The sequence below is a fragment of the Gottfriedia sp. NPDC058432 genome (assembly GCF_042721555.1).
GTDB lineage: Bacteria > Bacillota > Bacilli > Bacillales > Bacillaceae_G > Gottfriedia.
In genome coordinates this window covers 1-57671 of sequence record NZ_JBHXLC010000012.1, presented here as the reverse complement: position 1 = coordinate 57671, position 57671 = coordinate 1, and the positions used below count along the sequence as shown (strand labels likewise).

Genomic DNA, 57671 nt, shown 5'->3' with positions numbered 1-57671 from the left:
TATTATTCCAAGTGTTAAGTTTAATTTTGCTATTTTTGATGTGAATAAAGCTGAAGAAGTAATGCAAAGTTATCCTTCTATAAAGAAATGGTATATTGGTGGACATTCCCTTGGCGGAGCCGCGGCTGCTTCTTATGCCTATAAGAATATGAACAAGATAGGAGGTATAATCTTTCTAGGGTCGTATCCAAGTAATTCTAATGACTTTTCAAACTTTAATGTACCAATGTTATCGTTATACGCAGAACGTGATGGATTATCTACATTGTCAAAAATTAATGAAACGAAACATTTATTATCAAAAGACGCAACCATGTATGAGGTGCTAGGTGGCAACCATGCACAATTTGGGATGTATGGAAAGCAAAAAGGAGATAAAAACGCTACAATAACAGCGAAGCAACAACAAGATAAAATGATTGAAGTCACAACCATGTGGCTGGATGAGCAAGGAAAATAAAATGACTTTATCGTCATGATCATGCTAGAGAGTAAGTTAAAGAATCTTCAATATAAGAAGGTTCTTTTTTCTTTACTTGAAAAGTTAATACCTTTTTGGTGGTCGTTTCTAAAATCAATAGTTAAAATTGACAGGCCATTAATAAAAATAGGCCCAAGGATATTTTCCTCGGGCCGTGTTTTTTATCCTTTTACCTTCTCAAACTGATTCCAGTTAATCGATTTCTCTAATAAAATTGAAAGAATTACACCCATAATTAGTCCATTTGTTAAAAATGGTTGAACAATCGTTGGAAGATTTCCAAATGTTCCAGGGGCAATATTCATTAAGCTTACCCCTACTAAAACTGGGGCTGCCAGTCTAAAAATTGTATCTGATGTAAATACTTTTCCATTCGTACTACTAAATGCTGTTCCAAACAATTGAAGATATGCGACAAATAATACCGCATTTCCAACTGTGACAGGCATAGTTGCTAAAAATGAAATTAATGGTGGAAGTACGCCAATTATTGCTAGCAGTGCTCCCCCGTATATAAATGGCTTTCTTTCATATATTTGTGTACTTTGCAAAAATCCAAGTGATGATGTAAATGGAGTGTATGGAACAATTCCAAATAATGCAGCAATAATTGTAAAGCCGCCAGTGAATAATAGTGAGAAACGATATTGTTTTGTACTCGCTTCTTCTTTTAGCAAATCAGATGCAGCTTTAATTGATGCAAATGTATTACTTAAATTCATAATTCCTGCAAAAAATGAGATCGCAATAATGCCTATTTCTAAATTTGGTGCTCCTAATGGGAATAAAGAAAAGTGAGCACTTGCCGCCCCTACTTCTTTTGCATCTGATCCAAATAAAATCGAGTAGAATAACCACCCTACGATAATGCCAATTAATATTGAAAAATTGCTAATTATACGAGAACCTTTTAATTTTAAAATACTAACAAATAATACGATGCATAAAGAAAGTATACTGATTGATATACTGATTTGACCTTTACTCGTAATTCCAAGCATTCCTTTAAAGAATACAAATATAAGTTGAAATGAAAGTAAAAATAAATAAACTGTCATAACCATTGGAGTAAATATTTTTTGAAGAAATGAAATCAAATTAAATGCAGATAAAAGTAATGTAACAATACCTGCTGCAATAAATCCAGTTGCCATTCCCCCTCCAATTTCTGTATAACTTAACCCAAAAGAAGAGGCTGATAATCCTAGATTTAGCATAACTCCCCACAATAAACCAGAATGCCCCTCCATGACTGGATATTTATGGCCAATCCATCCTTGTAAAACGGATGCAATACCAGTGAAGATCAGTGAACTTCTGATCGTACTTTCAATAACATCTGAAGGCAAATGAAATGCAGCTCCTATTGATATAGGGACTACAATCGTATTCGCAAAAATAAAAAATAGCCATTGAACCGATGAAAAAAGAGTAGTAGAAACCCTCGCGTTTTTCATAGTTTCCTCCTCCTCTTGCTTAAAAATTCTTTGTGTCTTTTATATAGACTGTGTCTTTAATCACCTTTCTCCATTTTAATGAAGTTGAAAGAAAAACACCAATAATAATGAATGCTCCACCTAAAAGTTGTGATACAGTAATATGATTTTTTAAGACAATCAATCCAACTAGCATCGCCACAAAAGGTTCTAAGTTTAGAAACATAGCCGCTTTTGATGCTCCGACTATTTGAATTTGATGATTCCAAATTAAAGTACAAATTCCATGCATAACAATAGCTGTTACAATTAATAGGATCCAAGGCATCGCTTCCCTACTCAAAGCCCCTGAAGTATCTGATAAAAGTGCAATCGGTAGTAAACCTCCAAAACCAATAAAATTGGAGTAAAGTGTGATTGTGGCGGATTCATAGTTAGCTGTTAGCTTTTTTATCATAATAATTGAGATTGAAAAAGTGAGCATAGTTAGAAAAATCCAAATCAAGCCAATTGTAATTTGAAGCTTTTGTCCGTTTGTAATCACAAAAAAAACACCTATAAAAGCTATAATTGAACCTAATACAAAACCTTTTGTTAGTCTTTCCTTTAAAAATATTGAAGCTAAAAAAGATGTAGTAAGAGGAGCAAGCGCAAGTATTAATGCAGAAGTTGTAGGATGGGTTGTTTCTAAAGCGGAATAAAATGACCATTGATTAATACAAGTACCAATTAACCCTAGTAAAACAATCATAAACCAATCTTTTGTCTTAATCTTTTTCCACTTTTTCTTCATTAACGCATAGAAAGCCATAAATAGTAATATAAAGCACAATCTTAACGCTGACAATAATACTGGTGGAAATTCTTTTACTAATATTGAACCAAAAACAAAATTACTTCCCCAACAGATTACACAAAAAAGTAATAATAGGTAAGAACGAACCATTTTACAGCCTGCTTTCTCGAATTATTTTAAAGTAAACCCGTCGATTGACGAGCCTTCAGGAGAAGACAGAGGCGTAGTTGCACTTATACTTAATTCCTGACCTTAATTCCTGAAATTGACTACGACGTCGAATAATCTTCCTAGTTCCCGATTTATCATTTCTTAATGTGAAAAAATGAAAAAGGAAATCTAGAAAATTCTAGAGATCCTTTTTCTTCTAATATTTAGGCTTTTTTCTAAGCTTTGTTACTATTTTTTCGGACAGGTTAAGTAGTTTATAGTCTATTGTTTGGATGTTTATTTTCCTTGGGGAGGCTTTTTGGCATCCTTTTTTAACATAAGCTAAATGGGATTAGCAAAAAGCCCACTTAGCTTTTCCCTATCCTATACTTCTAATTGTTCTATTTATTTACGAATCAATCTTTCTTCACTTAATGAACCACTAACGATTTTCCCATTATATATAACTGCTTTACGATTTGCGCGTCTTGCAACAGCCTCTGCTGAACAGCTTGCATCAACTAATACTAGATTTGCTGAATCTCCTATTTTTGGCCACACTTGGTTTCCATCAATATCTAGTGGAGTTTTTCCACCTGTAATATATTTTAATGTTTGTGCTAAAGATACTTCATCAATCCATCTAAAGCGTTCAGCTAGTCTTCCCGCTCTTTCAAGAATATCGCCATTTCCTAGTGGAGACCAAACATCAAAAATATTGTCATTACCTACTGCTACTTCGACACCTCGCTCATTTAGTAAATCCACTGGAGGCATTTGTCTATTAATTGGAACACTTGTAACGATCGAAATTCCAGCGTCTCTAAAACTATTTGCCAGTTCGTACGCTTCTTCCCTTGGGATATCACCGATTCCAAATGCATGACTGATGGCTACTCTTCCTTCCCAGCCTGCTTGTTTAGTAAATTCTACTATACGCTTCATCGTAAATGAGCCTAGATGACCTGGATCGTGTAAATGTATATCAATATCTGCATCAGCTTCAACTGCTAAATTATAAAGTTGGTATAATGACTCCTCAATATTTTGGTCTACAATAGCAGGATCAACTGAGCCAACAATTCCTGCGCCATTTCTTAAGGCTTCTCTGACATAATTGAAAGCATTCGACCTTAATAATCCATGTTGAGCAAATGCTACAACTTCGGAGCTAAGTCGGTTCGAATAATTAGCTAATGCTTGTTCGACTTGCTCTAAATTTCTTATTCCAACCTCTGGGTAAATATCAACATGCGTTCTCACATGTGTAGAGCCTGAAGCTAAAAGGATTTCAAGTAAAGCTTCTGCACGCTCCTTCGTACTTGAAGCAATTGTTGGTAAAACCATTTTTTCATATTCAAAACGTTCTATAACACTTGAAGTTGGAGTGCAAGCTCTCCATACATCTCCCATTAACGTTTTATCTAGATGTACATGTTTTTCAATAAAAGAAGGTAAAACTAGTAATCCTTCTGCATCTTGAACTGTAAATTCACTTGTAATAGCCGTTTCGTCTTTTGTTATTCGCGTGATTTTTCCATTTTCTATAAATAGATGGAATAATTCAGTTGCAGTACCAATCACTTTTCCGTCTTCTTTTTCAAAACCAATTTCTAATCGAGCATTTTTTAACCAATAGCTAGATTTCATGAATTTCACCCCTTCTTGTAATTAATTGTTCCTTTACTTCAAAGCTGCTTCGTAATTCAGTCCACCATAAACAATATTTCCTTTAGCCATAACAGCAGCACGTTTTGCGCGTCTTGCAACGGCCTCTGCAGAACATGATGCATCTACTAAAACCATACTTGCTTCATCTCCAACCTTTGGCCATAACTGGGTACCCTTTTCATCAAGAGTCCTTATACCACCAGTAATAAATTGCAATGTTTGAGATAGCCCGTATTCATTATTCCAATTGTATCTCTCAGCTAATCTTCCAGCTTTTTCTAACATGTCTCCAGTTCCATGTGGAGACCAAGAATCATAGAAACCATCACAACCTAAAGCAACTTGTACACCTTTTGAATGTAATAAATCAACAGGAGGCATTATTCTGTTGATTGGAACAGTCGACATAATCGATACGCCTAAGTTTGCTAGTTTGCTAGCCATTTCAACGGATTCATTTTTCGGTACGTCACCTAACGCAAATGCATGACTTACTGCTACGCGATTATACCAACCAGCTTGTTCTATAAATGAAACTAGTTTTTGTATTGTATAAAAACCAAGATGGCCTGGGTCATGAATATGAATATCTATATCAGCATCAAACTGTACTGCTAGATCAACCATTTCAAATAATGAAAGTTCAATATTTTGATCAATACCACCAGGATCTAATCCTCCGACAATCGTTGCTCCCTCTCTCATCGCAGTTTTCATGAAAGATTTACTATTTGTACGAAGTAATCCGTGCTGAGGAAAGGCAACAATTTCGTGAGTCATCTTATCTTTATACGTATAAAGTGCTTTTTGAATTTCTTCTAAATTTTTCAAGCCAATAAACGGATCAATATTAACATGTGTTCGAACATGGGTCGCGCCACCTTTTAATAATAGATGAAGCATTTGTTCAGCACGATGTTGACCTGTTTCAGCTAGTTCAACAAGTTCGGCTGCTTCCAAATTTAATCTCTCTACTAAATTTGCTGCAGGAATACAAGCCTTCCATGGAAGTCCAAGATAAGTCTTATCTAAATGATTATGCATTTCTTTAAAAGCAGGTAAAGCTAGTAAATTTTTTGCGTCCTGGACTGGTAGATCTGTTTGTAATGGTAAATTAGCCAATTGTAATTGTTCAATTTTCCCATCATTAATTAGTAAATTGTATAGAGTAGTCTCAGTACGATCAATTTTTCCATTTTCAAATACAAATCCGCTATCAAGTTTTACATTCTTAAGCCAATATGATTGATTCATCTCATCACTCTCTTTAATAAAACTTAAACTGTTGTTGATTCAAGATTTGAAATTGAACCACTTACAACATTACCTTTAAAAATAACTGCAGCTCGTTTTGCTCGTCTCGCAACAGCTTCAGCTGAGCAAGTAGCTTCTACAAGTACGATGTTTGCTTCATCTCCTACATTTGGCCATGCTCTTTCACCTTCATTATTTAAAGGAGTTACTCCGCCTGTAATAAATCCAAGACTATTAGCAAGTGATTTTTCTTCAATATATCTAAATCTTTCAGCAAGTCTTCCAACTTTTTCAAGATTATCTCCAATTCCAAATGGAGTCCAATGATCTGTAATGCTGTCATTCCCTAATTCGACTTTTACGCCTTTTTCACTTAGTAAAGGAATTGGAATTGTTCTAAAAATTGGAACTGTAGAAGTAATCGAAATTCCTAAATCAGCAAATCTCTCAGCAATCGCAGTAGCATCTGGAACAGAAAGATCAGCTAAACCACTTGCATGACTTACTGTAACTCTTCCTTGCCATCCAGCTTTTTCAGTTAATGCTGCTAATCTTTGCATTGTAAATAAACCAAGATGATCTGGGTCATGTAAATGAACATCGATATCAGAATTTGATTCAACTGCTATCTCCATAATCGTCTCAAGAGAACGTTCGATGTTTTCATCGATTGAAGCTGGGTCAACTCCACCTACTAGATTTGCTCCATATTTCATCGCTTCTCTTACTAGTTCGACAGAGTGACTTCTTAAAAGTCCGTGTTGTGGAAATGCAACAATTTCATGTGTTAATTTATCTTTATATCCTTCTAAAGCTTGCAGTGTTGCTTCTAAGTTTTTTAATCCGATAACTGGATCAATATTACAGTGTGTACGAATGTGAGTCGTACCGTAACTTAATAATAGATCTAGCATTTTTTCTGCTCTTTCTTTAGCAGTTGGTAATAATTTTGGTAATAAAATTTGCTCTTCTTCAATACGTGTTTTCACACCATTTGTTGCTGGCATACACGCTTTCCATGGTCCACCATAATAAGTTTTATCAATATGAATATGCATTTCTTTAAATGAAGGAACCATTAGAAGGCCTTGCACATCATATTGTGGCAATTGATCAGCAATTAAATCACTAACTAATTGAATAGAAGCAATTTTTCCATTTTCAATTTTAACGTTGTACTTTCCAGTTGCAGTTCCGTTGATTACTTCATTGTCATTATAAGTAAAACCATTTTCCAGATTTACATTTGTTAACCAATACGATTTTGACAATATACTCACCCTTCCATCCCACATTAAATTTTGATTCTATTTTAATTATAAGTCTGTTTGAAATATTTTGATTTTAGTATATTTACATATTTTTAAGTTATTTTTACTAATTGCTATTTCATCATTAGTTTTGTTGTTAATTAATTGTTCGTTGGTTGATTTCCACTACAGGATGCTCGCTTTCCATGGGGTGAGACCTGACACTCCTCGGCGCACCTGTGGGGTCTTTGGCTTCCCGCATCTCCCATAAGAGTCGAGCAAGATTCGTTCCAATCAACTTATTCATCACGTAAAAGTTTATCTTTAAGGCTCTGTTTTTCTTCCCCATGAAACCTCTATGAGGAAGTTATTTTCTTTTTTTGCTGTTTTACTTACTCATGAACCCTCTATGAGGAAGTTATTTTCTTCCTTTTGCTGTTTTACTTACTCATGAACCCTCTATGAGTAAGCTATTTTCATTTTTTTGCAGTTTTACTTCCTCATGAACCCTCTATGAGGAAGTTATTTTCTTTTTTTTGCTGTTTTACTTACTCATGAACCCTCTATGAGTAAGCTATTCTCTTCCTTTTACTGTTTTACTTACTAATGAACCCGTTACTCAAATACCTGTCTGAGTAAGATATAGTTTTACTTCTACACGCAAGAAAGTTCACCCTAAATCAGGATGAACCTTCACTTGCAGAAAAATCAGATTATTTAATTGTTACGTCATTAATCTCTAAATAGCCTGAAGGGCTGATTGAGAAGCCTTTTACATTTTTCGAGATGGCTGCGACATTTTCAATTACTCTTACAGGAATATAAGGTGAATCTGCCATTTCAATTTCTTGTGCTTGAGCGTAAATTTCTTTACGTTTTGCTTCGTCTTTTTCTTTTCTTCCAGCATTTATTAAGTCATCTACTTTTGGATTGCTATAGAAGAATGTGTTTCCAGCAGCGCCACGTGAGTCTGAGTGGAATAGATTGTACTGGTTGTAATCAGCATCTCCTGTTGCGTTTCTCCAGCTAATAATAAACATTTCTGATTGACCTTTATTAACTTTCTCAACGAACGAGCCGTATTCCATCACTTGTACTTTTAAATTAATGCCAATTCCTTTTAATTGTGATTGAAGAACTTCTGCTAAATTTACTCTTTCTTTACTATCCATCGTTAGGATCGTTGCATCAAATCCATCAGGATAACCAGCTTCTGTTAATAGTTTCTTCGCTTCTTTTAAATTGTAATTGTATGCTTTTAATTGTTCATCGTATCCAAATACTTTTGAGCCCATTGCTGAATTTGCTTTTTTACCGACATTGTTAAATACACCTTTAATAATCGAATCCATTTCAACTGCATGAGCGATCGCTTTACGGACACGTACGTCATTAAACGGTTTTTTCGTTACATTGAATCCGATATACTCTGTTCCGTATCCTTCACTTCGGTACACTTCCATAGCCGAGGATGATTCAACTTGATTCATAACTGCTATTGGGAGTGGTTCTGCGATTTGAGCTTCTCCTGTTTCTATCATTGAAATTCTTGTTGAGTCTTCTGGAACAACCTTGAAGTCAACCTTGTCAATCTTTGGTTTTTTCCCCCAGTAATCTTCATTTTTAACTAGTATAATATCCTGACCTGGAGACCATGATTTAAATTTAAATGGACCTGTTCCGTTTGGTTCTTGAATAATGTTCTTACCATATTTATCAATTGTTTTAGGACTTATAATTCCACCTTCATGATTTGCTAAAATTGATAGAAGTGGTGAGAATGGCTCGCTTAAAATAAATTGAACAGTATATTCATCGACTACTTTAACTTCTTTTACCATTTTGAAGACTACAGCTCTTGGTGAAGCAACTTTAGGATCTAATAAACGATCAAATGTTTTCTTTACAGCCTCTGCATTAAATGGTGTACCATCGTGAAACTTCACATCATGTCGTAGTTTAAATTCCCAAGTTTTATCATTGATTTGATTCCATGACTCTGCTAGCATCGGTTGAATTTCATTATTTTCATCTCGTTGGACTAGACCTTCATAAATTTTATGATGGGTAACACTCGCAGCATTTATTGTAGACATAAATTGCTGATCTAAATTTTCGGCATCTGATAACCGAGCGATTACTAGCGTGCTTCCTCCTTTGGAATCATTTGCTTGTCCATTTGCTTTCGTACCTACGTCTTGATTAGATGAACATCCTGTAATTGTGATAGCAGAAAATAATACTAGAAAACATTTACCTATTCCTGATTTTAGTTTCAATGGCACTGCCTCCCTGTTTAAAGTTTGTCTTACAAATATTTATCTAATTATATAAAATATTCTGATAATTATTTTTGAATATCTTTACCTGTTTTTTCAGTTTCTTTACTTCTTTTTCAATCATTTTACTTTGTTTCTAGTTCTTTAATTGATTCAAGCCTTTTAAAAGATGTTGAGAATAGCTCATTTTCAGGAAGTTGTTCGTAATCTCTTTCCATATATCCTCTTCTCATCTTATTAAAATACACTTGACCTTTTTCTTTTAATACCTCCATATCAAGATTAGGAATTACTTGATCTTGCATCACAATTCTTCCATTTATAATTGATAGTTTTACATCTCTACCTGAACCACTTACAAACATAGTACGAATTGGATCATCAATAACTCCCATATGGAATCCATTTAAATCAATCGCAATGATATCCGCCTTTGCTCCGACGGCAATGCGACCTAAATCTTCACGATTTAGAAATGCCGCTGCACCTAGAGTGATAGAATTGAAGAAATCAGCGTATGTAGATCCTTCAACTTCTTTTTCTACAAGTCTTGAAAGCATACTACCAGTACGTACATTTTGAAAAATATCTGGAGGGAAAGTATCAGTACCTAATGCAATATTGATTCCTTCTTTTCTATATTTTGCATATGATTCAAGCCCTTCTCCATGTCTTCCTATAATAAGTGGACAATGGATAACAGTCGTATTTGTTTCTTTTAGAAGTGAAATGTCATTATCAATATTGTAATTCGCTCCACTATAGCCCGATACAAAATGAGCGTGTGGTATTCCTGTATTTGGACCTAAGAATCCAAGATTATATAAATATTTAATTGGTGTAACTCCGTGCTCTTTTAAAATTGTATTAAATTCAAAACTTCCTTGCGCTGCATGGAGCTTGATTGGAACGTTTAATTTTTCACTGTAATATTTTGTTTTTACTAAAATTTCTTCAGTCTGTGATTCTATTCTTTCTGGAGCTAACATCCCTCTGACCAATCCATCAAATGCACCATCGAAAGTTTCAACAAACTTTACTGCTCTTTCTAACCCATCCTCACCCGCTTTTTCATCCCAATGAATTTTAATATTCCCATCAGGTTCGACTACTCTAATTCCCGCTTGATAGCTTGGTCCAAGATAAATTCTCAATCCTAGTTTTCCCGCATGATTTGCTGCAGCTACTAACTCTTCAAATGTTTCAGCCCAATTTTTATAAAAAACGGATGTAATCGGCATAGCAGTAGTAATTCCATTTAAAATAAGCTGAGAATATGCATATAAAGATTTAAATGCTTCATCCTCCTCACTCATTAGCTCATGATGCCCATTCTTTACAAACTCCTCAGACCAAAGAAGATTTTTTTGTCTATTTGGTTTCGCTTCTAAATGCAAAATATCATGATCAATATCACCTAGAGCATTTAAATCAATAAAACCAGGACTAAGGATCGCGTTTCCAACGTCAATTACTTGATCTACTTCTTCTGTATAGTTTTTTCCAACAAACAAAATTGTATCTTTTTCATATACGATTTCTGCATTTTCCAATATGACATGTTCTCTTCCGTCAAATCCAATTACATATCTTCCCTTTAGCTTCGTTTTCATTTTTTCTCCCTTCGAATTTGAAAATTTTATTTTATTTTTCAACATACCTCATCTCGTCAACATAGGCACGGGCATGACCCCAGAAATACTTTGTAGGTTGCATATATTTTTCTAATCCAGCGCGTTTAATCGTTGCAAAAGCTTCTTCATTTGCTTCATTTAAAACAGTGCTTTCATGAACGGTATGTACATTTCTACCTTCCATAATAAGTTTTCCATCTACAATTACGTGGTGTACATCATTTGCTACTGCTTGAAATACTAAGCGATGAACATGCATATACTCTGGCGTCAAATGTGGTTGATGAAGATTAACTGTGATGACATCTGCTTTTTTCCCAATTTCAAGTGAACCAATTTCATCATCCCAGCCAATACATTTTGCTGCATCAATCGTGATCATTTCTAAAAGCTTGCCAGGTGGTAAATAATAATAGTCTCTAAGCGCTGCTTGATGTACAAACTGTGTTTTCCTCATTGCCTGGAATAAATCAAAGCTCGTAGATGGTGAGGTACCATCTGTAGAAATCGCAACAGTTGCTCCCATTTCAATTAATTCTGTAATTGGTGTACGTGCATTAATTTGTCCAAAGCCTGGAGAAGCACTAATATTTGTACCAGTTTCAGCTAATATTTTGGCTTCATCGAATGAAATTCCTCGACAATGCTGAAGATGAACATCAGGACCTAATAACGCATTTTCTTTATCTTGAATTGCTAAATGAATCATTCCACCAAATGCATCTGAGTGAATTCTTGTATTATATTTCCTAGCAATCTCTCTTATTTTTTTAGCTTGATAAAGATCATGTTTTGTTAACCCGTAAAGTCGATCTGGAGAAGTCGGGTATGAAGGATCAACAGACGTTACAATAACAAATGGTGTAATAAAAGCTCTTGTTCGATCATCATTTGCATGATTTAACGCTTCAATAACAGCTTCTGCTCCTTTTAGTACTTCTTCATAAGTAACTTCTTTCTCAATTCTTTTCCCATCAACCCATCTACTAAATGAATGTGGCCAAGGTGGGTTACACGGACCAGTACAAACTACTTCACGCACACCTACTTCGTTGTATGCTTTTGCATGGTTTATTGCAAAGATTGGATCATCCGATCTCGGTTCTGAGCCTAAAACGCTAACTCCCGTTGTTATGCCTGCTTTTAAACGTTCAAGTGCTGATAACTTTCCTTCGTAATACCAAAAATCATCAGTCACATAATGCTTGTATGTATTCGTCATAATCGGCATCCAAAAATCGATATTTTCCATCGCAATTGTTTTAAACATCGAATGACCACCATGGCCATGAACATCTATTAATCCTGGTAAAATACATTGATGACTACAATCAATTACTTTCTTAGCCTCATACTTAGTATTCAAGTTTTCAGTTAAATCAACGTCTACAATTCTCCCATTATGAATTGCAACTGCACCATTTTGGATAATTCTTCTTTGTGCATCCATTGTGATAACAGTTCCATTAACTAATAGCAAATCAATCATTTTTTCTCCTCCTATTCTTTAGGCTGATCTTCATGAATTTGTGATATTCTCAAAAAAACAGCATAATACGATTATGCTGTCAGTTTGTAAACAAAGTTCTAAATTTTGATACTCAGACTGATTGAAAACGCTTGTCTTTCGAGGCGCGAAGTCTGGTGAGGAGCGGAGTTACCTTAGACGGTAATGAGCACCGCAGACAGACGAAGCAACGAAGAAAGCGAGCGTTTGTCAACAGTCTGAATTACTTATTTCACTGTTACATCATCAAGCATTAAATAACTTGCTGGGTTTAACCAAAGTCCTTTAACTGATGAGGCAGTAACTGCTAAATGCTCATAGTTACGAATAGGTACATATGGTACATCTTTGTTTTCAATTTCCTGTGCTTGAGCATAAAGTTCTTTACGTTTTTCGCTATCCGATTCTTGACGAGCTGATTCAATTAATTTATCAACTTCTGGGTTACTATAGAATGAACTATTTCCTGCTGCACCTTGGGATTTACTATCAAATAAGTTAAATTGGTTATAGTCGCCATCACCAGTAGCATTTCCCCATCCACCAATTGAAACTTGATGTTGACCTTTTGCAATTGCATCAATATAAGCTCCGTATTCAAGTACTTGAATTTTCACATTAATACCAATCCCTTTTAATTGAGATTGAATAACTTCAGCCATATTTATTCTTTCTTTACGGTCACTAGTTGTAAGTGTAAATGATAGGCCGTCTTTAATTCCTGCTTCTTTTAATAGCTTTTTAGATTCATTAATATCGTAATTATAGCCTTTAATATTCGGATCATATCCAAATACTTTTGGACTCATTGTTGAATTTGCTTTTGTTCCAACATCGTTATATACACCTTTAATAATTGAATCTACTTCAATTGCATGTGCAATCGCTTGACGGACACGAACATCATTAAATGGTTTTTTCTTTGTATTGAAGCTTAAATATTCTACAGCTAGTCCATCTGTGCGGTATAAATCCATTGTGTCAGAAGCTTCAATTCGATCGATTTCTGTTACAGGCACTTGATCAGTTACATGTGCTTCACCAGTTTCGATCATCGCTAATCTTGTAGCATCTTCAGGAACTACTTTAAAGACTACACCATCAATTTTAGGCTTATTACCCCAGTAATCTTTATTTTTTTCAATTTTAATTTCTTCCCCTGATTTCCAAGATTTAAATACATAAGGACCAGTTCCAACTGGATTTCGTCCAATTTTATCACTGTTTTCTTTAATCGATTTTGGACTAATAATATCTCCTTCATTACTCATTAAAATTGATAAAAGTGGAGCATATGGGTATTTCAAAATAAATTGAACAGTTGAATCATCTACCACTTTAACTTCTTTTATCATTTCAAATTTACCAGCTTGTGGTGATGCAGTTTTTGGGTCAAGTACTCGATCAAAATTTGTTTTAACTGCATCTGCATTAAATGGTGATCCATCCTGGAACTTAACGCCTTTGCGTAATTTGAACTCCCAAGTCACGTTATCAATTTGCTTCCATTCTGTTGCTAAAAGAGGTTTTGGCTCCATATTTTTATCTGGTTCAACTAATGTTTCATATACCTTTTCATAAACAACGTTTGCTGATGGTATATCAGTAATAAAATGTGGATCTAATGTAGTCGCATCAGATAGTCTAGCTACAACCAATGTTCCCCCTGCTTTTGCCTTTGTTCCTGTTGCACTACTGCTTGTTTGGTCTGATGTACAACCTGCAAGCGCAGTAGAAACTGTTAATAATGATGCAAATAATACTCCAGCTGTCTTTTTCTTCATTTTTTTCTTCCTCCTCTTATACTTGCCCCCATGATTCTCTTGTTCACCATTTTTCCTGAGTACGTAGGCTTATTCAAATTATAAAAAAAAATAAAATTTTATATTTTCAGAATCTTTACTCGTTTTTTAATTATCTTTACTGCTTTTCCGCATTATATTTACTTCAATTCTAATTTTGAATAAATTTAAACAAAGAAAAGGGGGAAAAAGAATGAAAACAGAGATTGTATTGAATAACAATGAAATCAAATCAGAAAAAAAAGAATCTCAAAAACTAAAAAGATGGAAAGTATTTTATAAGAAGTTTAAAAAAAATAAATTGGCACTAGTTGGTGGATATATCGTACTTTTTTATATTTTAGTAGCTTTTTTGGCACCACTCATTTCACCGAAGGATCCTTTTGCGATTGATTTAATGCACAAACTGCAACCTCCATCGCTGGAACATTGGATGGGAACAGATGATAAAGGAAGAGATATTTTAAGTAGAATCATTTATGGAAGTCGTCTTTCAATTTCTGTTGGTTTCGTATCTGTCCTATTTGGAGCAATTTTCGGTATCACTCTTGGGTTGATTGCAGGTTATTACGGAAAATGGGTTGATACGATTATTATGAGGGTTGTTGATGTTTTACTAGCATTCCCAGGTATTCTACTAGCACTTGCGATCATTAGTGCACTAGGTCCTAGTCTAATTAATGTAATGGTTGCTGTCGGTATCTTTTCAATCCCAACGTTTGCACGAATCGTTAGAGGATCTACGTTATCCGTCAGAAAGCTTGAGTATATAGACGCAATTCGTGCATTAGGTGCAACTGATTCAACAATTATTTTCAAACATATTTTCCCGAATATTCTTTCACCAATAATTGTCCAAGCTACGTTAAAACTTGCTACAGCTATTCTTTCAGCAGCAGGCTTATCATATCTAGGATTAGGTGCTCAGCCTCCATCACCAGAATGGGGAGCGATGTTAAGTAGTGGACGTGATTACTTATTTACGGCACCCCACATTGCCTTATTTCCGGGTATTGCGATTTCAACACTTGTATTAGGATTTAATATTTTCGGAGATGGACTAAGAGATGCTCTTGATCCAAGAATGAAAAAATAAGGAGGAAAGTCAATGTTTCTATTTATTGTCAGAAGAATTATACAAACTATTCCGGTTTTACTTGGTGTAAGTTTAGTCGTTTTTTTAATCATGCAGATGGTTCCTGGTGATCCAGCAACACTACTTGCTGGTGAAGGTGCTACGAAACAAACAATCGAAATGGTTCGTCATTCACTTGGACTTGATCGTCCTGTCATTATTCAGTATTTCGACTATGTTGTTCATGTATTACAAGGAGATTTTGGTGAATCGCTTCGAAATAATCGTCCAGTATTAGATGAGATTATGATTCGTTTGCCTATTACAATTGAACTTGCACTGGCTAGTATTTTCATTACAGTTGTACTTGGTATGCTAGCAGGAATTATATCAGCGACTAAACAGTACTCTGCAGCTGATATTACAATTATGATTGTCGCTTTACTAGGAATCTCTTTACCAAGTTTCTGGTTTGGTTTGATGCTGATCTACTTCTTTTCAGTTAATCTTCATATATTCCCAGTTGCTGGCTGGGGAACGTTTAAACATATGGTCCTACCAGCATTAACATTAGGTGCAGGTGGTGCGGCAATTGTAGCTAGAATGACTAGGTCAAGTATGCTTGAGGTTGTTCGTCAAGACTATATGCGTACAGCAAGAGCAAAAGGATTAAAAGAGCATGTCATTATTTATAAACATGGTTTAAAGAATGCTCTTATTCCTGTTATTACTGTTGTTGGACTTCAGTTTGGTGCATTACTAGGTGGTACCGTTTTAACAGAGTCAGTTTTTGCAATTAATGGACTAGGTAGATTAATTGTTGATGCAATTAGAACGAGAGATTTACCGATGGTTCAAGGTGGAGTTTTAATCGCTTCAGTTATCTTTGTATTTATGAATCTAGCTGTTGATATTCTTTACCGTTACTTTAATAAACGAGTTGACTTGAATTAAGGAGGTCCTACTATGAAAAAACAATTTGATGAAACAATTCTTGAGGTTAAAAATTTGCAAACCTACTTTTATACAGATGAAGGAACAAGTAAAGCAGTTAATGGAATTAGCTTTTCACTAAAAAAAGGTGAAACACTTGGAATAGTAGGAGAATCTGGAAGTGGTAAAAGTATTACATCATTATCACTTTTAGGATTAATCCCCTCTCCTCCAGGAAAAATAGCTGGTGGCAGTATTCTTTTTAAAGGTGAAGACTTACTAGCAAAAACAGAAAAGCAAATGCGTTCCATTCGAGGAAATGAAATTTCAATGATTTTTCAAGAGCCGATGACATCTCTAAATCCTGTATATTCAGCTGGCGAACAAATTGCAGAGGCGATTCGTCTTCACCAAAAATTAGGCAAAAAGGAAGCTTGGGAGAAAGCAGTTGAAATGCTTCGACTTGTAGGGATCCCATCTCCTGAAAAACGTGCAAAGCAAGAGCCACATGAGCTTAGTGGTGGAATGAGACAAAGGGTTATGATTGCAATGGCACTTGCTTGTCACCCAGAAGTATTAATCGCAGATGAACCGACTACCGCTCTTGATGTGACAATTCAAGCTCAAATTCTGGAATTAATTAAATCACTTCAAAAAGATTTAGGTACAGCCGTAATATTAATCACGCATGATTTAGGCGTTGTTTATGAGACTTGTGATCGAGTGGCTGTTATGTACGCTGGAAGAATTGTTGAATATACTTCAGCAAAAGAACTTTTTAATAGCCCTAAACACCCATACACAATCGGGTTATTAAACTCTCTTCCACGTCTCGATATGGATCAAGATGAATTAACAACAATACCTGGTACTGTACCTAGTCCATATAATATGCCTAAAGGCTGTAGTTTTGCGCCACGCTGCGCACACGCAAGGGAAATGTGCCATCAGTCAGTGCCCGATTTACAAACAATCGACAAAAATACTGAAGTCAGCTGTTGGATGTACACATCGCAATGGGAAACAGACTATACCATCAAAGAGAAAGTTGGGATTGAATAATGTCATTACAACTAGTGGATAAAAAAATACTACTTAATGTAGATCATTTAAAACAATACTTTCCAATCAAAGGTGGCATTTTAGGAAGAACGGTCAATCACGTAAAAGCTGTAGACGATATTAGCTTCAACATTTATGAGGGAGAAACTTTAAGCATTGTTGGAGAATCCGGTTGTGGTAAGTCTACTACTGGTAGAGCCATTCTAAGATTGGACGAGCCTACAAGTGGAAGCATTCATTTTAAGGAAAAAGATTTATTAAGCTTAGGAAAAAAAGAAATGCGTAAAATAAGAAAGGATCTGCAAGTAATCTTCCAGGATCCGTTTGCATCACTTAACCCTAGACAAACAATTGGACAAATTTTAGCTGAAGCATTAGCAATTCAAGATGTCGTTCCAAAAGAAGAACGTAAAGCAAGAATTGAGGAATTATTAGGGCATGTTGGTTTAAGACCAGAAGCAATGGAGAGATATCCTCATGAATTTAGTGGTGGTCAACGTCAGCGTGTCGGAATTGCACGTGCACTTGCAGTTGATCCAAAACTAATCATTTGTGATGAAGCAGTATCTGCTCTAGATGTTTCAATCCAAGCTCAAGTATTAAACTTATTAAAATCGTTACAGAAAAAATTCTCACTTACCTTTCTTTTCATCTCACATGATTTAGGTGTAGTAAGACATATTTCTGACCGTGTAATGGTAATGTATTTAGGGAAGATTGTTGAGATTGCCGATAAAAAATCTATTTTCGAAAATCCGCAGCATCCTTATACACGTGCACTATTATCTGCTATTCCAGTACCAAACCCAGTACATCAAAGAGAACGAATCATCTTAACAGGAGATGTACCTTCTCCAATCGATCCTCCAAGCGGTTGTCGTTTTCACACAAGATGCCCTTTCGCGATCGATATTTGCAAAACAAAAGTACCTGAATTAAAAATATCTGAACAAAATCATCAAGTTGCTTGTCACATAATTAATTAAATAGTATTCTTATAGGCGTGAAGTAAAGGAAAAGAAGAGAATTGATCCTGCCATGTAGAAATTCTACTTCTATTAAAAATATTAAATGCTTATAAAATTGGATTATAAATCGAATTTTGATTTAATCAAGATGTTATAAGGCTCCTATGGAAAAAGGCGCGAAGGCTAGAGACTCCTCTAAGTATCTCCAGTGGGATGCTCAGCTTCGTTCCATTCCATTGGAGATACTTTAGTTGTAATCAACCATTTATAAACAAAGTTTTCGAAAAAATTAAAAATATTATTAAAAAAACTAATTGAGGTTCTTCATGCTTAGTTACGAGGGATTTACTTTACTAATTATGCTATTTATTTTAGCTCCTATTATGGGAGCTATTGCTTTATTATTTTTGTTTATCTTTGAAAAAAGAATTGATTTACTTGAAAATAAAAATAGAGAAATTCGGTTAGAGCATGCATTACAAGAAGCCCAGTACAATAAATTAAATCAGCAAATTCAACCGCACTTTTTATTTAATACACTCAATGTCATATTAAGCTTAGCTCGTTTAAACCGAACCTCGGAATTAATCCGAGCTCTAGAAACATTCTCTCAATTTTTAAAGTTTAAATATAAATCTTCAGAGCCATTAATCCCTTTAGATCAAGAAATACAATATACTCAATATTATTTAGATATTCAAACACTACGGTTTGGAGATCGTCTTAAAACTCAGTTAGATTGTCCAAAAGAATTATATAAAGCGCTAGTCCCCCCTTTTATTTTGCAAACATTAGTAGAAAATTCATTTAAACATGGTTTAGAAAAAAAGGTTGGAGAAGCTTTACTGGATATTCGATTTTATCAAGATTCCGAGCTAGTTTGTTTAGAAGTAATTGATAATGGTTTAATGGGAATGACTAATTCTTTTTCTAATCAAGAAGGCCATGGATTAGACAATATAAAAAAGAGATTACAACTATATTTTGGTAACAGTGGACATGTACTGATTACATCAAATGAATCAGGAACAAATGTTAAGGTCGTTTGGCCACTTATATATGACTCTATAGAGTAAAGGAGGGAAAATGAAGTGAATGTATTATTAGTAGATGATGAACCATTAGAGCTTGAACAGATGGAATATTTGATAAAAAATATGTTTCCATTATGGAAATTTTATAAAGCTGCTGATGCATGCCAAGCAATAACAATTAATCAAAATCATAAAATTAACATTGCGTTTCTAGATATCAATCTACCTGGGCGGTCTGGACTAGAGTTTGGCGAAGAGCTTAGAGCACAAAATAAAGACGTAGATATTATTATGGTTACAGCATATCAAAGTTTTGATTATGCTCAACAGTCAATCCGAATCGGCGTTCTAGATTATTTAACAAAGCCAATTATTGAAAGTGAATTATATAAAGTTTTATCTAAATATAGTGATACCGATACGTCAAACCAATATTCTAGTTTAATACATCAAACTCTTTTATATATTCATGAGCATTTCGCTGAAAAACTGTCTCTTTCTGACGTAGCTCGAGAAGTTCATACGAATCATACTTATTTAAGTAGAAAATTTCACGAAGAAGTCGGTGTATCGTTTTCAGAATATTTAATAGACTATAGAATACAAGCAGCTAAGCGATATTTAACAAATAATCCAAATTGGAACATATCCGATGTAGCAGAAAACTCAGGCTTCAATAGTCAGCATTACTTTAGTACTTTATTCCGCAAAATTGAGGGCATTACTCCAAAAGAGTATCGTGAGAAAGGAAAATAACAGTGAATTCACGTTCATTTAGAGAATACGTGCAAGGTCCTATTCAAATTGGAATGGGAATGGGAATTATTTCTCTCTTGGCACGTTGGGTAACAGGAACTACGATATTATCTTCGCCAGAATCAATGATTAAATATGGCGTATTTGGTGGAATCGGATATGCATTTTTAGGTGCTATTGCTTTATTTGTATTTAGTTTTATTGGGAAAAAGGTTCGACAGGAGTACCCTGATGGTCTAACAATTGGAGATTATTTGAAGAAAAAACTACATCCACTTGGTTATTGGATTATGATTTGTATTTTAATATTAACTAGTTTACACATATTATATATACAGTCGATCACTGCTTCTACTTTATTTCATTTTCTTTTTAATTTACCGTTGTACATAGAAATAATCATTTTTATAAGCTTTTGTGTACTTTTTGCAGGTTTTGGTGGATTAAAAATGATACATGGATTAGCAGGATTCCAAGTCATTACAATGTTTGCAGCGGCAATTTTAATTCCGTTGTATTTTTTCGTAAAAGAGGGTGTTCAACCCGTATATGATGGGATTAAATTATACCATCCATACATGCTCGTTATTGATCATTACGATTTATGGGGTTTTTTATTTTCTGGCTTATTAGTCGGATTTGGTCAGTTTTTCTTTGACATTACTTCATGGCACCGATTATTTATGATTGAACCGAAAAAACTCCGCTTAACATTCTCAATATCAGGCTTAATATGGTGTATTTTCCCACTTTCATTTTCATGCCTTTTTATTATTGTTATATTTACAGGTGGTTTTACAGATATTCAATCAATATTAGTCGGTTTAGCAAATAAAATAACAACACCATTTTTTTTCATACTTTTTGTTTTATGTGCATTTAATGCAATTACTTCTACATTTGGTGCGGTTCTACATTCGCTTGCTAGCTTAATCATTATCAATATAATAGAGCCATTTCATACGATAAAAAATGATCAAAAAAAAATAAAACTTGCTTATCTTCTATCTGTGATTATTGGCGCGATCATCTTTTTCGCTACAATTATTCAATCAAAAAAAATTATTGAGCTATTATTTTACTCAGGAAATGTCTATTCAGCATTGTTATTTCCAATTTTAGTTATTGTCTTTAGTAAGAATAAGGTCGGTAATTATATTCCAATTAGTATTGTACTTAGTATTATACTTTCTTATATTGTTCAGCCGTATGTAGGTGAATTTGAAAGTATTTGGTTGAGCTTATTATTTTCTATTGTGATTATTATTCTTGGTTTTACACTCCAATTTTTTAGTAAGAAAGAGACTGTAAATATGTCGTAACGAAGAGCTAATCAGTTGACTTGATTAGCTCTTCTTGTTGTTGAAAAACAATCTTGTAATTAATTACCAAAATTTTCGTAAAAGGAGTTGAGTGTTGTTGATTTCCATTACAGGATGCTCGCTTTCAATGGGGCGAGACCTGAGCCTCCTCGTCTTTCATTTTTAAATTGCTTAAAAATGATTTATCATTTATTATTTGCCCATGAGATTAAATCGATGAAATTAAATTATGGGGGTTACATTATGAAGATTTTACTTTTTGGAGCAACTGGAATGGTTGGACAAAGTGTATTAAGAGAATGCTTACGAGATCCTTCTGTTAGCTCGATTTATTCAATTGGTCGCAGTATTACAGGTATTCAACATGAAAAATTCTATGAAATTAAGCATTATAATCTGCTTGATTTATCTACAATTGAGAGTCAAATAACCGGATTTGATGCATGTTTTTTTTGTCTAGGTGTTTCATCATTTAGAATGACAGAGGAAGATTATCGTAAGATTACATATGACCTTACACTATCCATTGCACGTACATTATCAATATTGAATCCTCAAATGACTTTCATTTATGTCACTGGCTCAGGTACCGATCGTACGGAGAAAGGTCGTACAATGTGGGCTAGAGTGAAGGGAAAAACAGAAAATGACTTGTTAAAATTACCATTTAAAGCTGCATACATGTATCGACCAGGTGCTATTATTCCGCATAAAGATATAAAATCAAAAACTAAACTATATCAATACGGCTATAACGTAACGAAACCTATCTATCCGATACTAAAAAAAGTATTTCCAAACTCAATAACAACTTCAGAACAAATTGGTCGATCCATGATCAATATTGCCAAGGCTGGTTATCATAAGCCTTTAGTTGAGGTTGAAGATATTAATAGGACAGCAGAAAAGTGAAAGTAAAAAAGGCATAGGGAAAGTATTTTTCCTTCTTTCCCCTAACCCTCTTCTCATTAAGTATTTAAATATGGAGCTCCTCGTCTTGTGTTTGCTGCGGATGATGCGTCCTCACTAGTATCTAAGTATGGGCTACCACCTTCGTCATAATTAATTTTATTGGAATCGTTCTCGCTTGTGTCTAAGTATGAGTTAGTAGCAACGTGGATATGATTGTCATCAGTATCTTTTGATGTTTTATGTTCTGACATTATAAGTTCACCTCCGTATTTATATTGTGTATGGATGTTAACATTAAATTACAGGTAGTTTGAGGGAATTATTACATCCATTTCAAAGTTTATATCATGTTGTTTTTTTCACTTATCTCCCCATTTATGTAGTTAAAATACCCTTATCGATTTATTCCCCGATAAATTGTCAAAAAATTTTGTATTTTCTTTTCTAAATTTCGACAAGTTTTTAAAGGGAGTTTTATTAAAATTTGATTAAATACGTGTATACGTAAATAATACAAATTGGAGAGATTTCATGAAAAAAAGAATTGCTGCCTTATCGATTTGTTCTGTTTTATCATTTTCATTACTTATTGGTACACAATCCAAACCAGCAAAAGCTGCACCTGAGGAGCTTCATTATGTTTTAGCTTATAAAGGTAGTTTACCAAGCAATTTCACAGATAAAATTTCAAAAGCTGGAGGTTCTGTGGAACGAATTATTTCAGAAGTTGGAATTGTTGAAGTTTCATCATCTAATAGTGAATTTTTAACTAATATTAAAAAAGATACAAGCATTCAATCAGCTGGTAAAGAACTTCAAGCATACTTGGAAGCTGACCCAGATGATAAAATTGAGTTTACTCCTGGAACACCGAATGGTGAAAAAGTAACGCTTGATGCTAACTCTAACTCCTACTGGGACAAACAATGGGACATGCAGAACTTAACTCATAATGGAGATTCCTATAATATTAACAAAGGAAGTCATAAAACGGTCGTAGCTGTAATCGATACAGGAATCGACTTTGGTCATCCAGATTTAAAAGCTAATGCAGATCTTGCTGGATCAAAAACATTTGTTCCAGGAACGACAGATGCATGGGATAAAAATGGCCATGGAACGCATGTTGCTGGCTCAATTGCAGCAAATGGAAAAGTTAAAGGCGTTGGACCTGAGTTAACAGTTCGAGCTTATCGAGTTTTCGGTGCAACTGGTGGAGCTGAACAGTCATGGATTACAGATGCAATTGTTTCAGCTGCAAACGATGGAGTAGATGTAATTAATATGTCGATCGGCGGCTGGCGTTGGATGGCTAATAACTTAGACGAAAAAGGTGAGTCAGCTTCAATGGTGGCATATCATCGAGCGATTCAATATGCAATTAAAAAAGGTGTAACGGTCGTTGTATCTGCGGGGAATGACTCAAGAGATTTTAACAATATACACGATATGCAAGATTATTGGAAAACTACATACGGTTTAGATATTAAGGGACCTTCACGTGTTGTTCCTGCACAAATCCCAGGTGTCATTACAGTTTCTTCATCTAATCAGTGGTCAAAAGATAGTATTGCATTCTACTCAAATTATGGAAGTGTAATCGATGTAGCTGCTCCTGGTGGAGACAACGGGCCTGTATACGATGGATTATACCGTCAAAATCCAACAGGTAACTTTTTAAATAAACGTGATTATACATATCGTACTTTGTCTACTTATCCTTCATATCCAGTAGGTGTAAATGCAGCTAATCCAAATGGTACGAATGCAACAACACAATTTAGTGACGGAAAATGGCATGGCTATTCATATCTTCATGGAACTTCAATGGCAGCACCAAAGGTTGCAGGTATTGCAGGCGTAATTAAGGCAGCTCATCCTGAATATAATCCTGCTCAAGTAGCAGCAGCAATAAGACAAAGTGCACTTGATTATGGGAAAAAAGGACAAGATCCACTTTATGGTTCTGGTGAAGCAAACATTTATTCCTTCTTATCTAAAGATAAATAAGCGAATAAATTAAATTTTTAAGCAAGTAAAATAAAAAAGGATAGATAATCCAGAAGATTTCTAGATTATCTATCCTTTTATTTATATATTCCTTAGTTAACAGCTACATCTTCTAATACTCGGACAAATTCACCTTTATTTACTGGATAACCAGCTTCAGCGATTTTAACTTTTACAATTTTACCGATCATGTCTTCTGTTCCTTCGAACACGACTTTTAGATAATTGTCTGTGTAACCAATTAATAGTCCTTCTGCATCATCTTCAGTGTACTTTTCTTCCGGAATAACTTCTAGTACATCTCCATCAAACATTGATGCGTATTCTTTTGCAAGTTGATTTGATAATTCAATTAAACGATGTACTCGTTCATTTTTAACTTCTTCGTCAACTTGATCCTCCATACGTGCAGCTGGTGTACCTGTACGTTTAGAGTATGGGAATACGTGTAATTCAGAGAATTTATTATCTCGAATGAAATTGTATGTTTCCATAAACTCTTCTTCAGATTCGCCTGGGAAACCTACGATTACATCAGATGTAATTGAACAGTTTGGTAATACTTCGCGTAGTTTTTCAATTCTTTCAGCAAATTCAGCCATTGTATATTTACGACGCATACGTTTAAGAACAGTATCTGATCCAGATTGTAAAGGTACGTGTAGGTGTCGAACTACAATATTTGAATGACGAAGTACTTCAATTACTTCATCTGTAATTTGACTAGCTTCAATTGAAGAAATACGAACACGTTTTAATCCTTCAACTGTTTCTAAATCTTTTAATAACATTGCTAAGTTGTAATCTTTCATGTCTTGACCATATCCACCTGTGTGAATACCAGTTAAAACGATTTCCTTATAGCCTGATTCAACTAATTGAGTAGCTTGTTTTACAACTTCTTTTGGATCACGAGAACGCATTAAACCACGTGCCCATGGAATAATACAAAACGTACAGAAGTTATTACAACCTTCTTGTATTTTTAATGAAGCACGTGTACGATCAGTAAAAGCAGGTACATCTAGCTCTTCATAAACTCGTGCTTTCATAATATTTCCTACTCCATTAATTGGTTGACGTTCTACTCGGAATTGTTCGATATAATCCAGCATTTTCGTACGGTCCTGTGTACCAACAACGATATCCACCCCAGGAATTGCCATGATTTCGGCTGGAGATGTTTGTGCATAACATCCAGTTACACAAATTACTGCATCTGGATTTTTGCGCACGGCACGACGGATTACTTGTCTACTTTTTTTGTCACCTGTATTTGTAACTGTACATGTATTAATTACATAAACATCAGCTTTCGTTTCGTATTCTGTACGTTCATAGCCAGCTGCTTTAAACAGTTGCCAAATTGCTTCTGTTTCGTAATGGTTAACTTTACAGCCTAATGTATGAAAAGCTACTTGTGGCATTTCTTCACCCCATTAATTCAAAATGAAAGGAGGCAGCAGCTAAAACATAAAATGGTGCTGTTTCTGTTCGCAGAATTCTTGGTCCAAGTCCACATAGCTTAGCACCTTTTTCTTCTAGCTGATCAACTTCTTTATCTGACAAACCACCTTCTGGTCCGAAAACTACTAATAATCGTGAGCCTTCCTTTAGTGACTGGAATGTCTGAACAAGTCCTGCTGATTCTCCTGTTTTTGCACTTTCTTCATATGCAACAATACAAGCATCATAATGCTGTATTGAGTTAAGTAATTGTTGAAAAGATGCTGGCTGTTCCACAGTTGGTACAATAAATCGATATGATTGTTCAGCTGCCTCTTTTGCAATTTTTTGCCATCTATCAACCTTTTTACCAGCTTTTTTATCATCTAGTTTAACAATTGATCTAGCTGCAGCGAATGGTAAAAAACCAGAAGCTCCAAGCTCCGTACCTTTTTGAATGATTAACTCTAGTTTATCACCTTTTGGAAGTCCACTAGCAATCGTAATTGATATCGGCAGTTCATTTGTATTCTCAACATATTCTACAACAGCTGCTGTTATTTGTTCACTAGAAATATTTGTAAGTGTACAACGAACAGTTGAAGATCCTGGAACTGTACAAATGATCTCTTGATCAAGCTTCATTCGCATAACATTTGCGATATGATGAGCATCATCACCAGTTATTGTAACAAGATCATTTTGAAGCTGCGTTTCTTCTATAAAATATCTTTGCATATTACATTCCTTGTTCTGGCTTTTTTGCAATAATTGCAACCCAGTCCTCTAAATGTAGTACTTCCTTCACTTCAAAGCCAACTCGTTTAAGCTCATTTTCGATGTCTGCTTGTTTAGCACCTATAATTCCTGAAGAAATAAATGTTCCACCTGGTTCTAAAACATTAAAAACATCGTCTACGAAACGAAGAATAATTTCAGCAAGTAAGTTCGCAACAACTACTTGAAACGGACCTTCAATTCCTTGTAGTAAGTTACCTTGTCCAACTTTTATCACATCGTCTACTTTGTTTAATACAACGTTTTCTCTTGCACTTCGAACTGCTACATCATCTAAGTCATAAGCTTCTATATTTCTAGATCCCAGTTTAGCAGCCGCAATACTTAATACTCCTGAGCCAGTACCTACATCGATTACACGGTCAGTTGATTTTACAACCTTCTCAAGTGCACGAATACACATAACAGTTGTCGGGTGAGTACCAGTACCAAACGCCATTCCTGGATCTAATTCGATAATTAATTCGTCTGATGATTTGACTTCATACTCTTCCCAAGAAGGTACAATTGTAAATCGATCTGAGATTGAAATTGGATGATAATATTTTTTCCATGCAGTAGCCCAATCTTCTTCGTTTACTTCATGCACAGCAAATGTATTTTTTCCTAAATCAATATCATATGAAATTAAATTATTTATTGCTTCTTTTATTCCGTCGATTGTATCGTTTAAAAAACTATTCACAGGAAGGTATGCTTTAACGATTACACCTTCCTCTGGATAATCTTTTGGGTTAAGTTGGTAGATTTCACCGTAAACCTGTGCTCGCTCCTTCGTCAAATCAAACACATCCTCTATGACAACACCACTTGCACCAGCTTCGTGTAAAATGTTAGAAATCGGTTCAACCGCATCCTGTGTAGTGTGAATACTTAATTCTGACCATTTCATAAAACTACCAACTCCATTCATACTCTCTTCTTTACTTGGCAATACCCTCTAATCATAGTCAGATTTAGAGGGTGCCATTTAAATTACTTCTTCTATTTAGTGTTTCCACTTTTTACCTTAACTAACGTACTGAATTAATAACTTCCTTATTGTTCGCCAAAATTCTTAACCGCACGCTTTAACTTTGTAAAGAAAGAATCGTGTTTATCGTCTTTTTGACCTTTGCCAATATTGTAAAACTCTTCAAGCAATTCTTTTTGACGGCTTGTTAGTTTTGTAGGTGTGATAACTTTTACGATTACGTGTTGATCACCTTGACCATATCCACGTACATCTTTAATACCTTTACCTTTTAAACGCATTCTAGTGCCAGTTTGCGTTCCAGCAGGTATTTTTGTTTTTACTTTACCATGTAATGTTGGAACTTCAACTTCATCACCTAATGCAGCTTGTGCAAATGTTAATGGAAGTTCGCAGTAAACATCATTTCCGTCACGTTCAAAGAATTCATGTTCACGAACATGGAATGCAATATATAAATCTCCAGCAGGACCACCATTTTTACCTGGTTCTCCCTGACCTGAAAGACGAATTTGTTGTCCATCATCGATACCAGCTGGCACTTTAACCATGATTTTCTTACGAGTTTTCACTCGGCCAGCACCATGACAAGTATTACATTTATCTTTAATTATCTGACCAGTACCTTGACAGTGTGAACATGTCGTACGGTTCACAATACGTCCAAATGGAGTATTTTGTTCAACACTCATTTGTCCTGAGCCTTGACAATGATTACATGTTTCTTTTGATGTACCAGGTTTCGCACCTGATCCACTACATGTATGACATGTTTCTTCAGTTGGAATTTCAATTTCTTTTTCCATTCCAAATGCCGCTTCTTCAAACTGGATTGTCATTGTGTATTGTAAATCAGCCCCTGCTCTTGGTGCGTTCGGGTCACGACGACGTCCACCGCCACCACCAAAAAACTGACTGAAAATATCTTCGAATCCACCGAATCCGCCGCCGCCAAATCCGCCACCGCCGAAACCTTGGTTTGGATCTGTATGACCAAACTGATCATAATGAGCACGTTTTTGATCGTCTGATAAATTTTCGTATGCTTCTTGCACCTCTTTAAACTTTTCAGGTGCATCAGGATCCTTATTAACGTCCGGATGATATGTTTTTGCTAATTTACGAAACGATTTTTTTATTTCATCTTGTGATGCACTTTTACTAACACCAAGCACATCATAGTAATCACGTTTACTCATAGTGTTACAATCCGCTCCTTTCACATAAAGAATATTTTAACACATCCTGTGCTTTTCTAAAAGAAAAAGAAGAAGTCAAAGCCAAGGCTTCCCTGACTTTGACTTCCCTTAATGTTTTAAATATATATGTTGTCTAGTTCAGGCGTTACTGACCAAAACGCCTTCCACTTTTCGTTATTGTCTAGTTCCAGGCGTTACTGAGCAAACGCCTTCCACTTTTCGTTATTATTTATCTTCCTTAACTTCAGTAAACTCAGCGTCTACTACATCGTCTTGTTTCGCTCCGCCTTCAGCTCCACCTGCAGCTTGTTGTGCAGCAGCAGCTTGCTCATAAAGTTTCATTGATAAAGCTTGAACGATTTCAGAAAGAGCATCTTTCTTCGTACGGATGTCATCTAAGTTACCAGCTTCTAAAGCAGCTTTTAATGCGTCTTTAGCTTCGTTTGCTTTAGTAACCTCTGCTTCTTCAACTTTTCCTTCAAGATCTTTTAAAGTTTTCTCTACTTGGAATACTAATTGATCCGCTTCGTTTTTAAGATCTACTTCTTCTTTACGTTTTGCATCTGCATCAGCATTTAATTCTGCTTCTTTTACCATGCGTTCTACTTCTTCATCACTTAAACCTGAAGAAGATTGAATTACGATGTTTTGTTCTTTTTGAGTACCTAGGTCTTTTGCACGCACTGTTACGATACCATTTTTGTCGATATCAAACGATACTTCAATTTGAGGAATTCCACGTGGTGCTGGTGGGATATCCGATAATTGGAAGCGACCTAATGTTTTATTGTCATTAGCCATTGGACGCTCACCTTGTAGTACGTGAATGTCTACAGCAGGTTGATTGTCAGCAGCTGTTGAGAATACTTGTGATTTACTTGTTGGGATTGTTGTATTACGTTCGATTAACTTTGTAAATACTCCACCCATTGTTTCAATACCTAATGATAATGGTGTTACGTCTAGTAATACTACGTCTTTTACATCACCAGTTAATACTCCACCTTGAATTGCAGCACCTAGTGCTACTACTTCATCAGGATTTACACCTTTATGTGGCTCTTTTCCTGTTTCTTTTTTGATCGCTTCTTGAACAGCAGGAATACGAGTTGAACCACCAACTAAAATTACTTTATCAATTTGACTAGCAGTTAAGCCAGAATCTTTCATCGCTTGACGAGTTGGGCCTAAAGTTCTTTCTACTAAGTTGTGAGAAAGCTCTTCGAATTTTGCACGAGTTAAGTTTAACTCTAAGTGTAATGGACCAGCTGCACCCATGCTAATGAATGGTAATGAAATTTGAGTTGAAGTAATACCTGATAAATCTTTTTTCGCTTTTTCAGCAGCATCTTTTAAACGTTGTAATGCCATTTTATCTTGACTTAAATCAACACCGTTTTCTTTTTTGAATTCAGCTACTAAGTAATCAATGATCACTTGGTCGAAGTCATCTCCACCTAAACGGTTATCACCAGCTGTAGCTTTAACTTCAAAAATTCCATCTCCTAATTCAAGGATTGAAACGTCGAATGTACCGCCACCTAAGTCATAAACTAAGATTGTTTGGTCTTCATCCATTTTATCTAAACCGTATGCTAATGCAGCCGCAGTTGGCTCATTGATGATACGTTCTACTTCTAAACCTGCGATTTTACCAGCATCTTTAGTTGCTTGACGCTCAGCATCATTGAAGTATGCAGGTACAGTAATAACTGCTTTCGTTACTGCTTCACCTAAATAAGCTTCAGCAGATGCCTTTAAGTTTTGAAGAATGATCGCAGAAATTTCTTGAGGAGAAAAATCTTTACCTTCAATGTTTTCTTTATGTGTAGTACCCATATGACGTTTAATTGACATGATTGTGTTAGGGTTTGTAATTGCTTGACGTTTTGCCACTTCCCCAACTTGACGCTCACCATTTTTGAACGCAACAACTGACGGAGTTGTACGTCCACCCTCTGGGTTCGGAATTACTTTTGGCTCTCCACCTTCTAATACTGCGACACAAGAGTTAGTTGTACCTAAGTCAATACCAATAATTTTACTCATTGCATGTTCCTCCTAAAATCTACATAAGTTATATTTTAGTTTTTTTAAAAAAATTTTATATTTATGTTAGCGATATAAATAGACGCTTAACGAATTACTCGTTTACTTTAACCATTGATGGACGAATTACTCTGTCCTTTAGCTTATAGCCTTTTTGGAATTCTTGTAGAACTTCATTGGATGGTTTAGAATCATCACTTTCTTGCATTACAGCTTGATGTACATTCGGATCGAATTGTTCACCAAGTGCCGGGATTTCTTCTACGCCTTCTTTTTTCACAGCTTCAACAAGCAAACGGTAAACCATTTCCATACCTTGTTTTAAAGAAGCAGTTTGCTCATCTGTTGCTTCAACTTGTAGTGCGCGTTCGAAATTATCTAGTACTGGTAATAAATCAGTCACTAAACTTTGAGCACGATAAGTCATTAAAGATTGTTGGTCTAAAAGTGCACGACGTTTATAATTTTCGAAATCAGCATGTAGACGTAAGTACTTATTTTCCTTCTCATCTACTTCAGCACGAAGTTTTTGTAGCTCTTCTTCAGAAGAATTCACATTATCAGTTTTCTCTTCTGTATTTTCTACTGTAAAGATTGAAGGCTCTTCAACAGTAGTTTCTTCATTCACTACTTCTTCATTTAAAAGTTCTTCCTGACGTTCTGTCATGTCACCTTCACCTCCTATTTTTTTATATGTAATCCATTGTTTCTTTTCACAATGGATTTATTCAACATCCTTAGATGAAAATAATAAATTCAATTGTCCTGTAATTAAATGCATTAATGAGATTACTCGAGAATATTCCATTCGAGTTGGTCCTAATACTGCGATTGTACCAATTTGATCTTCACCTAAAGAATAGGTTGCGCTAATGATACTTACATTTTCTAATCCAGACTTTTCATTTTCCTTACCAATTTTGACACTTAAACCCATGTGTTCAAGAGGAATAATACTTTTTAGTTCATCTTGCCTTTCAATCATGTTTAACAAAATTTTCATTGTCTCAACATTATTAAATTCTGGTTGAGCTAAAATATTCGTTTTTCCACTTAAAAACAGTTTTTGTTCAATCGGTACGTCAATAGTGCCACCAATCATCTTTATAACGCTCTCATAATTCGAAATATGCGTACGTAAAATCATAGCAATTTCTTTATAAAGCTTGTCATTTATTTGATGAATCGGTACATTTACTAGTCGTTCATTTAATATATTTACCATTTTCTCAATATCACTCATAGACACACCAGGTGGTATAGTTACTGTTCGATTTTTAACAATACCTGTGTCTGTCACAATAATTGATACTGCTGTATTAGGTCCTATTGGAATAAGCTGAATATTTTTAAGCTTATTTTCAGTAACTTTTGGTCCTAGTGCAATTGTTGTGTAATTTGTTAAGTCAGATAGTATATCAGCTGAATTTTTCACAAGCTTTTCTATTTCAAAAATACGCTCGGCAAAAATACCTTTTATCGAACGAACATCATCGTCATTAACAATTTGTGGTGATAACAAATGGTCTACATAAAAACGATACCCTTTTTCAGAAGGGATTCGACCTGCAGAGCTATGAGGCTTTTCAATATAACCAAGTTCCTCTAAATCAGCCATCTCATTTCGTATCGTTGCTGAACTAAATGAAATACCTTCCTTTTTAGATAAACTCCTTGAACCAACAGGTTGTGCCATGCGAATAAAGTCATCGATAATAATTTGTAGTATCAATAACTGTCTTTCAGTCAACATGTTTATCACCTCTATTAGCACTCTTATCTAGTGAGTGCTAAATATATTATTAACTTAACAAATCCTTTATACGATGTCAAGAAGTTAAGGGCAGTAATAAAGAAGTACAGGATGAATGGATTAGGAATTTTTAAATACATAAGATCTATTCTATAGTCACATATCTCATCCGCTTTTCCTGCTCTTCACCTTACTGCTTTTAAAGTAAAAATGCTTGAAATACTTCGTTTCCGAGTAACTTCCCTTTGTGGGTTAATCGAAGAAATACTCCATTCATCTCCACTAATCCATCTTTCATTAGTTTTTCAATTACGTTCGGAAATACTTCATTAAAGTTTGAACCAAATTTTTCTTGGAATTTCCTTTCCGAAACTCCCTCCATTTTACGTAATCCTAAAAACATTTCTTCTTCCATTTTTTCTTGCTTCGTTACCGTATGCTCATGAACAATTGGGACACCAGTCTCATCAATCAACTGAAAATATTTCTTTAACGGTCCTGCATTTGAATATCGAATGCCATTAATATAGCCATGTGCTCCTGCACCAAATCCAAAATACTCTTCATTATTCCAATAAACAAGATTATGCTTACTTTCTAAACCGTTCTTTTCAAAATTGCTGATTTCATATTGATGAAAACCTTTTTCTTCTAAATACTTCATTAAAAAGTCATACATAGCTGCTTCATCTTCTTCAGGAGCCGGTTTAAGCTTGCCCCTATTCATTTCTATGTAAAACACGGTTTTTGGTTCAATAATTAATGAATACGCTGAAATATGCTGAATCGGTAACTTCATAGCTTTATCCAACGAATCAACGAATTGTTCCATTGTTTGACCTGGCAAAGCATACATTAAATCAAGATTGATATTATCTATTCCAACTTCTTTTGCAGTTTGAATAGCTTCTTCTATTTCATTAGGTGAATGTGTTCTTCCAATCTTTTTAAGTAAACCTTCATCAAATGTTTGCGCTCCAAAACTAATTCGATTCACTCCACCATCTTTTAAAATTTGAAGCTTCTCTTTTGAAATTTCATTTGGATTACTTTCAAAAGTGATTTCGATTTCTTTATTCCCTTTAATGATCTGTTTATTAATCATATCTACTAACGTTTGAGTTTGGGCCAAAGTTAATGCTGTAGGTGTTCCTCCACCTACAAAAACTGTTTTCAAATCTGAAATCGGATTTATTTTTAAACTTTCAACAATTTCTTTCTCTAGATATTCTAAATACTGATCAACCGGCTGACGGTCCATCATAAATTTATTAAAATCGCAGTAGTAACAAATCTGCTGACAAAATGGTATATGAATATAAACGGAAGATGCCATACCTTCTCCTCTTTTCTATGTGAAAAGCCCCTGATCCAATACCACCTAAGGTGCAGATTCAGGGACTTTTGTTGATTTTAACTTTTATGATTGTATATTTTCTTATGATATTTGTCTAATGAATCGCTTCACTATTATTAATCATTATTTACATCTTACTTTTTATTAATAACAATTTGAGTAAAAAATTATCAATTTAACATTAAAAAAAGCCACCGCAAATAAATTACGGTGGCCTCTCTAGATAATCATCAATCTATAATCGATGAATTCCTATTGATTATTAATCATCCATACGTAAAACAGCCATGAATGCCTCTTGTGGAACCTCTACAGATCCAACAGCTTTCATTCGCTTTTTACCTTCTTTTTGCTTATCTAATAGCTTACGCTTACGAGAGATATCCCCACCGTAACATTTAGCTAATACGTTTTTACCCATTGACTTAATTGTTGAACGAGCAACGATTTTTTGTCCGATTGCCGCTTGAACTGGAACTTCGAACTGTTGTCTTGGAATAAGTTCTTTTAATTTTTCAACGATAATTTTCCCACGGTCATAAGCAGCGTCTTTATGAACGATAAATGATAGAGCATCTACTTGTTCACCGTTTAATAAAATATCCATTTTCACAAGTTTAGAAACTTTGTAACCAATTAGTTCATAGTCAAATGATGCATAGCCTTTTGTACTTGATTTTAATTGATCAAAGAAATCATAAACAATTTCAGATAATGGAATTTCATAAGTTAATGTTACACGGTTAGCATCTAAATATTGCATATCGATAAAGTTACCGCGTTTCTTTTGGCAAAGCTCCATGATTGCTCCAACAAAGTCATTTGGAACCATGATTTTTGCTTTTACGTAAGGCTCTTCCACTCGATCAATTGATTGAGGATCTGGCATATGAGCAGGGTTATCAACGATAATCATTTCGTCTTTTGTTGTATAAACATTATAAATAACACTTGGTGCTGTTGTAATTAAATCAATTTTGAATTCACGTTCAATACGCTCTTGAATGATTTCCATGTGTAATAATCCTAAAAATCCACAACGGAAACCAAAACCTAAAGCTTGTGAAGTTTCTGCTTCAAATTGTAAAGCTGCGTCATTTAATTGAAGCTTTTCAAGTGCATCACGTAAATCATTATATTTAGAAGTATCAATTGGATATAATCCACAGAATACCATTGGATTTAATTTACGATAACCTGGTAGAGGCTCAGTTGCTGGATTCTCAGCAAGGGTAATTGTATCCCCAACGCGAGTATCTCCAACATTTTTAATAGAAGCTGTTAAGAAACCTACGTCACCTACAGTTAATTCGTCTCTTTGTGTAGTGCGTGGTGTGAATACTCCAGCTTCAACTACTTCGAATTCTTTACCTGTAGCCATCATTCTAATTTTTTGCCCAACTTTTACAGTACCTTCTACGATACGAATATAAGCTACAACACCACGGTATGGATCAAATAATGAATCAAAAATAAGTGCTTTTAAAGGTGCATCTGGATCGCCTGTTGGTGCTGGTACTTTTTCTACGACTTGTTCTAGAATTTCTTCTATTCCGATTCCTGCTTTAGCAGATGCTAATACCGCTTCTGAAGCATCTAATCCAATTACTTCTTCAACTTCTTGTCTTACACGTTCAGGCTCAGCACTTGGTAAGTCAATCTTATTAATAACTGGTAAGATTTCTAAATCATTGTCTAAAGCTAAATATACGTTGGCTAATGTTTGTGCTTCGATACCTTGTGCAGCATCAACTACAAGAATTGCGCCTTCACACGCTGCTAAACTACGTGAAACTTCATAAGTGAAGTCGACATGTCCAGGTGTATCGATTAAATGAAGAATATATTCTTCACCATTTTTAGCTTTATATTGTAACTGCACAGCATTTAATTTAATGGTAATTCCACGTTCACGCTCTAAATCCATTGAGTCTAATAGCTGAGACTTCATCTCACGCTGAGTTAGTGCATTTGTTTTCTCAAGAATTCTATCTGCTAATGTAGATTTTCCATGGTCAATGTGTGCGATGATTGAAAAGTTTCTAATTCTCTTTTGTCTTTCTGATCTTGACTCTTTGTTCATTTCATCACTCCTAAATTTCTCGACAGCATAGATAGTTTTGATTATATCAAAAAAATAGGGAAATATTCAATCTCTATTAGCAGTATATGTCGAATGAAGTTTAGAAGGTCTAATTAAAGCTATCAATAATAGAAGGAATTTTTTCAACAATCTTAACCCCTTTTTCAGTTACATACGTAACAAAATGGGATAGTCCTTTACCAACAACTGTAAAATAATTAAATGCCCCTAATCTATCTAAATGATCTTCTCTAATTGCTAGTCCTTCTTTCGTGTAATCTTTTCCAAAAAGTACTGGACCAGCTTTCCCATCTTCTTTTGAGATTTTTACTACATCATCTACATGATAGTAATCAGTCGAAGTAACTTTACTTATTCCGTCTTTCGCAATTTGCATACAAGTAATAATTGTTATAGAAAAAATGATGATTAGCGTAAAATACCGAACCATATATTTCATTTGTTTCTCCTCACTTACGAAATATTAATGAGTATATGAGCCAATATTATCTTGATTAATTTTAGAATGCAGTGCAGCGTTCATACCGCCAGCAATAATATTTGCCATATCTTCAATAAATGTATCCACTTCTTTTGGTGTAACCATTAAGTTATGACCTAGTGGTGACAATACCTCATGAATCAGTTTTCGTTTTTCATTCTCTTCTAGCGTTCCTACAATCCCCATAAATGCCATTCGTTCCTTTTCACTAGGCATATCTTCGTCGGTATACTTTTTCTTTTCTCCAAATGCCATTCCAGAAGGGATTAGCGCTTTAGCAGGCTTGTCTCCCTCTTTTATTTCTCGTCCAAAATGTTTTAAAATGAAGTCAATTGTATCACTTGTAATAGCAACAGCATCAACAACGGTTGGAACGCCTATAGCAATTACCGGAATACCTAGTGTTTCCTTACTTAATTCCTTACGTTTATTTCCTATTCCAGAGCCTGGATGAATGCCATTATCTGTAATTTGGATAGTTGTATTAACTCGCTCAATGGATCTAGCTGCAAGTGCATCGATCGCAATGACAAAATCAGGTTTTACTTTATCAATGACACCCGATATAATATCGCTCGTTTCAATACCAGTAATTCCCATTACACCAGGAGATAAAGCACAAACTGGACGATAACCATCTTGTACACTTTCAGGCTGTAATTCAAAAAGATGCTTTGTAACAACTAAATTTTCAACAACCATTGGACCAAGTGCATCTGGTGTCACATTCCAATTACCTAAGCCGACGACTAAGCAAGTTTGATCTTCCGTAATTCCTAAATTTTTTAAGAAAGCAGAAAACTCGTTTGCAAAAACCTTTTCAACTTTTTCTTGAAGGTCAGTATCTTGTTCACGAATACCTTGAACTTGAAGTGTTAAATAATTCCCTGGCTTTTTACCGATTCTTTCAGATGCCGATTCTTTAATATGAACATGAGAAATACTTACACCATCTGCTTCACGTTCTTTAACGATTACGCCGGTAATTTCTTCCTTTGTCTGTTCACGCTCCTCGAGCATCTCTTTTGCCTCTACTGCTAAATCTGTTCGAACACTATATTGACTTAAATCCAACTCACTCATTTATCTAGCCTCCACAATACTCATCGAAATTTAACAATTCTCTTCTTAACTAGTTTAGCTAGATGTTACCAATTCTAAACGAATTGTTTATTTTTCTTTTGAAAAGGCGAAAATAGCTTTATGAATTCTATTGCCAAATGGGACTTGTTTTGATAAAATAAGTTTTGTTCTATTTGTATTCGAGGCAAATTTCTCGACTGCATTCGGGAGGTGAAAGGTATGCCAAATATTAAATCAGCTATTAAACGTGTAAAAACAGCTGAAGCTCATCGTGCTCACAACGCATCTCTAAAATCAGAAATGCGTACTGCAGTGAAAACTGTTGAAGCTTTAGTTACTAATAACGAAACTGAAAAAGCGCAAGAAGCTTTATTAACTGCTTCTAAAAAATTAGACAAAGCTGTTAACAGCAATCTAATCCACAAAAACGCTGCTTCACGTCAAAAGTCTCGTTTAGCTAAAAAAGTTAACGCTATGAACGCGTAATGAATTAAATGGTGTCTCATCTGAGACACCATTTTTTCGTGCAATAAAGTTTTTCGCTGATCTTTTTTTAATCTAATCAGATGATTTAGAAATTCATATTAATAAAAATGGGTTTGCTTATCGAATAAGTTCATTACATTCTTGAATCAAAAACTCCATATAGTCAATTGCATCTTTTCTTCTTTTATAAATTGATTTGTAATATGATTTTTTATGATCAGTTCGTAATCTCATTGACTCCTTTATAATCTTATGCCATCTTTTGGGTACCGCCTCTAAAACATATTCACCTGCTCCTACTTTCGATGTAATATCTTTTTCTTTAAATGTGTAATAAAGTCGAGAAACTCCCAAAATCCCCCATTCAATACTTCTTAAACTGACAAACAAACTCAAGTATTTAACTGTAGGGAACTTCTTACAATCATTAACCCAGCTAAGCCAATAAGAATTAAGATTATCTCTCATATTAGATAGTAGAGTATCCCAATTAACCAAAATATCCACATTTTCAATTTTTAGCCCTTTTACAGTTATACCGTATTTTTTTAATTGAAAAGTATCTATTGAATTCTTTTCAAATTTATTTAAACCTTGAAACTTCCCATCATTGAAACGAATACATAATTTCCCTTCTTCATTTAAGGACTGTATATCTTCATTAAGAATATACCATCCATCCAAAATTGAATTAGGAAACTTTCTTTGCACATCTTTATGAATTTCTCTCAGTATTTTTACATCGGCATCAGATACTTTGCGATTAACAACTGCTATAAAATCGATATCGCTAAATCCATTCTTAAAAGCACCTAATGTAATCGATCCATAAAGATAAAAGGAATCAATTAAATTAGGTAATTTCAAATCAAAATATTCAAAGTATGTATCTAATACAACTTTTATTTCTTTAGGAATTTCCTCCATTTAGTCATCTCCCAAATACCACTTATTGGTAAAATTTAATAATTACTACATTATAACAAATTGTAAAAGCTGTAGACTGAAAATTGCAGCTTTTTATTTCACAAAAAAATAGCAGTCCAATTTTATGCAATTGGACTGCTATTTTTTTTAAAAATTTAAGATAAATTTACTAACCATTATTTATTTAATTGAAGAATTAACATCTCAAGGATCATAATTTTATCTCCTTGACCAGTCTTCATTTTATAATCAACTTCAGCAATTAATCGTATTGCTTCTTTTAATTCACTTGCTTGAAAATTATTCGCTTGTTTTTGCCCATAAAATACCCTTCCTGGAGATACGCCAACTGCAGAAGCGATTTGATTATTTGAGTACCCACTACTTGATAATTGTTTTATTCCGTACAATAATCTAAACTGGCTAGCTAACAATGCAACTATTTTTATCGGTTCTTCACCTATAAATAACAATTCATGAAGAATTTTAAGCGCATCAGTTGTCTGCCTTACTGCTGTTTTTTCAATAAGAGAAAAAACGTTTTGTTCAATGGTTTTTGCTACCATCATTTCCACAAGTTCAGCATCAACTTCGCCTTCATCACCGATAAACAATTGTAGCTTCTCACATTCAAGTTTTAATATCGATAAATTATTTCCAACGAGTAGTTTTAATTTTTCAATTGCTTCTTTAGTAATCCTTACATTCCCAGTGAACCGCTCTTTAATCCAGCCGTCTAAATTGCTCGTTTCAACAGGATGACACTCAACTAGCTCTACTTGTTTTTTTAACGCTTTTGTTACTTTTTTTCGCTCGTCCAATTTTTCAAAAGGAGCAACAAAAACAACAGTAGTAAAAGGTGCAGGATTTTCAATATAATCAAATAATGGTTCTATATCTTGTACAATTTTTTCTTTTTGAGCTGTTAAAAACAAACATGATTTTATGATGATGACTTTGTTGCCGCCAAAAAAGGACGGTGTTTGAGCATCCTCAAGAGCTTCACTTAAATAAGCCTCTTTTAAATCATATGTTTGATAGTTAAAATCATCAATTTCTCCTTGTAAAGCTGCTTTCACGATTAAGTTTTCCGCTTCTTGAAGTAAAAAATCTTCAGTACCTACCAATAAATACATTGGTGACACATTCTTTTTCAATTTTTTATGTAAATCATTAATCATGTTTTGCTCCTCTACACTAATTTTCTTAGTATAGTATAACATGTCCTACATGAGAAGGAAGAGATTAGTAAATACTAATCTCTAATTTATATTAACGTTTTAAATAAAGACCCGGTTTCTTCATTTAAAACGGTATAACTAAAACAAACATACTATGGATTTTTTAGTTATATTGATTTATACTAAAATTGAATTAGGAGGGGTTATTTGTGAATACTTTTGAAAAAAATGTTCAAAGCAAACGTAATGATTCAACAGATTCTGGCGTTGGCTTTGCTGTTTCATTTGGTTTCTTCGCAATTCTATTTATCATCGCAACAGTTGTGGAGTATGTTACGAGATAATACATAGGATCAAATGATTGGACTGCCTCGGCAGTCTTTTTAATTTCCTTCTTGGTTTCTGTTATTTGTTTTACGATATGCTTTAAATGTATAAATGGTACCTTGTCCTCTTTTAAATTCATAAGTTATTGCACCAAGTTCATCAGTACGTAAGATTTTTACATTGTACTTTTTTAATCGATTAAGTACTTCTTTTGTTGGGTGACCATATCTATTTTTTTCCCCAACGGAAATAATGCCAATTTTAGGCATAACTGCTTTAATAAATTGTTCAGAAGTAGATGTTTTGCTTCCATGATGCCCTATTTTCAAAACATCAGCCTTTAAATCATGATACATAGAGATCAGTCGATTTTCTCCATTTTCATCTAAATCACCTGAAAACATCCAATCCTTCCCACCTATGTGTGCCCTTAGAACAATTGACCCTTCATTTTCCTCACCTACATAATCTTTGATTGGCGAAACAACTTGAAAATAATTCGGACCGATTTTCCACCCCATACCTTCGCTTATTTTTTTAATCTCGACTCCCTTTTTTATAGCTATATTAATTCTTTCTTTTTCTGCTGAACTAAAATTCGCCTTGTCTCCTACAATTAATTGTTTTACATGAAATGATTGTAGTACTTCCTTTCCGCCTCCAATATGATCAATGTCACCATGTGTAAATATTAATTTATCTATTTTACTAATTCCTTCTCCTTTTAAAATTGGAATCAATAAATCATTGCCTGTTGAAAATGGTTTTTTTCGCTTCATCCACGTTTCTTCTTTTATAGTTAACTTACCTCCCGTATCAATTACATAATTCCCTTTATTAAAAGGCAATTTTATAAGAATACAGTCACCTTGACCAACATCAATAAACATAATCTTTCCAACTGGGTTAATAGAGGAATAAAATAAATGCCCGCTTATAAGAATAAAAAATCCAATCAGGCAATTATTAAACAACTTCTTCCATTTCTCACTTTCCATAAAGAATAAAATTAAAAATATTAATGCTATATACAAAAGTAGAATTCCTTTGGATGGATGTATAAAAATCAGCTTAATAAACGGTAATTGCATGCATATATTCAGTAATTGATCTGACAAGTTAATAAAGTATGTTAACAGTAATGTTAACTGTTCGCTTATTTCTAAATTAATAAAACTTAAACTAAAACAAAAAATACATAGTGGCATAATAATAAAACTAATATAAGGAATAAAAAGTAAGTTAATTATTATACTGTATGGTGATAATTCGTGAAAATTAAAAAGTAATATTGGGATTGACACTAGTTGAGTAATACCCGATGTATAAAGAGCCCTTGCATACCAGGATTTGTAATTTAAAATTTGTTCAGACGTTAAAACAAGTACAAAACTTGTTACAAAGGAAAATTGAAATCCAATATCATCTAAATAATTTGGTTTTGCAAATAACATGATTATACAAGAAATGAATAATAGCGAAGTAATGTCAACTTTCATTTTTGCTAACTTGTAGAAACAAACTAGAACACCTATAATAACTGCCCTGACAACTGATGCTGAAGCACCTGCTAGAAATCCATACGATATAATACACAAAATTGTTATAAATAAGCTGGTTTCTTTCGTTACGCCAATTCTAATTAATAAAAAATAGATGACAAGACTCAACAAACTAATATGAGAACCACTAATCGCAAGTAAATGCACAATTCCCACTATTTGATATTGAGATTCTGTGATTGCATTCATTTTTGTTCGGTCCCCAAAAAGGAGTGCATTAATATAACCTTCTGTATTGGAATCAAAATTCATCTCTACATATTTAATTAAGCCATGTCGGCTATAATTTATTGATTGAAGGATGGTTCGATTTCCATTTTCACAATCCTCAAAACTATTTGGATTTGCAGTAATTATCCAGTGAATTCCTTGATTTAATAAATACTTCTTATAATTAAATAAGTATGGGTTTGAATTTTCTAAAGGCAATGAAACTTCACCTTTTACTTCACATATTTCACCTATTTTTCTTTTTTGAAAAACTTTTAATTGTTCTTTTTTATTAGCAAAACTATTTAATAAGATTTCTTGGTTTTGGAGTTTAAATGTAAATGAAACTTTATTACCATCTATTATTGGAGTAGAAGTGATCTCACCACGGACATTTTGCGAGGGCTTTGGTTGAGGGGAATTCACCTTATTGTTTTGTAGATAACATATACCAGACGTAAAGCATAGCGAAATAATACAAATTAATAAAAGTAGCCATTTTTTCTTTCCGACTAAAAAAATCATTAAAATGAGAAATATTAAGATAAAGAATAAATTATAGCTCTTAAAAAAGATGATTGTAATTATTTGTACAAAAACAACATAAGCCAGATAAATACTCATTTATTTTAGCGTATGACAATAAACTGAGTCATTTTTTCAAGGGATTTTTTGCCGATTCCATTGACAGATTCTAATTGTTCTACTGAAGTAAATGGTCCGTTCTCATCAATATAATCTAAAATATTTTTTGCTTTTGCTGGACCAACACCCGGTATTTTTTCCAAATCTGCCTGTGATGCATGGTTTATATCGATCATCTCATTTTGTTTGGTTTCATCCCCTCTTTTAGTAATAATCGTTTGATCGGTTTCTTCTCCAATGAACGGTACATAAATGACCATCTCATCAAATATTTTTTCGGCTAAATTAACCTTATTAACATCAGCTTTTTCTTTAAATCCACCCGCCAATTTAATCACGTCAAAAACTCGTTCTCCTTCGTTACATTGGATTACACCTGGTTTTTGTATTGCACCTTTTACATCAACCATAAATACTTTTGAAATCACTGGCATCTTAACTTCTTTTTTCTGATCATCGTTCTTCTTTACTATTTCTTCTTCAAGTGGTTTTTTCGCAAAAACCACCTCATTTTTACGCTCAGTTTGATAAAAATTTACAACTAAAATACCAACAATTACGAGAGCAATCCAAACTAGTTTATTATGAATTAACTTTTTCATTATTAGTCCTCCATTTTAACTTATATCATTATTTTCGACCTTGCTTCATATAGTGTAGGAGAGAATGTATGCAAAGGAAGGGATGTACTCATGAACGTAGGAATCATAGGTACAGGAAATATGGGCACTATATTGCTCAATGGATTTATAAAATCAAATGCCGTGAAGCCCTCCGAATTAACTGTTACAAACCGCTCAATGTATAAAGCTTATGAGCTAAAAAATATATATCCTGATTTAAATGTTGTTGAGACTGCTAAAGAAGTAATTACCGCTTCTGATATTGTATTGGTGTGTGTAAAACCTTTAGAAATTCAGCCACTTTTATCATCTTTACAAAAGCATTTCACTAAAAAACATTGCGTTATATCGATCACTAGTCCGATTAATGTTGAACAATTAGAAGCGATATTACCTTGTCAGGTTGCACGCGTTATTCCAAGCATTACGAATCAAGCATTGAGTGGAGTAACTTTAGTTAATTTCGGGAATAGGTGCACGGCCAAAAGTAAGGAACAAATAATCGAACTTTTTTCGAACATTTCTAAACCTGTCATGATTACAGAAGATATCACAAGAGTTTCATCGGATATCGCAAGCTGTGGACCCGCATTTTTTAGTTACTTACTTCAAAAATTTATCGATGCAGCTGTTTGTCAAACTTCGATTTCAAAAGAGCAAGCAACGATTTTAGCAGAAGAAATGATTATTGGCTTTGGTAAACTAATTGAACAAAAACATTTTACGCTTGAAACACTTCAAGAAAAGGTATGTGTAAAAGGCGGAATTACTGGAGAAGGTATTAAAGTATTAGAAGCACGAGTAGGAGATTTATTCGAAGAAATTTTTGAGAAAACACATGATAAGTTTGATAAGGAAATTGAGCGTGTAAAGGAACAATTTTGATTAATTTAAAAATGATTATACCGCTTTACTCCATTCGTTACAAAAATACAAAATTCAATTTTGCAGGTCTAATAAAGTAAAAAACCCTTTAAGAAAAGGAATTTTCTTAAAGGGTTTTTTTATTTTTTCATTGCTATAAAAAAGATTCGTTCAGTAGCATCATCTACAGCTTCATCGAAATCTGCTATGATTTCCTTCACTTCAAATCCAGTTTGATTTAATAATGATTTATACGTATTGATCGGAAATGTTCTTTGATTGTGATATTCCTCGAAGCGTTCATATAAATCACGATTTTCATCTTTCATAAAGAAAACTAAATCATGTTCAACACTTAATGGATGTTCCCCTTGCGTACAAGACCAGACTAAGCTTAACTCTGCATCATCAATAAAAAATGTCTCTTCACCAAAGATTTCTTCAATTTTATAAGGAGAATGTACATCAAATAAAAATAAACCATTATCTTTTAAGCTTTCATTTACTTTTATAAAGGTTTGTTTTACTTGATCTTCTGTTTCTAAATAATTAAGTGAATCACAGAAAATTGTTACACAATCTAATTGATCAAAACCTTCTAATTCCATCATATTTTGTTGAAAAAAAGGTATATTAACTTTTTCCTGTTCTGCTTTTGCCATTGCGACACTTAACATTTCCTCAGATAAATCTACCCCGCTAATTGAATAGTTCAATTTAGCCAATAAGATGGGTAATGTACCAGTTCCACATCCTATATCTAATATTGAAGGCTGAAGCACTTCATATTTTTGAAATACATTTTTTAGGAATTGAACCCATCTTTCATAAGGGACATCATTCATTAATTGATCATACAAATACGCGAAGCGATTGTATGTCATGAAAGAAGCTCTCCGTAAACATCAAGAGAAGGTGCATCTCCCCATAGTTTTTCTAAGTTGTAATAGTTTCTTTCGTCACGATGGAAAACATGAACTACAACGTCACCGATGTCTACTAATACCCAACGAGCTTCGTCAAATCCTTCTAAACGTTTAACATCTTTACCATTTTGTTGAGCTTGATCTTTTACTTCTCTTGCAATAGCTTGAACTTGCTTATCCGAATTACCGTGACAAATAATGAAATAATCTGCAATTGCAGAGATTCCTTTCATATCTAATACGACTAAATCCTCAGCTTTTTTATCATCAGCAGCATTTACAGCTAGCATCATTAATTCTTTTTCATTCATTCTTTTTATTCCCCCTGGCTTTTAACTTGCTTTAATATTGAGTTATATGTTTTAACCGTTAATGGGTAGACTGTTTGTTCTTTATCAATCAAAAATGTAATTGTATTTTTTAATGCAAATAATAAAGCTCGATCTAAATCTTGATCCGCTAATTCACGAGCTTCCTCTACACCTGGAAAATTACGATTAGGTTCAATATAATCTGCTACATAAATTACTTTATCTAATAAAGTCATCTCTTTATGACCACTTGTATGATATGTGATTGCTTGTAAAATCTCTTTATCATCAATCCCATATTCATGTTCAGTAAGAAATGCACCAACAGGAGCATGCCATAATTCTTTATTATACTTTAAAAGCTTTAATGAAAGTTTATTTTCTTCCATGATCGATTCTAACTCTTTTATCGGCATACATTTTGCGACATCATGGAAAATTGCAGCTAATTCTGCTTTTTTTACATCCGCACCGTACTTCTCGGCAAGTCTAACTGCAGTTTCCATTACACCGATAGTATGTGTAAAACGCCCGTTTGTTAGTTTTTCTTTTACAAGTGAAAGTGCTTTTTGTTTATCCATTAATCCGCTTCTCCTCTAATTAACGGTATTTAACATATTAAGGTAGTACGATTGTTTTATTTTCTTTAGACTCTTTATATAGAACAATTGTATGTCCAATTACTTGTACTAGTTCAGCATTTGAACCTTCAGCTAACTGCTCTGCTACATCATAACGATCATCATCGCAATTTTGAAGTATGCTTACTTTTAATAGTTCCCTTACTTCAAGTGCTTCTGAAATTTGCTTAACCATATTTTCATTAACTCCACCTTTACCTACTTGAAAAATAGGGTTTAAGTGATGAGCTTTCGAACGTAAAAATCTTTTTTGTTTACCTGTTAACATTTTGTTCCTCCAAGTTTTCTTTCTAATAATGAGTATGCATCAATCGTATTTGGAAAAATTCCCGTCCACTCTTGAAATGCTAATGCTCCTTGATAAATAAACATCGGTAATCCGTTTTGTATAGTCGCATTTCTTTCTTCAGCTTCTTTTAAGAATACTGTATTAAATGGGCTATATATTAGGTCCGATACAATTGCATCTGGTGATAAATTAGTTAGCGCTAATGGCGTACTATTTTCATTTGGCTTCATTCCAACAGAAGTTGTTTGAATGATAAGAGAAAAGTGACCTAAATGTTCTTCAGCATCTGAAATAGACATAATATTAACTTCATTCATCAGCTTACCATCTAGTAGATCCTCTGCTTTTTCTATTGTTCGGTTTGTGACTGTAATATGCTTAACACCCAAGTGCAGTAAACTATAAAGGATCGCCCTAGCAGCACCGCCTGCACCGATAATCAAAATCTTTTCTTCTTCAATCGGATTTTTCAAAACATAGGATAAGCCCCTACAATACCCCATACCGTCAGTATTTTTACCGTACAGTTTTCCATTTTTATTGATAACTGTATTAACAGCTCCAATCGCTTTTGCCAATGGATCAATTTCATCTAAGTACTGCATAATTTCTACTTTTAGTGGAGCTGTAACATTAAATCCTTTTACAGTTGAACGAAATTCTGTCATAACTGATTCTAATTCTGTTATCCCAACTTCTTTTGCTGAATAGTGCCCCGGAATTTGATTAGAGCCAAACCATTCATTATGCATAGTTGGTGACATTGAATGACCAATCGGTTGACCGATTACATAATATTGGTCTTTCATTTCTCTTAGCCCCCAAATTATTCTTATATAATAGAATTACGTAGAGTTACAGCTACTCCTTTTGGTACATAAGCTACTATTTTTGCACCTGGTTCATTCACTGTGATCCAACCTAACCCTGAATAAACTATATCAGTTTTAGCATCTTTTATCATAAATTCATGCTTCACTAATTTAGGAAGTTCATTTATTTGTTCACCATATGGTGGAACTAATAATTCCCCAGCTTGTCTTTCATATAAATCATCAGCGTTTTCTTGTTTAGTACGATGAATTGTTAATTCGTTTGAGAAGTGACAAGTAAAAGAACGTCTTCCACCCTCTAAATAATCAAAACGAGCTAACCCACCAAAGAATAATGTTTGTCCCTCATTTAATTGATAAATCATAGGCTTAATTTCTTTTTTCGGTGTAATAATCTTTAAACCTTTTTTATCAACAAAATGAGCCATTTGATGATGATTAATAATACCAGGTGTATCAATTAGATCACTCTGATCATCAAGTGGGATTTGAATCATATCAAGTGTTGTGCCTGGAAAATGCGATGTAGTAATAATATTACTATTTTCTTCACTATAACGTTTAATCATTGTGTTGATAAACGTTGATTTCCCAACATTTGTACAACCTACTACGTATACATCCTTACCTTCACGATGCTTCTCAATACTTTCAGCTAATTCGTCTATACCAGTGCCTTTTACCGCACTAATTAAATGAACACCTGCAGGTTTAAGCCCCCAACGTTTTGCAGTTCCGCTCATCCATTGCGTAAGCTTATTTTTCTTAACTGACTTCGGAATTAAATCTGCTTTATTTCCTACTAATAATATTTTGTTATTTCCGACGAATCGATTAATTCCATTTAACCAGCTGCCAGAAAAATCAAAAACATCAACTACTTTGATAACAAGACAGTCCTTAGAACCTATCCCATTTAAGATACGAATAAAGTCAGAATCAGTCAACTCTACATCTTGAATCTCATTATAGTTTTTTAAACGGAAACAACGTTGGCAAATAATCTCGTCTTTTTCTAATGAAGATGGAGGTGCATATCCAAGCTTGTTTTTATCCTCTGTTTGAATTTCAACCCCACAACCAATACATCTTACTTCTGTATTACTCACTTTTTATCCTCCCATTGTAGTAATCCTTGCTTCCTTAAAGATGAAAGAATTCTACGTTCTACCATACGATTAAATCTTGTCCAAATTCCATCCGTGCTTGCAACCGGAACAACTAAAATAGTATGAATTCCTTGTCGATTGCCTCCAAATACGTCTGTAAGCAATTGATCTCCAATCATCACGACTTCATTTGACTTTAAATTCATTTGTTTATATGCCTTTTTATATGATGTAGCGAGTGGCTTACGTGCACGATGAATGAATGGAATTCCTAAAGGATCACAAAACTTTCCAACACGCTCAGCATTGTTATTCGATACAACCGTAATTTTAATCCCTGCATCATCCATGCTTTTGAACCATTTCGTTAGCTCTGGAGTAGCTAATGGACGGTCCCATTCTACTAACGTATTATCTAAATCCGTAATGATTCCCTTAATTCCTAAGCCTTTTAAATGCTCAGGCGTAATTGCATAAACATTATTAACAGTTTCACTCGGTAAAAATTTATTAAACATTATTACACCTCAATATATTCTTAAAATCGTTCGACAAATAACTACAACCATTCTAACTGTGGATAAATCTATACACATTATCCTTAGTCCAAGAACCTACCTTTTCAGAATATATAAACAAATTACCCACAACTTATCCACCTATTTCTGTGGATAAACGAACGATTGTTCTATTTTTAAAAATTTGATACAGTAAGTTTACGAAGAAATTCAAAAAACTTTACTCACTCGGAGGTGAATGCCCAACCGGGCAAAAAATATGTACAAATTAAATGATGAGTTGTTACTTGAGTCGTACAAAAAAGCTCTTGGTTTACAGCTTGATCCTGCTTTCATTTATTTAATTGAAAAAGAAATAAAACGAAGAGGATTAGATTTCTATATTAAAAAAACATCTTAATGATTTTTATTATTTTCAATATATGCAAATAATACAAGCGAAATTAAAATACAAGCACTCTTTACAATAACAGAAAAAGAACCATCTTTCTATATGATGGCTCCCATTTCGTGAAAAAAAGTGCATACTTAGTGTAATTTACCAAGATTTTGACCAACTCTTATCGCTTCGCCGGATTGAAGTTTCAAATTTGGTGAAAAACTATTAGCTTCAAAAAGTAAAACAACTGTAGAACCGAAAGAAAAATACCCTACTTCTTCACCTTTTTTCATACGCTTTTCTTTTTTGGTTACTACGATTGTGTTAACAAACATAGCACCAACTTTAATCATCGCAACATGTTTATTGTTTTCAGAGCATAATACTTCTGAAATAACTCGATAATTTTTGGAAAGTGGATCTTTACCATACGTTAATCCTGCTTTATTCACGGGATAAGATTTAGCACCTAACTCGAATTGTGAAACAATTTCGCCTTCGATTGGGCTATGTATACGATGATAATGGCTAGGACTTAAGTACAATACCATATAATAACCCTCATCATATTTTTCTGCCATTTCCTTTGAACCTAACATCTCAATAATGCTATATGTCTTGCCTTTAACGACAAATTTAATATCCATTTCAATTTTCCCACAAGACTCTAACACACCATCTACAGGACAAGCTAATTCACTTTCACCAGCATGAATCGGTCTGACATTTTGTTTTAATTCTCTAGTAAACAAGGCATGTAAAGTAGGAAAATCAGTCTCTTTACTTTCATCCATATTTAAATTAAACGCTTTAATATAAGGATTAATAAACAGTCTACTAAATCTAGAAGTAGCAAACCTACGCAAAAGACCAGAAGTAAAACGATTATTCGTCAACTCTATAAACAAACGATAAAAACTTTGTTTCATCAATGTACTCCTAACTAAAATTATATATATAAATTTATAACATATTATTCCAAAACTAACAAAACCATAAATGATCTTACTATTATTACTATCAATTGCTTATTCTTTTAATATAACTTGGACTCTCTACATCTTTGATCCTTGTATAAGGCTCCTGCCATTGCTACTATTACTATTCCCTTTTTCCTAATACCTTAAAAATCCCTATACTATACTTTACTTGTCACTAACTGTTCACCAAGATTTCACACTGAGTTCACATTAAGCTGGTAGAATACTGATGTAATATACATTAGGAGGTTGCCTATGTTGAAAGATCAAAGCTTAGGTGAGTGGACTAACACACTTTTAATATATAAATTTGCGTTAGATGAAATCAATACTAAAATTAGGATTTTAAATGAAGAATTTACTTTAACTCATAATCATAATCCAATTGAACACGTAAAATCACGCTTAAAAAAACCTGACAGTATAATGGAAAAACTTGAGCGAAAAGGTTTAGAACTAACACAATATAATCTAGAAAATTATATGAATGATATAGCTGGCGTTCGTATTAGTTGTTCATTTATTAGTGATATTTATATGATCTATGAACTGTTAAAACAACAAGACGATATTTATATAATAGAAATAAAAGATTATATAAAGAATCCAAAACCAAATGGTTATAAAAGTTTTCATATGATTATTGAAATACCAATTTTCCTTGCTTCTGAAACGAAAAGAGTAAAAGTAGAAATCCAAATTAGAACCGTTGCGATGGATTTCTGGGCAAGCCTTGAACACAAGATTTTTTATAAATACAATAAACAAGTTCCAAAAGCAATTATCGAAAGCTTAAATGAAGCTTCCGCAACTGTAAATTCATTAGACTACAAAATGGAAATGATTAGAGATCAAGTAGAACAGTTGAATTGATTTGAGCAGGATTTTGGAAAGGTCTTAGGAAGATGATAGCTTCGAACCCTCTCTTTTCTTTCCTGTTAATCCGAAAATTAAATTAGAATTGAAGAAAACAAGGTATATCAACATACCTTGTTTTCTTAGTTTTGAAATTTAAAATAGGAACATTAAATAAACAATTACTAATGATGAAATGATCATTTTTTGGATGATCTATCTATTAATGGTTTTAAATTTTAATATGTTAGAGCAATTTTATTGTTCCAATAACACTAGTAATGGGTTTTTTCAGAAGTTACAAATTTTATGAACTAATTTTTAGAAAAACAAATTCAATTGTTTAGTTTATTAATAAATGTTCGATATTAATTGACCAGCAAACTGATTATTAAACAACTGTTAGGATACTCTTAGTAAAGAATATTTGATTAGTATTTATTGCAGACTTTTTTGATGAATAAGTTGATTGGAACGGAGGGGTGCCTCCCCCTCTTTTACAAAAATTTGGTAATTGTTTTTACTTTAATTATTTTTAAGTACCCTTTCAACTATCATATAATTCATTGAAACTCTCATATATTAAATAACAATGGTTTTAAAATAATTAGACTCATTTATTCTATTTCTAGTTCTTTCAGCTTTAAATTTAAGATAAAATAGGATATGTTAGTATAAATATAAATTAGATTAACTAGAAAGTTTGTGAACATAGAACAAAAAATTGGAGGAGCCGATTTGGATAATGAATTAAACTATAAAACAATCATTCCAGAAAATATTCCGAATGAACGTAAGTCCGCCTTAAAAACCCTTGGCTACTATTTTTTAATATTTATTGTTGGTTTGAACTTGCTAATCTTGATTGCTTCAATATGGGGTATGATTTTTGTTAATGTTGCAGATATAAATCTTACTGAAAAACAATTTAATAACCTTGTAAATACCGTTTCAATTTATTCGGATTCAATTTTTGGTGTCCTCAGCTTATTATGGCTATACTATTATACGAAGAAAAAAGGACTACTAACTTTAAGACGAATAAATATAAATGTGATTGACGTTGTAATCGTCTTAGGAGCATACGTGGTTCTTATGGCTTCTTCACAACTTCTTGATGTTATTTTTCAACATTTCAATTATTCAATTGCCACTCCAGATAACCAAAAAGCAGTGGAAGGCTTATTGCGAACTAATCCAATCCTTATGATTATATCAGCGGTAATTCTTGCACCAATTAAAGAAGAATGGATTACACGTAAGTTAATTATTGGTTCAATTTTTAAAAACTCTCCAATCATTGGATTAATTGTAAGTTCATTTGGGTTTGGTTTATTGCATATGCTTGCTGGCTTTTCAATCTATGCATTACTATCTTATTCTTTAGCTGGTTTAATTTTTGGTATGATCTATATCAAAACAAAAAAAATCGAAGTTACGATTTTTGCCCATTTTTTAAATAACTTAGTTTCAATTATTGCTTTTTTTATTGTAAACTAACAAAAAAACGCTCCTAGGGGCGTTTTTATAATGCATTTATGAGGTGTCAAATGAATTATTTATTAATACTAATCGGAGGATTTTTTGGAGCAATTCTTCGTTACATAATAGGTCTATCAATCCATCCACTTTCAAATGGATTTCCAATTCAAACATTTTTAATTAATATCATTGGATGCTTCTTTTTAGGTTTCTTTTTACCAATGGCAAAAGTTAAATTAAAACCTGAATATACTTTACTAATCGGAACAGGATTTACCGGAGCATTCACTACATTCTCTACTTTTTCACTTGAAAATGTAATACTGATGGATGAAAAAAAATTACTAGTAAGTTTAGTCTATATCATCTCAAGTTTAGTTGTAGGAATAAGTTTGGCGTATCTTGGTTTTAAAGTGGCTAAAGAATTCAATAAAGTAAAAGGAGAAACCTCATCATGATTTTTATTGTTGGAATAGGTGGGGGAATCGGAGCAATTTTTCGCTATGCCCTTGGAAACTATGTTAATAAAAAAGTTAAAACAAATTTTCCTGCTGGAACATTCGTTATCAACATACTCGGCTCGTTTATTTTAGGCTTAATAAACCATTTATATCTCGATAAATCGATTTCTACAACAATGTGGTTGTTTATTGGGATCGGAATATTAGGTGGATTTACAACCTTTTCTACATTTGGTTACGAAGCGATTCAATTATTACTGGCAAAAAAGTATAAAACTGCATTATCTTATATCATTTTATCTACTATTATTAGTATTTGCAGTGCATATATCGGTTTTCATCTATTTAGATGAACCGGATTCTAAAACAAAAACCTCTGATCCCAGAGGTTTTTTATTTTCAAGTTTCACCAGCCGAAATCTAATGTTTTACCGGTTTCTGCATATGTTTTTACATTACTTAAAATCATTGGCCACGTAGATTTTGTATTTTCATATGAAGGGTGTTTTTCTGGCCATTGGTCGTTAAGTAGTGTTAATTTTGTGCATTCACCCATCTCTTCAAGTGTAAGTGTAATTCTAGTTTCTAATGCAGCATGATTTTCACGGTAAACTGGGCCAGGATGTTCAGTATAGCTCATCATTTTGTGGGGTTCAAATGCTAGTATTTTCCCATAAACATGCACTGTATGATCTCCATCTTCTCCTGGTCCAATATATTCATATTGTGCTCCGACTTCAAATGTTGATTTTAAAATGCAACCAAAAAAGATAGCCTTTGTTCCTTCTGGCGAAACAAATATGTTCCACACTTTTTCCGGTTTTGCTCCAATATAAAACTCATACTTAAGATCTTCCATTTTCTCATCCTCCATTCGTTTTATGTGTAGAATGATGAATTGACTCTAGATGCCACTTCCATTATATACCAAAAACGGTTCAACTTATTATTTCATTTGTTTTCAAGTATTTATATATTAAAATTAAATCGTACGAAATTTATTTAAAGCTCAAAATCAATTTTAATGAGGGGTGACAAGATGAATTTAACTTATGAAGTGATAGACGAGGATCACATTGAGTTATGTAGAGATTTATGTAATGAATTAATGACTTTTCAGAAGGCAAAAGCGAAGATAAAACCAGAGTTGTTTGATCGTATGAATTTCGATACACGCATGGTTCCTTCAGTAAAAAAAGCTATACATAATTATATTGTGATCGTAAAAGATGAAGATCAAATCGTTGGTTACGTTTATTCGAATATTTCTCCAAAAGAAGTATACTCAAGCGAATTTGCAACTTTTTTTGACCTTTCATCAGTCCATAAAAAGAATGTTGGTTGTTTATCTCAATTTTATATAAAAGAAGAATATAGAAAATATGGAGTAGGCTCTGTACTATTCAAAATGTCAATGAACTGGCTAAAACAATTTGATGATGTAGAGGATTATTTTATCTATGTTTCAAATGGAAATGAGAACGCTCTAGAATTTTATAAACGCAAGGGTTTCTCTGTTAGTCATACAATATTAGATGGTTTTATAACGGTTCTCAGAAGTAACGATCAATTTCAAAAAATTTAAGAAAAGTATAAAAAAAGGTTTCTCAAAATATCTTTTGAGAAACCCTTTTATTTTTATTTACTATTAAAATGCCCAGTTACCATTTCTCATGATTGGTTCAACTGTACCATCTTCTTTAATTCCATCAATATTTAATTCCGCTGATCCGATCATAAAATCAACATGAGTTAAACTTTGGTTGATTCCTAATTTCTCTTGCTCTTCTGATGGTAATTTTTCTCCATCCTTCATATTGTTTGGATATGCTTTACCTAATGCTAAGTGGCAAGAAGCATTTTCATCATATAATGTGTTGAAGAAAATTAAACCTGTATTTGAAATTGGTGAATCATGTGGTACTAATGCTACTTCACCTAGACGGCGAGCACCTTCATCAGTATCTAATAAATGTTGTAAAGTATCATAGCCTTTTTCAGCTGTGAAATCGATAACTTTACCATCTTTAAATGTTAAAGAGAAGTTCTCAATTAAATTTCCACCATAATTTAATGGTAAAGTCGCTTGAACAGTACCATTTACACCATGGCTATGTGGCATAGAGAAAACTTCTTCAGTTGGAATATTAGGATTAAACCATTTTCCATCTTCACTATTCGCTCCGCCACCTTTCCATACATGATTATCTACTAAATCTAGTTTCAAATCAGTACCAGGTGCTGTGTAATGTAAAGTTTTGTAACGCTTGTCATTTAATTCAACAACTTTTTCTTGTAAGAAATCGTTATGTTTAACCCAAGCTTCAACTGGATTTTCATTGTCTACTCGGCAAATTTTGAATACTGAATCCCAAAGTAATTCCATTGCTTTATCAATTGATTCATTTGGATAAACTTTTTCAGCCCATTCAACACATGGAATAGCAACGATTGACCAACGAATTCGGTCAGCCATCATGTATTCACGATAATTATGTAGTGCTTTGCTAGCTGTTTTATTAAAATTTGCAATACGTTTTGGATCAATCCCTTTTAATAATTCTGGGTTTGGTGAAATTACTGATAAAACAGCACCGCCATTTTCAGCTAATTCTTCCATAGCTGTTACTTTCCAGCCTGGGAATTCTTCAAAAACTTCATCAGGAGCTAGTTCGTATTTAGTACGAGTAATTACATCATCATTCCAATCGATGTTTACACTTTTAGCGCCAGCTTCGTAAGCGAATTTTACAACTTTACGAACGAATTCTGCAGCTCCGATTGGTGCATTTATTTGTAATGTTTGTCCTGGTACGATATTAACACCACTTTTTACCGCAAGTTCAGCATATTTTTCTAATGATTTTTCAAACTGAGACATTGATATCCCTCCATGTTTAACGAATTAAAAACCTAACCTACTAAATTATAATATAAAGTTCAGAAAATTGGTACATAAAAGAGACTGACTATTCATTTTTATTTGAAATGTCAGAGAGACCTTAGCAGATTAGCAAATGACTTGATTACTTGTCGCTATTTAAACAAAAAAAGCACTTTCGAAAAGTGCTTTTAAGTGTATAGATAAAGTCCTAAAAACTGATTTTTTATGAAACAATATACGTCTCATAACCATTAACATTTAAGAACTTTTCAGCTTTCTCTCTGTCATTTTCTGTTTGAAGGCTTATTCTTAGTACACCTGGTAAGCCTTCACGTGATTCAATTATCCTTAGATTCGTAATACTTACTTGGTGAATCGATAAGATTGTCGTGATGTTAGCAAGCTCACCAACTCGATCTAAAACGTCTACATACAAATCAAAATAACTTGGGATAGCGCCATTTGCTTTTGCTGGCATGTTGTCTCTAAAATCTTTTGATTCCTTGAAATAGTGAAAGATATCTTCTTGATCCTGGCTTTCAACAAGCTGATACATTTGTTTCATATCATCAATCCAATTTGAAATTAATGAAAGCAATGTATCCCTATTTTGAATCACAATATCAGTCCACATTTTCGGGCTGCTTGATGCAATCCTAGTAATATCTCTAAACCCTCCGGCAGCTAAGGCTGTTACTAAAGGCTCATCCTTCGAATAAGATTTAACTTGTTTTACAAGATTAGCAGCAATTAGATGTGGAAAATGGCTTACCACTCCGGTGATTTGATCATGTGTTTCTTCATCAATTACAACGAAATGTGAACCTGTTCCTTTAAGCCATTCTTTTAATTCATCAATTTGATCATTTTGAGTATTTTCACTTGGTGTCAAAATAAAATATGCATTTTCAAACAAATGAACTTTTGCACTCTCGATGCCAGTTTTATGCGAGCCTGCCATTGGATGACCTCCAATAAAGCAATATCCTTTATCTGTAAGAGTCTTCGAATGCCTCATAATTTCACTTTTCGTACTACCTACATCAGTTAATATGACATCATTCTTTAGTTCATAATCACTTAACATATGTATATATTTTATTGACTCCTCAACAGGGCAAGAAAAAATGATTAGATGAGCCTTCTCGGCACAGTCTTTAAGCTGTACCGAGATTTCATCTAAAACTTGAATTCTTTTACCAATTTCAAGTTGTTTTTCGTTTATATCATATCCAATTATATTTACATCATGAACTTTTTTTATTGCCAAGGCAATTGAGCCTCCGATTAATCCTGTGCCAATTAAAAGGACGTTCTTTTTCAAGGCATTCACCGCCTATCCTTCATTAAGTAATATTATTTATGATTGTAGTTTTGCACGGAAGTCTTTTAACTCAAACATAAATTCTTCAAATTGTGGGATATTCATTTGTTGAGCTGAATCTGATAAAGCAACTGCTGGATCAGGGTGTACTTCAGCCATTACTGCATCTGCTCCAATTGCTAAAGCTGCTTTTGCTGTTGGTAATAGCAAATCCTTACGACCAGTAGAATGCGTAACATCTACTACTACTGGTAAATGTGTTTCTTTCTTCAGAATCGG

General features: G+C 33.7%; 55 protein-coding genes and 1 pseudogene (1 of these 56 running past the window's edge). 19 read left to right on the top strand and 37 right to left on the bottom strand.

Annotated elements, in window-relative coordinates; all coding sequences use genetic code 11:
• Window positions 1-460, top strand: partial view of an alpha/beta hydrolase gene (locus ACFWM3_RS13900; protein ID WP_390311699.1) — the 3' portion only. Its footprint begins 275 nt before the window's first position; the window shows 460 of its 735 coding nt (coding positions 276-735); the start codon falls outside the window, past its left edge; it ends in the stop codon at window positions 458-460.
• A gap of 182 nt (window positions 461-642) precedes the next feature.
• On the opposite strand, the gene ACFWM3_RS13895 is transcribed toward ACFWM3_RS13900, so the two are convergent.
• The 9 genes from ACFWM3_RS13895 to ACFWM3_RS13855 all read right to left on the bottom strand — a co-directional run bounded on the left by ACFWM3_RS13895 (window position 643) and on the right by ACFWM3_RS13855 (window position 14242).
• The gene (locus ACFWM3_RS13895) at window positions 643-1938 is read right to left on the bottom strand and encodes a uracil/xanthine transporter (RefSeq protein WP_056472900.1); all 1296 of its coding nucleotides are present in this window, start codon (window positions 1936-1938) and stop codon (window positions 643-645) included.
• Window positions 1939-1957: 19 nt separating this feature from the next.
• On the bottom strand, window positions 1958-2863 hold the full coding sequence (locus ACFWM3_RS13890; RefSeq protein ID WP_390311698.1) for a DMT family transporter: 906 nt from the start codon (window positions 2861-2863) through the stop codon (window positions 1958-1960).
• A gap of 405 nt (window positions 2864-3268) precedes the next feature.
• Window positions 3269-4513: an amidohydrolase gene (locus tag ACFWM3_RS13885; RefSeq protein WP_390311697.1), complete on the bottom strand. Its 1245-nt coding sequence runs from the start codon at window positions 4511-4513 to the stop codon at window positions 3269-3271.
• A gap of 33 nt (window positions 4514-4546) precedes the next feature.
• Entirely contained in the window at window positions 4547-5788 is a 1242-nt protein-coding gene (locus ACFWM3_RS13880; protein WP_390311696.1) for an amidohydrolase, read from the bottom strand.
• Window positions 5789-5811: 23 nt separating this feature from the next.
• Window positions 5812-7083, bottom strand: coding sequence for an amidohydrolase family protein (locus ACFWM3_RS13875; RefSeq protein WP_390311695.1), 1272 nt, complete (start codon window positions 7081-7083; stop codon window positions 5812-5814).
• Between the two features lie 668 nt (window positions 7084-7751).
• A complete protein-coding gene (locus ACFWM3_RS13870) occupies window positions 7752-9317 on the bottom strand; it encodes a glutathione ABC transporter substrate-binding protein (RefSeq protein WP_390311694.1) in 1566 nt (521 codons plus the stop codon).
• A 125-nt stretch (window positions 9318-9442) separates the two neighbouring features.
• Window positions 9443-10930 carry an amidohydrolase family protein gene (locus ACFWM3_RS13865; protein WP_056473121.1) on the bottom strand — a complete coding sequence of 496 codons (1488 nt, stop codon included), beginning with the start codon at window positions 10928-10930 and terminating at the stop codon, window positions 9443-9445.
• A 31-nt stretch (window positions 10931-10961) separates the two neighbouring features.
• A complete protein-coding gene (locus ACFWM3_RS13860; protein WP_390311693.1) occupies window positions 10962-12440 on the bottom strand; it encodes an amidohydrolase family protein in 1479 nt (492 codons plus the stop codon).
• 245 nt (window positions 12441-12685) lie between these two features.
• Window positions 12686-14242 (bottom strand): glutathione ABC transporter substrate-binding protein, encoded by a 1557-nt coding sequence (locus ACFWM3_RS13855; RefSeq protein WP_056472881.1) that lies wholly within the window; start codon window positions 14240-14242, stop codon window positions 12686-12688.
• A 211-nt stretch (window positions 14243-14453) separates the two neighbouring features.
• Here ACFWM3_RS13855 and nikC point away from each other — a divergent pair, with 211 nt between their 5' ends.
• The 8 genes from nikC to ACFWM3_RS13815 all read left to right on the top strand — a co-directional run bounded on the left by nikC (window position 14454) and on the right by ACFWM3_RS13815 (window position 22322).
• Window positions 14454-15356 carry a nickel transporter permease gene (nikC, locus tag ACFWM3_RS13850; RefSeq protein ID WP_390311692.1) on the top strand — a complete coding sequence of 301 codons (903 nt, stop codon included), beginning with the start codon at window positions 14454-14456 and terminating at the stop codon, window positions 15354-15356.
• A 12-nt stretch (window positions 15357-15368) separates the two neighbouring features.
• Complete coding sequence (locus tag ACFWM3_RS13845; RefSeq protein ID WP_056472874.1) at window positions 15369-16289, top strand: ABC transporter permease; 921 nt, start codon at window positions 15369-15371, stop codon at window positions 16287-16289.
• Between the two features lie 12 nt (window positions 16290-16301).
• Window positions 16302-17330 (top strand): ABC transporter ATP-binding protein, encoded by a 1029-nt coding sequence (locus ACFWM3_RS13840; protein ID WP_390311691.1) that lies wholly within the window; start codon window positions 16302-16304, stop codon window positions 17328-17330.
• Window positions 17330-18316: an ABC transporter ATP-binding protein gene (locus tag ACFWM3_RS13835; protein WP_056472869.1), complete on the top strand. Its 987-nt coding sequence runs from the start codon at window positions 17330-17332 to the stop codon at window positions 18314-18316. Before ACFWM3_RS13840 ends, ACFWM3_RS13835 begins: the two co-directional genes overlap by 1 nt.
• Window positions 18317-18624: 308 nt before the next feature.
• Window positions 18625-19374 carry a sensor histidine kinase gene (locus ACFWM3_RS13830; protein ID WP_056472866.1) on the top strand — a complete coding sequence of 250 codons (750 nt, stop codon included), beginning with the start codon at window positions 18625-18627 and terminating at the stop codon, window positions 19372-19374.
• Window positions 19375-19389: 15 nt separating this feature from the next.
• Window positions 19390-20088 carry a response regulator transcription factor gene (locus ACFWM3_RS13825; RefSeq protein ID WP_056472862.1) on the top strand — a complete coding sequence of 233 codons (699 nt, stop codon included), beginning with the start codon at window positions 19390-19392 and terminating at the stop codon, window positions 20086-20088.
• Window positions 20089-20090: 2 nt separating this feature from the next.
• A complete protein-coding gene (locus ACFWM3_RS13820) occupies window positions 20091-21410 on the top strand; it encodes a transporter (RefSeq protein ID WP_390311690.1) in 1320 nt (439 codons plus the stop codon).
• A gap of 243 nt (window positions 21411-21653) precedes the next feature.
• On the top strand, window positions 21654-22322 hold the full coding sequence (locus ACFWM3_RS13815; RefSeq protein WP_390311689.1) for a Rossmann-fold NAD(P)-binding domain-containing protein: 669 nt from the start codon (window positions 21654-21656) through the stop codon (window positions 22320-22322).
• A 56-nt stretch (window positions 22323-22378) separates the two neighbouring features.
• Here the strand turns inward: ACFWM3_RS13815 and ACFWM3_RS13810 are convergent, their stop codons facing one another.
• Entirely contained in the window at window positions 22379-22573 is a 195-nt protein-coding gene (locus ACFWM3_RS13810; protein WP_390311688.1) for a hypothetical protein, read from the bottom strand.
• A 280-nt stretch (window positions 22574-22853) separates the two neighbouring features.
• On the opposite strand from ACFWM3_RS13810, the gene ACFWM3_RS13805 reads away from it, so the two are divergent.
• Window positions 22854-24332, top strand: a complete 1479-nt coding sequence (locus ACFWM3_RS13805; RefSeq protein WP_390311687.1) for a S8 family serine peptidase — start codon at window positions 22854-22856, stop codon at window positions 24330-24332.
• 92 nt (window positions 24333-24424) lie between these two features.
• Here ACFWM3_RS13805 and mtaB read toward each other — a convergent pair whose 3' ends face one another.
• From mtaB to gpr, 11 genes are all read right to left on the bottom strand, one after another.
• Window positions 24425-25759 (bottom strand): tRNA (N(6)-L-threonylcarbamoyladenosine(37)-C(2))-methylthiotransferase MtaB, encoded by a 1335-nt coding sequence (gene mtaB / locus ACFWM3_RS13800; RefSeq protein ID WP_390311686.1) that lies wholly within the window; start codon window positions 25757-25759, stop codon window positions 24425-24427.
• Window positions 25760-25763: 4 nt separating this feature from the next.
• Complete coding sequence (locus tag ACFWM3_RS13795) at window positions 25764-26516, bottom strand: 16S rRNA (uracil(1498)-N(3))-methyltransferase (RefSeq protein ID WP_056472848.1); 753 nt, start codon at window positions 26514-26516, stop codon at window positions 25764-25766.
• A 1-nt stretch (window position 26517) separates the two neighbouring features.
• The gene (gene prmA, locus ACFWM3_RS13790) at window positions 26518-27468 is read right to left on the bottom strand and encodes a 50S ribosomal protein L11 methyltransferase (RefSeq protein ID WP_390311685.1); all 951 of its coding nucleotides are present in this window, start codon (window positions 27466-27468) and stop codon (window positions 26518-26520) included.
• Between the two features lie 146 nt (window positions 27469-27614).
• Complete coding sequence (gene dnaJ / locus ACFWM3_RS13785) at window positions 27615-28748, bottom strand: molecular chaperone DnaJ (RefSeq protein WP_056472845.1); 1134 nt, start codon at window positions 28746-28748, stop codon at window positions 27615-27617.
• A 225-nt stretch (window positions 28749-28973) separates the two neighbouring features.
• On the bottom strand, window positions 28974-30797 hold the full coding sequence (gene dnaK / locus ACFWM3_RS13780; protein WP_335408083.1) for a molecular chaperone DnaK: 1824 nt from the start codon (window positions 30795-30797) through the stop codon (window positions 28974-28976).
• A 94-nt stretch (window positions 30798-30891) separates the two neighbouring features.
• Window positions 30892-31464 carry a nucleotide exchange factor GrpE gene (gene grpE / locus ACFWM3_RS13775; RefSeq protein ID WP_390311684.1) on the bottom strand — a complete coding sequence of 191 codons (573 nt, stop codon included), beginning with the start codon at window positions 31462-31464 and terminating at the stop codon, window positions 30892-30894.
• Between the two features lie 57 nt (window positions 31465-31521).
• The gene (gene hrcA, locus ACFWM3_RS13770; protein WP_056472836.1) at window positions 31522-32550 is read right to left on the bottom strand and encodes a heat-inducible transcriptional repressor HrcA; all 1029 of its coding nucleotides are present in this window, start codon (window positions 32548-32550) and stop codon (window positions 31522-31524) included.
• A 199-nt stretch (window positions 32551-32749) separates the two neighbouring features.
• Window positions 32750-33886: a radical SAM family heme chaperone HemW gene (gene hemW, locus ACFWM3_RS13765; protein WP_390311683.1), complete on the bottom strand. Its 1137-nt coding sequence runs from the start codon at window positions 33884-33886 to the stop codon at window positions 32750-32752.
• Window positions 33887-34169: 283 nt separating this feature from the next.
• The gene (lepA, locus tag ACFWM3_RS13760) at window positions 34170-35990 is read right to left on the bottom strand and encodes a translation elongation factor 4 (protein WP_056472831.1); all 1821 of its coding nucleotides are present in this window, start codon (window positions 35988-35990) and stop codon (window positions 34170-34172) included.
• A 109-nt stretch (window positions 35991-36099) separates the two neighbouring features.
• Window positions 36100-36450, bottom strand: a complete 351-nt coding sequence (locus ACFWM3_RS13755; protein WP_390311682.1) for a DUF3679 domain-containing protein — start codon at window positions 36448-36450, stop codon at window positions 36100-36102.
• 24 nt (window positions 36451-36474) lie between these two features.
• Window positions 36475-37575 (bottom strand): GPR endopeptidase, encoded by a 1101-nt coding sequence (gene gpr, locus ACFWM3_RS13750; protein WP_056472823.1) that lies wholly within the window; start codon window positions 37573-37575, stop codon window positions 36475-36477.
• A 219-nt stretch (window positions 37576-37794) separates the two neighbouring features.
• On the opposite strand from gpr, the gene rpsT reads away from it, so the two are divergent.
• The gene (rpsT, locus tag ACFWM3_RS13745) at window positions 37795-38061 is read left to right on the top strand and encodes a 30S ribosomal protein S20 (protein WP_056472820.1); all 267 of its coding nucleotides are present in this window, start codon (window positions 37795-37797) and stop codon (window positions 38059-38061) included.
• Window positions 38062-38178: 117 nt separating this feature from the next.
• Here the strand turns inward: rpsT and ACFWM3_RS13740 are convergent, their stop codons facing one another.
• A complete protein-coding gene (locus tag ACFWM3_RS13740) occupies window positions 38179-38988 on the bottom strand; it encodes an aminoglycoside adenylyltransferase domain-containing protein (RefSeq protein ID WP_390311681.1) in 810 nt (269 codons plus the stop codon).
• A 176-nt stretch (window positions 38989-39164) separates the two neighbouring features.
• Entirely contained in the window at window positions 39165-40169 is a 1005-nt protein-coding gene (gene holA / locus ACFWM3_RS13735; protein WP_390311680.1) for a DNA polymerase III subunit delta, read from the bottom strand.
• A 209-nt stretch (window positions 40170-40378) separates the two neighbouring features.
• Between holA and ACFWM3_RS13730 the strand changes: the two genes are divergently transcribed.
• Window positions 40379-40513, top strand: a complete 135-nt coding sequence (locus ACFWM3_RS13730) for a YqzM family protein (protein WP_082459515.1) — start codon at window positions 40379-40381, stop codon at window positions 40511-40513.
• A 39-nt stretch (window positions 40514-40552) separates the two neighbouring features.
• Here the strand turns inward: ACFWM3_RS13730 and ACFWM3_RS13725 are convergent, their stop codons facing one another.
• Entirely contained in the window at window positions 40553-42892 is a 2340-nt protein-coding gene (locus ACFWM3_RS13725; protein ID WP_390311679.1) for a DNA internalization-related competence protein ComEC/Rec2, read from the bottom strand.
• Between the two features lie 5 nt (window positions 42893-42897).
• Window positions 42898-43515 (bottom strand): helix-hairpin-helix domain-containing protein, encoded by a 618-nt coding sequence (locus ACFWM3_RS13720; protein ID WP_390311678.1) that lies wholly within the window; start codon window positions 43513-43515, stop codon window positions 42898-42900.
• A gap of 90 nt (window positions 43516-43605) precedes the next feature.
• On the opposite strand from ACFWM3_RS13720, the gene comER reads away from it, so the two are divergent.
• Window positions 43606-44421 (top strand): late competence protein ComER, encoded by an 816-nt coding sequence (gene comER / locus ACFWM3_RS13715; protein WP_335473929.1) that lies wholly within the window; start codon window positions 43606-43608, stop codon window positions 44419-44421.
• A 119-nt stretch (window positions 44422-44540) separates the two neighbouring features.
• On the opposite strand, the gene ACFWM3_RS13710 is transcribed toward comER, so the two are convergent.
• The 7 genes from ACFWM3_RS13710 to ACFWM3_RS13680 are packed head-to-tail and all read right to left on the bottom strand — an operon-like array spanning window position 44541 to window position 49027.
• The gene (locus ACFWM3_RS13710) at window positions 44541-45284 is read right to left on the bottom strand and encodes a class I SAM-dependent DNA methyltransferase (protein ID WP_390311677.1); all 744 of its coding nucleotides are present in this window, start codon (window positions 45282-45284) and stop codon (window positions 44541-44543) included.
• Window positions 45281-45637, bottom strand: a complete 357-nt coding sequence (gene rsfS, locus ACFWM3_RS13705) for a ribosome silencing factor (RefSeq protein WP_056472801.1) — start codon at window positions 45635-45637, stop codon at window positions 45281-45283. Before rsfS ends, ACFWM3_RS13710 begins: the two co-directional genes overlap by 4 nt.
• Before the next feature lie 5 nt (window positions 45638-45642).
• Entirely contained in the window at window positions 45643-46218 is a 576-nt protein-coding gene (gene yqeK, locus ACFWM3_RS13700) for a bis(5'-nucleosyl)-tetraphosphatase (symmetrical) YqeK (protein WP_056472798.1), read from the bottom strand.
• A gap of 37 nt (window positions 46219-46255) precedes the next feature.
• Window positions 46256-46546, bottom strand: a complete 291-nt coding sequence (gene yhbY, locus ACFWM3_RS13695) for a ribosome assembly RNA-binding protein YhbY (protein WP_056472795.1) — start codon at window positions 46544-46546, stop codon at window positions 46256-46258.
• The gene (gene aroE, locus ACFWM3_RS13690) at window positions 46540-47376 is read right to left on the bottom strand and encodes a shikimate dehydrogenase (RefSeq protein WP_390311676.1); all 837 of its coding nucleotides are present in this window, start codon (window positions 47374-47376) and stop codon (window positions 46540-46542) included. Before aroE ends, yhbY begins: the two co-directional genes overlap by 7 nt.
• A gap of 23 nt (window positions 47377-47399) precedes the next feature.
• Window positions 47400-48509 carry a ribosome biogenesis GTPase YqeH gene (gene yqeH, locus ACFWM3_RS13685; RefSeq protein WP_390311674.1) on the bottom strand — a complete coding sequence of 370 codons (1110 nt, stop codon included), beginning with the start codon at window positions 48507-48509 and terminating at the stop codon, window positions 47400-47402.
• A complete protein-coding gene (locus ACFWM3_RS13680; RefSeq protein ID WP_056472787.1) occupies window positions 48506-49027 on the bottom strand; it encodes a YqeG family HAD IIIA-type phosphatase in 522 nt (173 codons plus the stop codon). The genes yqeH and ACFWM3_RS13680 overlap by 4 nt, the downstream gene beginning before the upstream one ends.
• A gap of 259 nt (window positions 49028-49286) precedes the next feature.
• Here ACFWM3_RS13680 and sda point away from each other — a divergent pair, with 259 nt between their 5' ends.
• Window positions 49287-49427 carry a sporulation histidine kinase inhibitor Sda gene (gene sda / locus ACFWM3_RS13675; protein ID WP_056473113.1) on the top strand — a complete coding sequence of 47 codons (141 nt, stop codon included), beginning with the start codon at window positions 49287-49289 and terminating at the stop codon, window positions 49425-49427.
• A 128-nt stretch (window positions 49428-49555) separates the two neighbouring features.
• On the opposite strand, the gene ACFWM3_RS13670 is transcribed toward sda, so the two are convergent.
• Window positions 49556-50335: a phosphatidylserine decarboxylase gene (locus ACFWM3_RS13670; RefSeq protein WP_056472784.1), complete on the bottom strand. Its 780-nt coding sequence runs from the start codon at window positions 50333-50335 to the stop codon at window positions 49556-49558.
• 306 nt (window positions 50336-50641) lie between these two features.
• Between ACFWM3_RS13670 and ACFWM3_RS13665 the strand changes: the two genes are divergently transcribed.
• From ACFWM3_RS13665 to crcB (ACFWM3_RS13650), 4 genes are all read left to right on the top strand, one after another.
• On the top strand, window positions 50642-51259 hold the full coding sequence (locus tag ACFWM3_RS13665; protein WP_390311673.1) for a GTP pyrophosphokinase: 618 nt from the start codon (window positions 50642-50644) through the stop codon (window positions 51257-51259).
• 720 nt (window positions 51260-51979) lie between these two features.
• Window positions 51980-52741, top strand: a complete 762-nt coding sequence (locus tag ACFWM3_RS13660; protein WP_056472778.1) for a CPBP family intramembrane glutamic endopeptidase — start codon at window positions 51980-51982, stop codon at window positions 52739-52741.
• 50 nt (window positions 52742-52791) lie between these two features.
• Entirely contained in the window at window positions 52792-53181 is a 390-nt protein-coding gene (gene crcB, locus ACFWM3_RS13655) for a fluoride efflux transporter CrcB (RefSeq protein ID WP_390311672.1), read from the top strand.
• The gene (gene crcB, locus ACFWM3_RS13650; protein WP_390311671.1) at window positions 53178-53537 is read left to right on the top strand and encodes a fluoride efflux transporter CrcB; all 360 of its coding nucleotides are present in this window, start codon (window positions 53178-53180) and stop codon (window positions 53535-53537) included. The genes crcB (ACFWM3_RS13655) and crcB (ACFWM3_RS13650) overlap by 4 nt, the downstream gene beginning before the upstream one ends.
• A 53-nt stretch (window positions 53538-53590) precedes the next feature.
• On the opposite strand, the gene ACFWM3_RS13645 is transcribed toward crcB (ACFWM3_RS13650), so the two are convergent.
• Window positions 53591-54043: an SRPBCC domain-containing protein gene (locus ACFWM3_RS13645; RefSeq protein ID WP_390311670.1), complete on the bottom strand. Its 453-nt coding sequence runs from the start codon at window positions 54041-54043 to the stop codon at window positions 53591-53593.
• A 180-nt stretch (window positions 54044-54223) separates the two neighbouring features.
• On the opposite strand from ACFWM3_RS13645, the gene ACFWM3_RS13640 reads away from it, so the two are divergent.
• On the top strand, window positions 54224-54769 hold the full coding sequence (locus ACFWM3_RS13640) for a GNAT family N-acetyltransferase (protein WP_390311668.1): 546 nt from the start codon (window positions 54224-54226) through the stop codon (window positions 54767-54769).
• A gap of 63 nt (window positions 54770-54832) precedes the next feature.
• Here ACFWM3_RS13640 and ACFWM3_RS13635 read toward each other — a convergent pair whose 3' ends face one another.
• The 3 genes and pseudogenes from ACFWM3_RS13635 to ACFWM3_RS13625 form a co-directional block, all read right to left on the bottom strand.
• Complete coding sequence (locus ACFWM3_RS13635) at window positions 54833-56065, bottom strand: aminopeptidase (RefSeq protein ID WP_390311667.1); 1233 nt, start codon at window positions 56063-56065, stop codon at window positions 54833-54835.
• 226 nt (window positions 56066-56291) lie between these two features.
• Entirely contained in the window at window positions 56292-57392 is a 1101-nt protein-coding gene (locus tag ACFWM3_RS13630) for a prephenate dehydrogenase (protein ID WP_390311666.1), read from the bottom strand.
• Between the two features lie 36 nt (window positions 57393-57428).
• Window positions 57429-57671 (bottom strand): annotated as a pseudogene (locus tag ACFWM3_RS13625) (bifunctional 3-deoxy-7-phosphoheptulonate synthase/chorismate mutase); the annotation flags it as partial.

Coding starts and splice junctions, on each gene's coding strand:
- ACFWM3_RS13895 (WP_056472900.1), bottom strand. CDS start 1,938: ATGAAAAACGCGAGGGTTTCTACTACTCTTTTTTCATCGGTTCAATGG.
- ACFWM3_RS13725 (WP_390311679.1), bottom strand. CDS start 42,892: ATGAGTATTTATCTGGCTTATGTTGTTTTTGTACAAATAATTACAATC.
- ACFWM3_RS13810 (WP_390311688.1), bottom strand. CDS start 22,573: ATGTCAGAACATAAAACATCAAAAGATACTGATGACAATCATATCCAC.
- aroE (WP_390311676.1), bottom strand. CDS start 47,376: ATGAAAGACCAATATTATGTAATCGGTCAACCGATTGGTCATTCAATG.
- ACFWM3_RS13680 (WP_056472787.1), bottom strand. CDS start 49,027: ATGTTTAATAAATTTTTACCGAGTGAAACTGTTAATAATGTTTATGCA.
- rsfS (WP_056472801.1), bottom strand. CDS start 45,637: ATGAATGAAAAAGAATTAATGATGCTAGCTGTAAATGCTGCTGATGAT.
- crcB (WP_390311672.1), top strand. CDS start 52,792: ATGAATTATTTATTAATACTAATCGGAGGATTTTTTGGAGCAATTCTT.
- ACFWM3_RS13855 (WP_056472881.1), bottom strand. CDS start 14,242: ATGAAGAAAAAGACAGCTGGAGTATTATTTGCATCATTATTAACAGTT.
- nikC (WP_390311692.1), top strand. CDS start 14,454: ATGAAAACAGAGATTGTATTGAATAACAATGAAATCAAATCAGAAAAA.
- ACFWM3_RS13795 (WP_056472848.1), bottom strand. CDS start 26,516: ATGCAAAGATATTTTATAGAAGAAACGCAGCTTCAAAATGATCTTGTT.
- grpE (WP_390311684.1), bottom strand. CDS start 31,464: ATGACAGAACGTCAGGAAGAACTTTTAAATGAAGAAGTAGTGAATGAA.
- ACFWM3_RS13720 (WP_390311678.1), bottom strand. CDS start 43,515: ATGAAAAAGTTAATTCATAATAAACTAGTTTGGATTGCTCTCGTAATT.
- yqeK (WP_056472798.1), bottom strand. CDS start 46,218: ATGGATAAACAAAAAGCACTTTCACTTGTAAAAGAAAAACTAACAAAC.
- ACFWM3_RS13710 (WP_390311677.1), bottom strand. CDS start 45,284: ATGACATACAATCGCTTCGCGTATTTGTATGATCAATTAATGAATGAT.
- ACFWM3_RS13670 (WP_056472784.1), bottom strand. CDS start 50,335: ATGAAACAAAGTTTTTATCGTTTGTTTATAGAGTTGACGAATAATCGT.
- sda (WP_056473113.1), top strand. CDS start 49,287: ATGTACAAATTAAATGATGAGTTGTTACTTGAGTCGTACAAAAAAGCT.
- ACFWM3_RS13640 (WP_390311668.1), top strand. CDS start 54,224: ATGAATTTAACTTATGAAGTGATAGACGAGGATCACATTGAGTTATGT.
- ACFWM3_RS13835 (WP_056472869.1), top strand. CDS start 17,330: ATGTCATTACAACTAGTGGATAAAAAAATACTACTTAATGTAGATCAT.
- ACFWM3_RS13845 (WP_056472874.1), top strand. CDS start 15,369: ATGTTTCTATTTATTGTCAGAAGAATTATACAAACTATTCCGGTTTTA.
- ACFWM3_RS13665 (WP_390311673.1), top strand. CDS start 50,642: ATGTTGAAAGATCAAAGCTTAGGTGAGTGGACTAACACACTTTTAATA.
- holA (WP_390311680.1), bottom strand. CDS start 40,169: ATGATTAATGATTTACATAAAAAATTGAAAAAGAATGTGTCACCAATG.
- ACFWM3_RS13805 (WP_390311687.1), top strand. CDS start 22,854: ATGAAAAAAAGAATTGCTGCCTTATCGATTTGTTCTGTTTTATCATTT.
- ACFWM3_RS13635 (WP_390311667.1), bottom strand. CDS start 56,065: ATGTCTCAGTTTGAAAAATCATTAGAAAAATATGCTGAACTTGCGGTA.
- ACFWM3_RS13890 (WP_390311698.1), bottom strand. CDS start 2,863: ATGGTTCGTTCTTACCTATTATTACTTTTTTGTGTAATCTGTTGGGGA.
- rpsT (WP_056472820.1), top strand. CDS start 37,795: ATGCCAAATATTAAATCAGCTATTAAACGTGTAAAAACAGCTGAAGCT.
- hrcA (WP_056472836.1), bottom strand. CDS start 32,550: ATGTTGACTGAAAGACAGTTATTGATACTACAAATTATTATCGATGAC.
- crcB (WP_390311671.1), top strand. CDS start 53,178: ATGATTTTTATTGTTGGAATAGGTGGGGGAATCGGAGCAATTTTTCGC.
- comER (WP_335473929.1), top strand. CDS start 43,606: ATGAACGTAGGAATCATAGGTACAGGAAATATGGGCACTATATTGCTC.
- ACFWM3_RS13885 (WP_390311697.1), bottom strand. CDS start 4,513: ATGAAATCTAGCTATTGGTTAAAAAATGCTCGATTAGAAATTGGTTTT.
- ACFWM3_RS13875 (WP_390311695.1), bottom strand. CDS start 7,083: ATGTGGGATGGAAGGGTGAGTATATTGTCAAAATCGTATTGGTTAACA.
- ACFWM3_RS13860 (WP_390311693.1), bottom strand. CDS start 12,440: ATGATTGATTTGCTATTAGTTAATGGAACTGTTATCACAATGGATGCA.
- prmA (WP_390311685.1), bottom strand. CDS start 27,468: ATGAAATGGTCAGAATTAAGTATTCACACTACACAGGATGCGGTTGAA.
- ACFWM3_RS13755 (WP_390311682.1), bottom strand. CDS start 36,450: ATGAAATATATGGTTCGGTATTTTACGCTAATCATCATTTTTTCTATA.
- ACFWM3_RS13865 (WP_056473121.1), bottom strand. CDS start 10,930: ATGAAAACGAAGCTAAAGGGAAGATATGTAATTGGATTTGACGGAAGA.
- ACFWM3_RS13645 (WP_390311670.1), bottom strand. CDS start 54,043: ATGGAAGATCTTAAGTATGAGTTTTATATTGGAGCAAAACCGGAAAAA.
- dnaJ (WP_056472845.1), bottom strand. CDS start 28,748: ATGAGTAAACGTGATTACTATGATGTGCTTGGTGTTAGTAAAAGTGCA.
- ACFWM3_RS13740 (WP_390311681.1), bottom strand. CDS start 38,988: ATGGAGGAAATTCCTAAAGAAATAAAAGTTGTATTAGATACATACTTT.
- ACFWM3_RS13830 (WP_056472866.1), top strand. CDS start 18,625: ATGCTTAGTTACGAGGGATTTACTTTACTAATTATGCTATTTATTTTA.
- gpr (WP_056472823.1), bottom strand. CDS start 37,575: ATGAGTGAGTTGGATTTAAGTCAATATAGTGTTCGAACAGATTTAGCA.
- ACFWM3_RS13880 (WP_390311696.1), bottom strand. CDS start 5,788: ATGAATCAATCATATTGGCTTAAGAATGTAAAACTTGATAGCGGATTT.
- mtaB (WP_390311686.1), bottom strand. CDS start 25,759: ATGCCACAAGTAGCTTTTCATACATTAGGCTGTAAAGTTAACCATTAC.
- dnaK (WP_335408083.1), bottom strand. CDS start 30,797: ATGAGTAAAATTATTGGTATTGACTTAGGTACAACTAACTCTTGTGTC.
- yhbY (WP_056472795.1), bottom strand. CDS start 46,546: ATGTTAACAGGTAAACAAAAAAGATTTTTACGTTCGAAAGCTCATCAC.
- lepA (WP_056472831.1), bottom strand. CDS start 35,990: ATGAACAAAGAGTCAAGATCAGAAAGACAAAAGAGAATTAGAAACTTT.
- ACFWM3_RS13840 (WP_390311691.1), top strand. CDS start 16,302: ATGAAAAAACAATTTGATGAAACAATTCTTGAGGTTAAAAATTTGCAA.
- ACFWM3_RS13815 (WP_390311689.1), top strand. CDS start 21,654: ATGAAGATTTTACTTTTTGGAGCAACTGGAATGGTTGGACAAAGTGTA.
- hemW (WP_390311683.1), bottom strand. CDS start 33,886: ATGGCATCTTCCGTTTATATTCATATACCATTTTGTCAGCAGATTTGT.